This is a genomic window from Collinsella sp. LCP19S3_D5, assembly GCF_052121415.1.
GTDB lineage: Bacteria > Actinomycetota > Coriobacteriia > Coriobacteriales > Coriobacteriaceae > Collinsella.
The window spans coordinates 1-57,671 of the sequence record NZ_JBQKEH010000006.1 but is presented as its reverse complement, the minus strand read 5'-3'; the positions used below and the strand labels follow the sequence as shown (position 1 = coordinate 57,671).

Genomic DNA, 57,671 nt, shown 5'->3' with positions numbered 1-57,671 from the left:
AGTCAGTGGCGGATGTGCCGATCACTTTGTTCGACTCGATTTTAAAGGCGTCGTCGAGTGGCTTGATTTTGTTATTGCGAACCTCATCGAGTTGACTCTGGTAGAAGGCACCCTTGTCGGGGTCTGCCAAAAGGTCGTTGACGTTCTTGGCGGTGTAGAGCTTCTCGTCGCTGTCGTCTGCGGGGATCGTGACCGTGTCATCGTCGGTCGTCACGGTGCCATTCGTGTCGTACTTGTACGGAATGGAAAGCAGGCCGACCTCGGCAAAGGCGCTGCCCGCCTCGACGACGCGGACCGGCTTGCCGTCGGCCCCCGTCACGTTTTCGTCTAAGTTGATGTGCTCGTGGCCCGCGACCAGTGCATCGACCCCAACGAGCTTTGCAGCAAAGGCCTTGGCGTTGAGCGTGTGCGCGATGCAGACGATAACGTTGCAGCCCTCATCCTCGCGCAGTCGCTTAGCCTCGGCATTGATGGCGGCTGCCGCATCCGAGAACGACGTGTCCTGGACAAGGCCTTCGCGCAGTGAGAATCCCAGCGACTCATCCATGGCACCCACGACGCCGACCTTGATTTTGTAGTCGAATGTGGAGTGGTCTTCGCTGTCCTCCCAGGTACGGTCGAGCGTCTTGGTGATGCTCGAGCTCCATACGCCGCTCGTAGACTTCGCGTTTGCGCAGAGCATGGCGAAGGGCGTGCCGGTGGTGCTGTAGCCGGTCATGGTGCGGAGCTTGTCCGCGCCGTAGCTCCAGTCGTGGTTGCCCGGCGTGGTCGCGTCGTAGCCGTTCGCATAAAAGGTGTCCATGAGCTCGGCGATGCTTTTGCCCTCGCTCATAGTGGCGAAGGATTGCCCGTGGAAGGTATCGCCCGCATCGAGCAAAAGATCGGGGGCACTGCCTTGAGCGCTATAGAGAACTGCCAGTCCGTCAAAGCCGACAGTGCCGGTACCCTTGCTTGCGTTGTAGCTGTACTTGTAGCTGCCGTGGATATCATTGGTGTGCATGACGGCCACGGAGCCGTCAATAGCGGCGGGCAGGTTCCCCGCGAAAGCGAGGCTTGGGATGCCTATGAGCGCGCCGGCAAACAACGCGGCAGCTAACGCAAGGCGGGGGAGTCTTTTCATGGCGGTCTCCTTACTCTTTAACAAAAACCGCCGCAAAGTGTCTGTCCCTTTGCGGCGGTTTTGACGTCTGCGCAGATAAAATCTGCCAAAATAAACCTGTCCCTTTTTGGTGGGTTTAGCTCAGCAGCATGCGGTCGTTGGCGAGCTCGCCGCCCGAGACCTCCTCGAACTTCTGAAGCAAGTCGGCCACGGTGAGCGATTTCTTCTCATCGCCCGCCACGTCGTAGATCACGTGGCCCTCGTGCATCATGATCAGGCGATTGCCCAGACGGATAGCGTCGTTCATGTTATGCGTGACCATGAGCGTGGTCAGGTGGTTCTCGTCGACGATCTCCTCGGTCAGATTGAGCACCTTAGAGGCCGTCTTGGGGTCGAGTGCCGCGGTATGCTCGTCGAGCAGCAGCAGGCGCGGCTTGGTGAGCGTGGCCATGAGCAGGGTGAGTGCCTGGCGCTGGCCGCCCGAGAGCAGGCCGACCTTGGCGTTGAGGCGCGTGTCCAGACCAAGGTCCAGGCGTTTGAGCAGCTTGACGTACTCGTCCTTCTCGGCCTTGGTGACGCCCCACGAAAGGCCGCGACGCTGGCCACGACGCTTGGCGAGTGCCAGGTTCTCGGCAATTTGCATGTCGGCTGCGGTGCCGCGCATGGGGTCCTGGAACACGCGGCCCAGGTACTTGGCACGCTGCGACTCGCTCAGACGCGAGATGTCGGTGCCGTCGAGCTCGATAACGCCCGAATCGAGCGGATACACGCCGGCGATCATGTTGAGCAGCGTGGACTTGCCGGCGCCGTTGCCGCCAATCACGGTTACAAAGTCGCCATCGTTGAGGGTAAGGTCGACACCGGTAAGAGCGCGCTTTTCGGTGACGGTACCCTTGTTAAAGGTCTTCTTGACGTGCGAGAGCTTAAGCATCTGCCTCATCCCCCTTCGTGTAGGAGCTGCGGAGCTTATAGCGCTCCCAAACCACGGGCACGCATAGGGCCACGGCGACAATCACGGCGGAGAGCAGCTTCATGTCGTTGGCGTCCATGCCCAGCTGCAGCACGATGGCGCGGATGAGGAAGTACACCACGGAGCCAAAGACGGCGGAGGCAAGACGGACGCTAAACTGCGTGAGACCGCCGGGCAGCAGGCGGCCGAGCACCTCGCCGATAACAATGGCGGCGAGACCGATAACGATGGCGCCGGTGCCCATACCAATGTCGGCGTACTTCTGGCTCTGGCAGATGAGCGCGCCCGAAAGGCCAATGAGGGCGTTGGAGAGCACGAGGGCGATCATCTTAGTGGAGTTGGTGTTGACGCCCAGGGCACGGATCATGTACTCGTTGTTGCCGGTGGCGCGCAGCGCCGAGCCGATCTCGGTGCCAAAGAACCAATACAGGATGGCAACGATAGCCACGGCGAGCAAGATGCCCAGGATGATGGCAACGGTGGACTGCGGCAGACCCGTCATATTGCTGACGGCCGAGAACACGGTGCCCTTGGCAAGGATGGGCGTGTTGGATTTGCCCATGATGCGCAGGTTGATGGACCACAGGCTGATCTGGGTGAGGATTCCGGCGAGGATCGCGGGAATCTCAAAGACGGTGGTCAGAATGCCCGTGACCGCGCCCGCAATGGCGCCGGCGCACATGCCGGCCAAAACGGCGAGCAACGGGTCGGCATTGTTGTTGACGATGAGCACGGCGCAGACGCAGCCGCCGAGGGCAAAGCTGCCGTCGCAGGTCATATCGGGGATGTCGAGCAGGCGGAACGTGATAAACACGCCAAGCACCATAATGCCCCAGAGGACACCCTGCGAAACGGCGCCCTGCAACGCAATGAGCATGCTTCATACCTCCTAGGATAGGGTGGACACGTGATTTTCCATAATAGCGGTACCAATTCATAAAAGAGCAGCGGACGGACATTTTGTTTTACCAAAAACAAGCAGGGCGAACGCCGGTCTTTAGCGTTCGCCCCAATGACTCAGATATTGAATAACGCAGCTATGGCGCAAGCGCGTGCCTAGCTGCGTTACCGCGCATGGCGCTACTCGTCTAGAGCGGAAAGGTCGATGCCCAGGGCCTCGGCCATCTCGTCGTTCTTGACGACGACCAGATCCTTGCTTGGGAGGTGCTTGATCGGCATATCCTCGGGCTTGGCCTCGCCCTTCAGAATCTTAACGGCCATCTCGCCCGCGGCGTAGCCCAGGTCCTCATAGTTGATGGAAAGGGTGAACAGGCCGCCGGCCATGCACATGCCCTCCTCGCCGGTCACAAAGGGAAGCTTGTTCTCCTTGCAGATCTGACCGACCTGCGAAGCGCCCGCGGCGATAGTGTTGTCAGTGGGAGAGTAGAGCGCGTCGACCTTGCCCACGGCAGACTCGACGACAGACTGGATCTCGTTGGAGCTCGAGACGGTGAAATCGGTGTACTCCAGGCCCAGATTGTCGAGTTCCTTCTTGGCGGCCTTGATCTGGACGTCGGAGTTGGACTCGGCGGTGCAGTAGAGCAGTCCGACCTTTTTAACGTCGGGCAGGACCTTCTGCATCATCTCGAGCTGCTCGGCGACCGGGGTGAGGTCGGAGGCACCGGTGACGTTGGTGCCGGGCTTGTCGTTGTCCTGGACCAGGCCGGAGGCGGCGTAGTCGGTGATGGCGCAGCCCACGATGGGGATATCGGCCGTGGCGCCGGCGGCAGCCTGTGCGGCAGGCGTGGCGATGGCGTAGATCAAGTTGACGTTGTCGCCCACAAACTTGTCGGCGATGGACTTACACGTGGACTGGTCGTTCTGGGCGTTCTTCTGGTCGATCTTGACCTTGAGTCCGCTCTTCTTGATGGCCTTGACAAAGCCGTCGTTGGCGGCGTCGAGCGCGGAGTGCTCAGTGAGCTGCAGAACGCCGATGGTGTAGTCGGAACCGGCGGCTGCAGAGCCGGAACCAGAGTTGCCGCCGCATCCGGCGAGCGGGGCCAGTGCGAGCAGGCCGGCGGAGACCAGAAGGCTCCTGCGGCTGATGGTGATGTCGTTCATGTCATTACCCCCAGTATAGAAATTGCTGGAAACACTGCACTCAAACAAAGTGCAAGTGGGTCTATAGTAGCGCCGATGCCCATTTTTTCAACAACCTGTCGGGTTTTTTAATACTGAACCGGATGGACGGCGGGGGATTCGGCGGGCAACGGCAAGACTTAGGCGGCGGGCGCGGGCCGCTCCCCCTCGTCCAGCGCGGCAAAGAGCTTCTTGCCGTCGAGCAGGCGCGTGCTAACGTTTCTCATGCGGCTGACCTCGACGGTGCGTAGGGTGTCGTCGGAGCCGTGCCCGTCGACGACCGTTCCCAGCAGATACGAGACGCCGTCTCGCTGTTTGATGGCAAAAGGCCGAACGGTCATCCTCGTCACTTCGATCTTGTCGTGTGTCGTGACGCTTGAAATGTCAAAGCTCACCGTGGTTCCGTGGTCGATGGCCCGCTCGATGAGCTCGCAGGTATCGATGCGTTTGGCGGGCGGTCGCGTGGTCTTGGCGGGTTTGCCCTCTGCGCTTGGTGCCGGCTCGGACGTATCGAGGTAGCCGCGAACGTCGGCGCTTGCCATGGCGACCAGATGGCGCGCTATGCTTTTTCTGGTCGCGATGGGTGTGGAGCGGTTGCGCATGACCATGCCATGGAGTCGAATGATTTCCTCGTCGGAGAGCGGTCGGGTGAGAAGTCGGTAACCCGCGCCGCGCTTGTACTCAATCTCGTATCCGGCATGTCGCAGGGCGGAAATCGCGGTATGGATACTGCGCCGCGCTGCCGAGATGGGCATGCGAGCGGGGTCGTCGGGATGGGCGAGACGCTCGATCAGCTCATCGGGAGGAAGCGCCTTGTCCTCACCGGTATGCTCGCTTAAGAGTTGCAGGATACGCACAGCGCGATAGGCCGCCATGGAAGCAGCACCCCTGGTCGTGGCCTCGTAGTTCTCAACAGCGGGTTTGGCCATTGCGTTCACGTCCTTTCCGTTTTTGGGTGATGACGCTACGGAGCCTAGGACACGGGGTTTGCTTAGGGGCGCAGGGCACTCTGGGTGGTCGGTAGTCGTCGGCAAGCGGCGGATTGAGTTTTCAACAGACCTGATCAGCAGACCAAAAGCTTGACAAAAGCCTGACGGATGCTGTTGAAAAAAGCGCCCCTCGGCTTGCCGAGAGGCGCTGGTGCGACACGCTGTAACGCGCGGGACGGAGCTGTGGCGATTAGAAATCGGCGTTGCCCACGGTGCGGGGGTGCGGAAGGACGTCGCGGATGTTGCCCACGCCGGTCAGATACATGACCAAGCGCTCGAAGCCCAGGCCGTAGCCGGCGTGTTTGCAGGAGCCATAGCGGCGCAGGTCAAGATAGTACTTGTACTGCTCGGGGGCCATGCCAAGGTCCTTGATGCGGGCCTCGAGCAGATCCAGGCGCTCCTCGCGCTGGGAGCCGCCGATAATCTCGCCGATACCGGGAACCAGGCAGTCGGCGGCGGCGACGGTCTTGCCGTCGTCGTTCATGCGCATGTAGAAGGCCTTGATTTCGGCCGGGTAGTCGGTCACGAAGGTCGGGCGCTTAAAGTGCTCCTCGGTCAGGAAGCGCTCGTGCTCGGTCTGCAGGTCAATGCCCCAGCTGACAGGATAGTCAAACTTGTGACCGGCGGCGACGGCCTGCTCCAGGATCTCGACGGCCTCGGTGTAGGTGACGCGGGCAAAGTCGGAGTTGGCCACGTGGTTCAGGCGCTCGATCAGGCCCTTGTCCACAAACTTGTTGAGCATGTTGAGCTCGTCGGGGCAAGTGGCCATAACGTCCTTAAGAACGTACTTGAGCATGGCCTCGGCGTTATCCATGTAGTCATTCAGGTCGGCAAAGGCCATCTCGGGCTCAATCATCCAAAACTCGGCGGCGTGGCGCGTGGTGTTGGAGTTTTCGGCGCGGAAGGTGGGGCCAAAGGTGTACACGTCGCCAAAGGCCATGGCAAAGTTCTCGGCATTGAGCTGGCCGGACACGGTAAGGCTTGCATGCTTGCCAAAGAAGTCCTGGCTCCAGTCGACCTCTCCGGACGCGGTGAGAGGCGGATTTTTGGGGTCGAGCGTGGTCACGCGGAACATCTCGCCGGCGCCCTCGCAGTCACTCGTGGTGATGATGGGGGTGTTGACGTAGACAAAGCCCTGCTCTTGGAAGAAGCGGTGGATGGCGGCAGCCGCGACAGAGCGGATGCGGAACACGGCACGGAACAGGTTGGTGCGCGGGCGCAGGTGCTGCTGGGTACGCAGGAACTCGACGGTTGCGCGCTTCTTCTGCAGCGGGTAGTCCGGGGCGCTCGTGCCCTCTACCTCGATGGAGGTGGCAGAAAGCTCGAAAGGCTGGGGCGCATCGGGGGTCAGCTTGACGGTGCCGGTGCAAATGAGTGCAGCCGAGACGTTTTGGTGGGCGATCTCGTCGTAGTTGCCGAGCGTCTCGCGGTTCATGACGACCTGCAGGTCGCGGAAGCAGCTGCCGTCGTTGAGCGTGACGAAGCCAAAGTTCTTCATGTCGCGGACGGACTTGACCCAGCCGGCGACAGTGACGGCCTTGCCGCCGAGCGACTCGGAATCGGCATAGAGCTGCGCGATTTTGGTGCGGTTCACGTATCCTCCCATAGCGGTTGAATGATAGTTATCCATACAGTTCGATATTCTAGCAGCTCGGCTCATTTGGGCTATACAGATAAGGTATTGACGGGACGGTTTTCAAACGAAAAGCGCCCGCGGCCAGATGGTCGTGGGCGCTTGCGTGTTGCCTATTGGCTGTACGGCGCAGGACTCGTTACTTGGTCTTAGCCACCAGCAGCGGGTCGCCCAGCTTGACGAGCGGGTTGCCGCCGATAAGCGTTCCAGACTCGCCGACATGGTCGATGCTCTTAAGACGATCGAGCTCGGAGATGATGACGGTCACGATGTCCTCGTGGCCAGCGGCCTTAATGGCATCGCGGTCGAAACTGATGAGCGGCTGGCCTGCCTTGACCACATCGCCCATCTCGACAAAGCGGGCAAAACCCTTGCCGTTCATTTGTACGGTGCCCAGGCCGACATGGATGAACACGCGAAGGCCGTCCTCGGTGATCATGCCAATAGAGTGGTTGGTGACGGTGGTGGCGCCGATGCGGCCGTTAGCGGGCGCATAGATGGTGCCGGTGATGGGCTCGATGCCGTAGCCCTGGCCGAGCATACCCGAGGCGATGGTCTCGTCGGGAATCTCGTTTAGATTGACGAGCACACCGTTAACGGGAGCGTAGATGACGCCTTCGCGGGTGGCGAAGCTTGCTGCGGGCGGTACGGATGCCTCGCCCGACGAGTTGAACGTGGACTTGAGCGAATCGAGTAGACCCATAGATGCCTCCAACGTATCAAGTGCGCATGTAGCGCACGCGTAGTTTTGCCGGAAACGTTTCGTGTGTGTTACCGGCTCGGTCAGCGTCTCTATTTTACGCTGCTCAACGACGGCCCTGAGCTGGGATTATGTGATATATCAGTTGAAGGGAACTTATTGCGGATACGTTTCGATGCCGTGCGTCCAAGTGGGGTACGCTTGAAGGCGATACATAACGTGCGCGCGAATCGCGCGAAGGGAGCATATATGATCGTCGAGAGCCATGCGCTGTGGGGCGAGGAGCCGACCGAGGAATATCCGGCGACGTTTACCTATATGGGGGCCGAACCGCTGCCCGGCAAGCCCAATGGTCGTCGCCCGGCAGTGATCATCTGCGGCGGAGGCGCGTTTACGCACATCGCTCCGCACGAGCAGGACCCGGTGGCGTTTGCATTTTTGGATCACGGGTACCAGGCCTTTGTTCTCAACTATGTCACGAGTGGCACGGGTGACGTGAGCTTTCCGCACCCCCAGGCAGATCTTGCCAAGATGGTCGCCACGGTTCGTGCGAATGCCGACGAGTGGCATGTCGATCCCAAGCGCGTGTGCGTTGTGGGCTTTTCGGCGGGCGGCATGATTTGCGCCTCGCTGGCAACGCAGTGGAAGACCGGCCCCTTCGCGGCACTTGCCGGGGCGCGTCCGGACGACATTCGTCCCGATGCCGTGGTGCTGGGCTATCCATTGCTCGACTTTGCCTATGTCCGCGACATGCAGACGCGCGATCCGCGCATCGACTTGCGCGTGCCCAAGACAGGTGGCAAGACGGGGCGCGATTTGCTCAACGATTACCTGTCGATGGTGACCGGCGGCGAGGCCACCGAAGAGCACCTGGCCGATATCTGCCCTACCACGCATGTTTCGCGTCAGATGCCCCCGACTTTTGTGTGGGGCGTGTCCGATGACAAAACGGCGCCGATCGCGCAGGTCTATCCGTTTGCTCAGCGCATGGCCGAGGAGGGCGTCGCTTGCGAGATGCACGTCTTTGACCAAGGCGGTCACGGCCTTTCGCTCGGCAATGCCAATACCGCGGTCGACAACGAGGACAAGCAGGTGGCAGTCCGCCCTTGGATTCGCCTAGCCTTCCGCTTCCTGGAGCGCCATCTGTAAGAGTAAGAGGGCCAGTCCCTCCCGTCCCTCATAACTTGCGGTGAAATAGTTCCTGTTTTTGCTGGTTAAAGCCCCAAGCAGGAACTATTCCACCGCAACTTCGTTTTGATGCCCGGACCGGAAACCGCGTCCCAGTTTTGCCCCTCAAGGTGGGATACAGTTTCTCGCAGAGGGTCGATCGGGAAAATGCGTCCCGGTCTGAGCGACGATTCCGGGATGCATTTTCCGCAAGATGCCTCAACCGGAAAACGCATCCCGTTTTGAAGCTTCAGAGTGGGACGCGGTTTCCCCGAGAGGCCCCATCGGGAAATCGGGGACCGGAATTCGCCTGAGTAGTGGGATGCAGTTTCCGCAGCAGGCTCGTCTGGAAAACCGGGGTCCGGAATCCCCATTGCAACAATCTGTTGATTGAACGTCGCTGCATGTTCGCGCTATCATGCATGGTTAAAATTGGTTAGCCATGGCAAACGGTTAGCAATGGTGAACATAAATGCAACGCCCTGTGGGCGTCGGGGGAGGAACACGGACGTGAAGCTCGATACACTCGAGATTGGAAAGGACGCCGTTGTCGCATCGGTGGCATCGGACGACCAGGCACTCCGACAGCATATTTTGGACATGGGCTTAACGCCGGGCACCGAAGTCACCATGATGAAGTACGCCCCCATGGGCGACCCGCTCGAGATTCGCCTGCGTGGCTACGAGTTGACGCTGCGCAAAGACGATGCTGCTCGCATTGAGCTCGTGGGTATTCACGACACCGATACGAGCCCGCGCGTTAACGCCGCAATCGGCACGACGGAGCACCCGGCGCTCGGTGAGGGGACGTATTCGCCCCGCGCGGCAAAAACGGCCGTGCCCGAGGGCGCGCCGCTGCACTTTGCCCTCGCCGGCAACCAAAATTGCGGCAAGACCACGCTGTTCAACCAGCTGACGGGTTCCAACCAACATGTTGGTAACTTTCCCGGTGTGACGGTCGACCGCAAGGACGGTACTGTCCGTAACCACCCCGAGGCGAGCGTTACCGACCTGCCCGGTATTTATTCGTTGTCGCCGTACACGGGCGAGGAGATTGTCAGCCGTCAATTTATCCTTGACGAGCATCCCGACGCCATCATCGACATCATCGATGCCACCAATATCGAGCGCAACCTCTACCTGACGCTGCAGCTTATGGAGCTCGACTGCCCCATGGTCATCGCGCTCAACATGATGGACGAGGTGACGGCCAACGGCGGCGCCGTGGACGTCAACCTGCTCGAGAGCCTGTTGGGCGTGCCTGTTGTCCCCATTAGCGCTGCCCGCAACGAGGGTATCGGCGAGCTGGTGGATCACGCTCTGCATGTGGCGCGGTTCCGCGAGCGCCCGGGTCGCCTGGACTTCTGCGCGCCCGATGGCCCGGACGGCGGTGCGCTGCATCGCTGCATCCACGGCATTGCCAACCTGATCGAGGACCATGCCGTGACGGCCCGCATTCCGGTGCGTTTTGCGGCGACCAAGCTGGTTGAGGGCGACGAGCTGGTGACCGAGGCACTTCACCTGGATCGCAACGAACTTGACGCTATCGAGCACATCATTACCCAGATGGAGGGCGAGGCTGGCACCGACCGCCTGTCCGCGCTGGCCGATATGCGCTTTAGCTTTATCGGCGACGTGTGTGGGCGCTGCGTCGTCAAGCCGCACGAGAGCCGCGAGCACGTGCGCTCCGTTAAGATCGACCGCATCCTGACGGGTCGCTACACGGCCATCCCGGCGTTTCTGGTGATCATGGGCCTCGTCTTTTGGCTGACGTTTGGCGTGATCGGCGCGGCGTTGCAGGGACTTATGGAGGACGGCATCGCTGTCGTCATCGCCTCGGCCGATGCGGTTCTCAAGGCGTTCGGAACCAACGACGTGGTGCGCTCGCTGGCTGTCGACGGCGTGCTTACGGGCGTGGGCAGCGTGCTGACCTTCCTGCCGATTATCGTCGTGCTCTTCTTGTTCCTCTCCATTCTGGAAGACTCCGGCTACATGGCGCGCGTGGCCTTTGTCATGGATAAGGTACTGCGTCGCTTTGGCCTGTCGGGCCGCAGCTTCGTGCCCATGCTCGTCGGTTTTGGCTGCACCGTGCCGGCTATCATGTCGACCCGTACACTCCCATCCGAGCATGATCGCAAGATGACGGTCATGCTCACGCCGTTCATGAGCTGCTCGGCCAAGCTGCCGGTTTACGGCTTGCTGTGCGGAGCATTCTTCCCGCAGGCGACGGTCCCCGCCATGGTCTCGCTCTATCTGATTGGCATTGCGGTCGGTTGCATCGCGGCTTTGGTGCTCAACCGCACGGCATTTAAGGGCGACCCGGTGCCGTTTATCATGGAGCTACCCAATTACCGCCTGCCGAGCATCAAGACGACGGTGATGCTGGCGTGGGATAAGGCCAAGGACTTTATTACCAAGGCCTTTACCATCATCTTTGCCGCCACCGTGGTCATCTGGTTCCTCCAGACGTTTGACATCCGCTTTAATGTGGTCGCCGATCAGTCGCAGAGTCTACTTGCCGGTCTGGGTAGCATCATCGCGCCGGCGTTGGCGCCGCTTGGCTTTGGCGACTGGCGTGCATCCACGGCGCTCGTCACCGGACTTATCGCCAAGGAGAGCGTCATCTCGACCCTCACCGTGCTTTTGGATGCAACGTCACCCGCGGCGCTGTCGACCATGTTTTCGCCGTTTACCGCCTACGTGTTCTTGGTCTTTACGCTGCTGTACCCGCCCTGCGTGGCGGCAATCGGCGCCGTCAAGAGCGAGTTGGGCGCGCGCTATGCCGTTGCCGTGTTCGCGTTTCAGGTGATGGTCGCCTGGATTGTGGCGTTTGTCGTGCATTCGGCGGGCATATTGCTGGGGTTGGCTTAGCTATTTATTGACGGCGCAACCTCTGTGTATTGAGTTGATTGCGGCCCCGCATCTGTACTGACGGATGCGGGGCCGTTGCTATATAATCGCCCACCGCCCAAGACAATCGGAGAGGTTTCCTACATGACTCAGGCAAGACAAGATGGCATCTCGCTCAAGCAGTGGCTCCCGCTTATCGGGCTCGCCTGCTGCGCGTTCGTGTTCAACACATCGGAGTTCATGCCCATCGGCCTTCTGACTGATATTGCCGTATCGTTCTCGCTCACCGAGGCCCAGGCAGGCATCATGATTTCGGTCTACGCCTGGGGCGTCATGCTGCTGTCGCTGCCGCTTATGGTGTTTGCCTCGCGCTTTGAGTTCAAGCGTATGCTGCTCGGCGTGCTCGCCGTGTTCTCTCTGGGTCAGTTCCTGTCCGCCGTGGCGCCCACCTATCCTATTTTGGTCTGCGCACGCCTGGTGGTCGCTTGCGCACATGCCGTGTTCTGGTCGGTCGCCTCGATTATGGCCTCGCGCCTGGTCGACACCCGTCACGGGGCGCTCGCCATCAGCATGATCGCCACGGGCTCGTCCATCGCACAGATCTTTGGCCTGCCGATCGGCCGCGCCATCGGCCTGGCCGTGGGCTGGCGCATGACGTTTGCCGTGGTCGGGGCCTTCTCTGCCGCCGCGGTGGTGTACCAGGCAGCGGTGTTCCCTGCCATGCCGGCGGGTGAGCGCTTTGCCGTTAAACAGCTGCCCGAGCTGCTCAAGAACCCGTTCCTCATCGCGCTCTACGCGGTCACGGTTTTTATGGCGACCGGCTATTACGCAGGCTACAGCTATATCGAGCCCTTCCTGGCGCAGGTCGCGCACGTCGACGCGGGCGCCATTACCATGACGCTGACGGCGTTTGGCTGCTCCGGTCTGGTGGGCAGCTGGCTGTTTGGCCGCCTGTTCGACGGGCACCGCTTCCCGTTTTTGGCTATCACGCTCTCCGGCGTGCCAGCGGCCCTGCTGCTCATAGGTTCGGCCGCATCGTCGCTCGCAGCAGTGCTTGCCGTCTGCGTGCTGTGGGGCTGCTGCGCCACGGCCTTTAACGTGGCATTTCAGGCCGAGCTTATCAAGTACACGCCCGCGGATTCGTCGGCTGTCGCCATGTCGATCTTCTCGGGCCTGTTTAATCTGGGTATCGGCACGGGCACCGCGATCGGCGGTGCCGTGGTTTCGGGTCCCGGTATCGCCTGGATCGGCTTTGTGGGCGGGGCGATTGCCGTCGTGGGCGTCATCCTCGCCATCACGGTGATGTTCCCGGCCATACGCCGCGCAAAGCCCGTCGCCTAATCACGTTTCCTCATCAGTTGCGGTGGAATAGTTCCTGTTTAAGGCCCCTGAAGGTCCAAGCGGGAACTATTCCACCGCAACTAATTTTGGGGAAGAGGATGCAAGCCGGGCATACAATGGATGTCGTTGTGTTGAGCTTACCGGGAGGTTGCTATGTGGGCATACGAGACGACGTTCTATCAAATCTATCCGCTGGGCTTTTGTGGAGCTCCGCGCGAAAACGCCGCGCCCGTTGCCGAGGATGCGCTTGCCCAGGCTGCCAACGACGCGCCCAACCCCGATGCCCCCATCATGAAAATCGCCCAATGGGCCGACTACCTGCGAAAACTAGGTATTGGCGCTGTGCTCATCAACCCACCGCTCGAGTCCGATAGCCATGGCTACGACACGCGCAGCCTGCGCCACATCGACCGTCGCCTGGGTGGGGATGCCGACTTTGCCGCCGTGTGCGAGACGCTGCATGCCCACGGCATCCGCGTGGTGCTCGACGCCGTCTTCAACCACGTCGGTCGCGGCTTTTGGGCCTTCCGCGATGTGCAGGAGCGCAAGTGGGAATCGCCCTACAAGGACTGGTTCCACATCAGCTTTGACGGCGACTCGTGCTACGGCGACGGCTTTTGGTACGAGGGCTGGGAAGGCCATTTTGAGCTCGTGAAGCTCAACCTGCAAAACCCCGCCGTGGTCGATTACCTGCTCGAGTCCGTGCGCCGTTGGGCTGATGTCTTTGGCGTCGACGGTCTGCGCCTGGACGTCGCCTATATGCTCGACCGCGACTTTATGCGCCGCCTGCACGCCTTTGCCCGTGAGCTCAAGCCCGATTTTGTGCTGATCGGCGAGACGCTCCACGGCGACTACAACCAGATCGTCAACGACGAGATGCTCGACTCCTGCACCAACTACGAGTGTTACAAGGGACTGTACTCCAGCTTTAACTCGATCAACATGTTCGAGATCGCCCACTCGCTGCACCGTCAGTTTGGCGGCGATCCGTGGTGCATCTACCGCGGCAAGCACCTGCTGTCGTTTGTCGACAACCACGACGTGCCGCGCCTGGCGAGCATCCTCACCGACAAGTCGTGCCTGCGTCCCGCCTATGGCATGCTCTTTGGCATGCCGGGCATCCCGTGCATCTACTATGGCAGCGAGTGGGGAATTGCTGGCGAAAAGGGCGGCCCCGATGGCGACTGGGCGCTGCGCCCTGCGCTCGATGAGCCTGCGCCCAACGAGCTGACGGTGTTCATCACACAGCTTGCGCACCTGCGCTCGGCCGACGACGCGGCGGCACGCGCCCTCAACTACGGTGCGTATCGCAACGTGATGATTCAGAACAAACAGCTGCTGTTCGAGCGCGCCTGCGACGACGCGACGGTGCTCGTGGCGGTGAATGCCGTGAACGAGCCTTATACCTTTGGAGCCGGCGAACTCAACGGTTCCTTCGTCGACCTACTTGCCGACGATGCACCCACGGTCGAGCTGACGGGTGCGCTTGAACTTGCGCCCTACGAGGTGCGCTATCTGTTGAGGGCCTAGGTCATGGCGGCGTCAGACGAGGGCTATCAACATATTGAGCATGGGTTTGATCCCGTGTTTGACCAGCACTCGCGCGTTTTGGTGCTCGGGTCGTTTCCCTCGGTGCTTTCGCGCGCCAATGCCTTTTATTACGGCAACCCTCAGAATCGCTTTTGGCGCGTGATGGCCGCATGCCTTGGTGTGCCTGTACCACCCAACGAGGGCGACCCTTTGGTGGGCGGAGAGCCCGCGACGCTCGACGCCTCTATTGCCGCCAAGCGATCCATGCTTCTGAACGGTGGTGTGGCCCTGTGGGATGTGATCGAGAGCTGCGACATTAAGGGGTCGAGCGACGCGAGCATCAAAAACGTTGTGCCGGCATATATCGAACGCATCACTGGAGCTGCGCCCATCGAGCGGGTGGTATGCAACGGAGGTACGGCGGGGCGCCTCTATAAGCGCTATCTACAGGAGCGGACGGGTCTGTCCGCTGTCGTGTTGCCGTCAACTAGTCCCGCTAACGCGGCCTGGCGCCTGGAGCGGCTTGTCGAGCGCTGGCGCGAGGCAGTTGACTGGACCGCACGGTAATCTAGATCCTTGATTGAGCATGGGCGCCGAGGCGTTTGATGATGGCATGCCAGATTGGTGCGGGCACGGCGGGCTTGACGCGCACCATGCCGTCGACATCGACACTATCGGCATCGCCGCCGCCAAGCAGCTGCGCATGTTCAATGGAACAGCCCATGCGCACAGCGCCTACAAGCTTATCCATCGCTTCGGAAAATGGACGGCGTAAGAGGCCCATACGCGGGGAGTGGCGAAGCGCCGCAATACCGCTGCCGGCACAGATGACAACGCCACCGCACCATGGCAGGTCGCGTAGAATACATGCCCGGTACAGGTGGTCGAGGACTTCGTCCGCCTGCTTGTTGTTTTTTGACAGGGCCTGGACGACGACATAGACGCGTGTCTCTGTATCCCCGAAGCGATCGAGTATCTGCTCGACAGCGATCATCGCCTCATCATCAAATGCATCATCAACAGCGAACACCATGCCATCGACTACACCGGCATCATCCGCCTCCAAGTCGACCGAACGGGGGAGCGCGGTGTCGGAAAGCTGAGCATAGGCGGCGATGGCATCCTGCAGGTCCCAAAGCAAAAACTCAAGATCGGCGCTCTCGGGAATACTGATATATGCAATGGTTTGCAGCGTTTTTGGTACATCGCCGCGTACAGTTGTCTCCATGCCGCCTCCTTTCCGGTTGGTTTCCGTTTAGGTTACACCGTCTGGTGGCGCGTGGGCGCGCTATCCTAGTGCAACCCTTACGAAAGGAATGCCATGCGACTGCCCATGAACACCTCGCTTGCCACGCTCAAGCCCTCCGGCATTCGCCGGATCAACGCGCTCGCCGTCCAGCACCCGGGGTGCATTGCGCTCGCGCTTGGCGAGCCCGATTTTCCCACGCCCGATGTGATTAGCGCCGAGGTGACCGCTGCGCTGGGCCGCGGTGACACGCACTATCCGCCCAACAACGGTCGCCCCGCCCTGCGCGAGGCGCTGTCTACCTACATGGGAGACGCGGGCCTTACGTTTTCGGCCGACGAGGTCATCCTGACCGACGGCGCGACCGAGGCCCTGTCGGCAACATTTATGGCCATGCTCAACCCCGGCGACGAGGTTATTATCCCCACGCCGGCCTTTGGTCTGTACGAGAGCATCGTCGTGGCCAACCACGCCAAAGCGGTCTTTTTGGATACGGAGCCCGAGCAATTTCAGATTGACGAGGAAGCGCTTCGCGCCTGCGTGACGCCGGCGACTAAGGCCATCGTCATCTGCACGCCCAACAATCCTACGGGCTGTATCCTCGACGCGGCATCGCTCGACGCCGTGGCACACGTGGCAGAGCAAGCGGGCATCTACGTAATCTGCGACGACGTATATAACCGCCTGGTCTATGTGGATGGCTATGAGCGCTTTGCCCAGCGCCACCCGGAGCTACGCGAGCAGACGGTGGTCATCGAGAGCTTCTCCAAGCCATGGGCTATGACCGGCTGGCGCTTGGGTTGGCTCGCAGCTGCGGCCCCCGTCATCGCCGAGATCGCAAAAGCTCACCAATACCTAGTATCGAGCGCCGTCTCCTTCGAAATGGACGCCGCGGCCCGAGCCCTGACCGTCGACCCAACCCCTATGCTCAAAGTCTACCGAGCCCGCCGCGAACGCGTGCTCGCAGCCTTAGATACCATGGGCCTCGACGTAGTGGAACCAGCCGGCGCCTTCTACGCTTTCCCCAGCATCAAACAATTCGGCCTAACAAGCGAAGACTTCTGCATCAAAGCCATCAAAGAAACCAACGTAGCCCTAGTCCCCGGAGATTGCTTCGGAACCGAAGGCCACATCCGCCTCAGCTACTGCGTAAGCGATGAAAATCTGGACGAAGGCCTCCGCCGCCTGTCCACCTTCGTTTCAACCCTATAACCATCAGGGACGCAACACATCAGCCCACCGACATAAGGGTTATGCGTGGGGGCGTCGCTCAACGGAAAACCGGGCTGCCCCATAGTTGACGCAGGCACGCTCCGCCGAAGGCCAGGCGCAAGGTTTCCGTAGATTCCGCACGAGCCGGAAAGCACTTAATGTGCTTTCCGAGCGAGCCCAGGACCTGACCGAGCGGAAACCTTGCGCCTGGCCTTCGGCGGAGCGTGCCGGATGGTGGAATTGTGTGCAGCCCGGTTTTCCGTTGACCGACGCCGGGGTCCCCGCCATAATACATTCGGTTCACGCACGAATCCGCTGCCAGAGACAGCCGGTGCAAACGGGCATTGCCCGCGAGCTTAATGGGACATCCCGCCAGCCGAGGTGGTCGAGTAGATATGTCTTCTCGCCCCCGTCGCTCATGCAGCGCGGGGGCTTTCTTTTTGGACATGCCCCCGTCACGTCCTTGTGGCGGACCGTGCCCGGAAAGAATTCGAGGAGGTGTAATTCATGCCCCAGCAGTACAAAATCGACAAGGTTGCAGAGATCGAGTCCCGTATCGCCGAGAATGCCGGTCTGTTCGTCGTCAACTACAACGGTCTGACGGTTAAGCAGGCTCAGGAGCTGCGTCATCAGCTTCGCGAGTGCGGCGCCGAGATGAAGGTCTACAAGAACAACCTGGTCAAGATCGCTCTCAAGAACCAGGAGCAGCCCGAGCTCGACGAGATCCTCGCCGGCCCCGTCGCTTATGTGTTCTACGAGACCGAGCCGGTCGAGGCCGCTAAGACCCTTAAGGACTTCTCCGCTAAGTCCAAGGGCGTCCTTGAGATCAAGGGCGGTATCTCCGACGGCAAGGCCGTTTCCGCTGATGATGTTAAGGCTATCGCCGAGCTGCCCACCAAGGACCAGCTTCTCGGCCAGATCGCCGGTCTCATCTCCGGTTTCGCTCGCGACATCGCTGTCTGCGTCAACGGCGTTTCCTCTGGTCTCGCTCGTTCGATCCAGCAGGTCTCCGAGCAGAAGGCAGCCTAGTCGCTGTTTTCACCCGCGGCGGCAACGCCGCACCCCTAGCGCATTCGCGCCGTGTTTTAACTGATCTCCGTGCACAGACACGGAAACCGAAAGGACTTAGAAATGGCTAAGCTTACCACCGATGAGATCATCGATGCTCTTAAGGAAATGACCCTTCTCGAGGCTTCCGAGCTCGTTAAGGCTATCGAGGACACCTTCGGCGTTTCCGCCGCTGCTCCTGCCGCTGTTGTCGCCGCTCCCGCTGCTGGCGCTGCTGAGGCCGAGGAGAAGACCGAGTTTGACGTCGTGCTCGAGGGCTTCGGCGACAACAAGATCCAGGTCATCAAGGCCGTCCGTGAGCTCACCAACCTTGGCCTGAAGGAGGCCAAGGAGGTCGTCGAGAGCGCTCCCAAGGCTGTTCTCGAGGGTGCCAAGAAGGAGGACGCCGAGGCTGCCAAGGAGAAGCTCGAGGCTGCTGGCGCTGCTGTCACCCTCAAGTAATCAGGCTTTCTCGCCAGATTTCTTTGCAGACGGGGTTCGCATTGCGAGCCCCGTCTTTTTTGTTTTGGCCCCTCATTCCCATTGCTCGGCACGCAGAACACCGCTGTCTTCGCCGTGCCAATCCCGTTACCGCTGGGGCATAAAATTGCGCCATTCGAGCAATAATTTGCGTTGACCTGCTGAAGAATTGCGTTTGCCTTACGGCGACGTATGTCTCCGGCGGTAAGATACTTCGGTATCGCAATTTGGTCTGCGGCCGCCGTGCCGCACGCATGGGGCGCATTCTGCGCCTGCGAAAGGATCCTTGAATAACATGAAGGCAATCATCCCCGCCGCCGGCCTTGGCACGCGTTTTCTGCCTGGCACTAAGTGCACGCCCAAAGAGATGCTGCCGGTGCTCGACAAGCCGGTCATTCAGTATGTCGTTGAGGAGGCACTCGACCCCGAGGAGGTCGACGACGCCATCATCGTCACCTCTCCCGGTAAGCCCGAGCTGCTGAGCTACTTCCAGCCCGACCGTTCGCTCGAGAACCTGCTGCGCGAGCGCGGCAAGAACGCCTATGCCGATGCCGTCGCCCACGCTGGCGGTATGCCGGTCGACTTCCGTTATCAGTACGAGCCCAAGGGCCTCGGCCATGCCATTCGCTCGGCGGCCGATGCTGTGGCGGGGGAGAACTTCCTGGTTCTTCTGGGCGACTATGTTGTGCCCAACCATGACATTTGCGACAAGATGCTTGCCGTCTCCAAGGAGCATGGCGGCGCTTCGGTTATCGCTGTTGCCGCGTGTGCTCCCGAGGAGGTCAGCCGCTATGGCGTTATCGCCGGCGAGCGCGTGGGCTCCCTCGAGGGCGCTGAGGGCGTTGGCGATGCCGAGCCTGGCGCCGTGTGGCGTATCGGCGGCTTGGTGGAGAAGCCTGCTCCCGAGGCTGCGCCTTCTAACCTTTACATCGTCGGACGCTATCTGCTGAGCCCGCTGGTCATGGAGCTGCTTGCCGACCAGCAGGCCGGCAAGGGCGGCGAGATCCAGCTGACCGACGCCATGGCCCGTTCGCTCGACCGCGAGGCCATGTACGCCGTCGTCATCGATCCTCTGTCGGGCTACGACACCGGCACGCCTTCTGGCTGGATGGCCACCAACGCCCTTATGGCCGCAAGCGATCCTCGCTTTGCCGATGCCTTCTGGGATGCCATCGACGAGCGCGGCGGCTTGATGCGCAAATAAGCCTTCGGGCATCGACATTTACGGGTGCGGACTTCGGTCTGCACCCGTTTTTTGCGAACTGCCGCTTAGTTCCGGAAAGTGCGACCCACAATTTGGTCGAATTCTGGGATGCGCTTTCCGGCTGAGGCCTCTAGCGGAAACTGCGACCCGGAATATCGGCTCAGAACGGGATGCGCTTTCCGGCTGAGGCTCCTAGCGGAAAGCGCAGTCCCCGGCTCAGGACGGGATACAGTTTCCCAAACAGGGCTCAATCGGAAACTACGACCCAGTTTTAGGCCTCAAAACGGGACGCAGTTTCCGCCCGATCAGCCTTCGCCGCCATTCCGCCATTCGGCGACGCTCATCAGCAACTCTGTTCACAGAAAATATATGAACATATGTTCGATATACGCACATCTACCTGCGCATTTTCTGTCGAAAAACTTTGCTACTCCAAAAACTCAATCGCGTCAAGGCTTTTCTTGCCCAACGGTCGGTACCTGATAAACTATTAGGTTGCGATAACTGGCGAAGCTATGCCTCGCCAACCCACCGAGCATTTCCGTGAAGGAGGAAAAACCTGGTGACCTACGCATACACTGCCACTGAGCGCAAGCGCGTCAGCTTCGGGAAAATCCCGGAGGCCATGGAGCTCCCCAACCTTATCTCTGTTCAAAGGGAATCCTTTGAGCGTTTTAAGGACGAGGGCCTTCGTGAGGCGTTTAAGGAATCCAGCCCCATCCAGAGCCAGAACCATGTTCTCGAGGTTACCTTCGGCGAGCATCAGTTTGGCGACCCCGCGCACACCGTCGAGGAGTGCCGCGAGAAGGATATGACCTATCAGGCTCCGCTTCTGACCGACGTCCGTCTCACCAACAAGGAGACCGGCGAGATCAAGGAGCAGCTCGTCTTTATGGGCGACTTCCCCATGATGACCGATCAGGGCACCTTCATCATCAACGGTACCGAGCGTATCGTTGTCTCGCAGCTCGTCCGTTCCCCGGGCGTGTACTTCAGCTCCGAGATGGATTCGGGCAAGCAGATCTACAAGGCTCAGATCATCCCGTCCCGCGGTGCCTGGCTTGAGTTTGAGGTCGACAAACGCGACCAGCTCATGGTCTCCATCGACCGTAAGCGCAAGCAGAGCGCCACGATGTTCCTGCGCGCCCTTGGCATCGCCGTCACCAACGACGACATCATCGAGCTGCTCGGCAACTCCGATGTGATCAAGCGCACCCTCGAGCGCGATACCGCCCTTACCCGCGAGGATGCTCTTATCGAGATCTACCGTCGCCTGCGCCCGGGCGAGCCTCCCACCGTGGATGCTTCCCGCAGCCTGCTCGAGGGCCTGCTCTTCAACCCGCAGCGCTACGACCTGGCCCGCGTCGGTCGCTACAAGGTCAACAAGAAGCTCAACCTCACTACCGAGGAAGAGGTCACGGTGCTCACCGACGAGGATATCGTCGCTACGCTGCGCTACCTCCTGTCCCTCGCTGCCGGCGAGCAGGGCTTCAAGGTTGACGACATCGACCACTTTGGCAACCGCCGTATCCGCACCGTCGGCGAGCTCGTCGCCAACCAGTTCCGTATCGGCATGAGCCGTATGGAGCGCGTCGTCCGTGAGCGCATGAGCTCCCAGGACATCGACGAGATTACCCCGCAGTCGCTCATCAACATCCGCCCGATCGTGGCCTCCATCAAGGAGTTCTTCGGTTCCTCGCAGCTCTCGCAGTTCATGGACCAGGCGAACCCCCTGACCGGTCTGACCCACAAGCGCCGTCTGTCCGCACTCGGCCCTGGCGGTCTTGCCGGCCACAAGTCGGGCTCCAGCCGCCGCACCAACGTGCCGACGGCCGTCCGCGACGTTCACAACTCGCACTACAGCCGCATGTGCCCGATCGAGACCCCCGAAGGCCCCAACATCGGCCTGATCGGCTCGCTTGCCCTCTACGCCCGCGTCAACGAGTATGGCTTCATCGAGGCCCCGTTCCGCCGCGTCGAGAACGGCGTTGCCACCGACCAGATCGACTGGATGACCGCTGACGAGGAGGAGAAGCACGTTATCGCGCCGGCCAACACGCCGCTCGATCCCAAGACCAACGAGTTCATCACGACCGATGCCGAGGGCAAGATCGTCCGTCCGCATTCCGTGATCGCCCGTACCCGCGACTTCGACGGCTCCTTCGGCGCTCCCGCCGACGTGCCTGTCGAGGACGTCGACTACATGGACGTCTCGCCGCGCCAGATGCTCTCCGTCGCAGCCACGCTGATCCCGTTCCTCGAGCACGACGACGCTAAGCGTACGCTCATGGGCGCCAACATGCAGCGTCAGGCCGTGCCGCTGGTTCACCCCGCCGCTCCCTATGTCGGTACCGGCATGGAGCGTCGCGCCGCCCTGGACTCTGGCGAGGTCACCCTGGCCAAGAACGCCGGCGAGGTCATCTTTGCCGACGCCTCCAAGATTATCGTCAAGCATGCCGGCGGCATGGACGAGTATCACCTGGCCAAGTACCAGCGCTCCAACCAGTCCACCTGCATCAACCACCGCCCGCTCGTGCGCGTCGGCGACACCGTTGAGCAGGGTGAGCCTCTGGCCGACGGTCCTTCGACCGATCACGGCGAGCTCGCACTGGGCCAGAACCTCACCGTGGCCTACATGCCGTGGGAAGGCTTCAACTACGAGGACGGTATCGTCGTGTCCGAGCGCCTGGTGGCCGAGGACCTGCTGACGACCATCAACATCACCCGTCACGAGATCGACGCCCGCGATACCAAGCTCGGCCCCGAGGAGATCACTCGCGAGATCCCGAACCTCTCCGAGGACATGCTTGCCAACCTCGACGAGGACGGCATCATCCGCATCGGCGCTGAGGTCGGCCCTGGCGACATCCTGGTCGGCAAGGTTACCCCTAAGGGCGAGAGCGCTCTGACTGCCGAGGAGCGCCTGCTGCGCGCCATCTTCGGTGCCAAGGCTCATGACGTTCGCGACACTTCCCTTAAGATGCCTCACGGCGCTTACGGCCGCGTCATCGACGTCGTCCGCTTTAGCCGCGAGAACGGCGACGACCTGGCCCCCGGCGTCAACGAGCAGGTGCGCGTCTACGTCGCCCAGCGTCGTAAGATCCAGCAGGGCGATAAGATTGCCGGCCGCCACGGCAACAAGGGTGTTATCTGTAACGTTCTGCCGGTCGAGGACATGCCCTACATGGCTGACGGTACCCCGATCGACGTTATCCTCAACCCGCTGGGCGTTCCTTCGCGTATGAACGTCGGCCAGCTGCTCGAGTGCCACCTTGGCTGGGCTGCTGCCTGCGGTTGGGATACCGAGGATGCCGATTCCGACAAGTACGTCCCCGGTCCGTTCTTTACCGCGACGCCCGTCTTCGACGGCGCCAAGGAGGACGAGATCGCCGAGGTCATCCGTCGTGCCAACAAGAATATGCTCAACAAGGCCACCGCTGCCTTTGGCGATCACATGCGCCCCGAGTTTGTCACCCAGCTTGACGAGCGCGGAAAGACCCGCCTGTTTGACGGCCGCACCGGCGAGGAGTTCCGCGAGCCCATTACCGTGGGTACGTCCTACATCCTCAAGCTCGGTCACATGGTCGACGACAAGATCCACGCCCGTTCGACTGGCCCTTACAGCCTGGTTACCCAGCAGCCGCTGGGCGGCAAGGCCCAGTTCGGCGGCCAGCGCTTCGGCGAGATGGAAGTTTGGGCACTGTACGCATACGGTGCTTCCAACGTCCTGCAGGAGATCCTGACCGTCAAGTCCGACGATACCGTGGGCCGCGTCAAGACCTACGAGTCCATCGTCAAGGGCGAGAACGTCCCGGTTCCGGGTATCCCCGAGTCCTTCAAGGTTCTCGTCAAGGAGATCCGTTCCCTCGCACTGGACATCGAGCCCATGCGCGATGCCGACGAGGACGCCTCCGCCCCCGTGACCGCCGAGGAGACCTCTGCCCTCGATGACCTGGCTGCGCTCGCCGGCGTTGACGCCGACGTCGAGGCCCAGGATGCCGAGACCGCCGAGGCGCCCGAGGCTGTCGCCGCCACGACCACTGATAAGGAGTAGTTGACTGTGGCAGATTTCGAAGCTACTGAATTTGACTCGGTAAAGATCTCCCTTGCCTCCGCCGACCAGATCCGTTCCTGGTCGCACGGTGAGGTCAAGAAGCCGGAGACCATCAATTACCGTACCCTCAAGCCCGAGAAGGACGGCCTGTTCTGCGAGAAGATCTTCGGTCCCGCCAAGGACTGGGAGTGCTCCTGCGGCAAGTACAAGGGCATCCGCTTTAAGGGCATCGTCTGCGAGCGCTGCGGCGTCGAGGTCACCTCGGCCAAGGTGCGTCGCGACCGCATGGGCCATATCGAGCTCGCCGCTCCCGTGTCCCACATCTGGTACTTCAAGAGCCCCACGAGCTTCCCGATGAGCCGTATGCTCGACATCAAGTCCAAGGACCTCGAGAAGGTTCTGTACTTTGCCAGCTACATCATCACCGAGGTCGACTACGAGGCTCGCGAGGCCGACGCTGACGACCTGCGCGAGGAGCTCGCCGCCGATCTGGAAGAGATCGATGCCGAGTGCGCCCGCCAGATCGAGTCCCTCAAGGAGCAGGGCAACCCCGAGAACTTTGACGAGTTCTCCGACGAGGAGCCGCTGACCCCCGAGGAGATCGCCTCCGGCATCGTCGACATCGAGGAAGAGTGCAAGGACGAGAAGCAGCTCCGCACGGACGCCTTCAACGCCTTCATGAAGCTCACCGAGCGCGACCTCATCTCCGATGAGCCGCTGTTCCGCGAGATGACCCGTTACTACTCCATGTACTTCAAGGGTGGCATGGGTGCCGAGGCCGTCCGCGACCTGCTCGCTGCCATCGACCTCCCCTCCGAGGCCGAGAAGCTCAAGGCCATCATCGCCGACGAGGACTCCCAGAAGCAGAAGCGCGAGAAGGCCGTCAAGCGCCTCGAGGTCGTTGACGCCTTCCTGAAGGGCGGCAACAGCCCCGCGAACATGATTCTGGATGTCATCCCGGTCATTCCGCCCGATCTGCGCCCGATGGTCCAGCTCGACGGCGGCCGCTTCGCCGCGTCCGACCTCAACGACCTGTATCGTCGCGTGATCAACCGTAACAACCGACTCAAGCGCCTGCTCGACCTGGACGCCCCTGCGATCATCGTGAACAACGAGAAGCGCATGCTCCAGGAGTCCGTGGACGCCCTGTTCGACAACGGCCGCCGTGGGCGCCCGGTCTCTGGCCGTGGTGGTCGCCCGCTCAAGTCGCTCGCCGAGGCCCTCAAGGGCAAGCAGGGTCGTTTCCGCCAGAACCTGCTGGGCAAGCGTGTCGACTACTCCGGCCGTTCGGTAATCGTTACCGACCCCAAGCTGCTGCTGCACCAGTGCGGTCTGCCCAAGACCATGGCGCTGGAGCTCTTCAAGCCCTTCGTCATGAAGCGCCTGGTCGAGCTTGGCAAGGTCGAGAACATCAAGGGCGCCAAGCGCGCTATCGACCGCGGTGCCACCTTTGTGTGGGACATCCTCGAAGAGGTCATCGACGGTCGTGTCGTGCTGCTCAACCGTGCACCGACCCTGCACCGTCTGTCCATCCAGGCCTTTGAGCCGGTGCTGGTCGAGGGCAAGGCTATCCACCTGCACCCGCTGGTCTGCGCGCCCTTCAACGCCGACTTCGACGGCGACCAGATGTCTGTCCACGTGCCGCTGTCCAGCCAGGCTCAGGCCGAGGCCCGCGTGCTCATGCTCTCTGCGAACAACCTGCGCTCGCCGGCATCCGGCAAGCCGGTCAACATCCCCTCGCAGGACATGATCATTGGTGTGTACTACCTGACCCAGGTCCGCGACGGTCTGCCGGGCGAGAACCACGTGTTCTCGAGCTTCGACGACGCGTTGCACGCCTATGACTGCCGCTCCGAGGTCGACATGCAGGCCAAGATTCAGGTCCGCGTGTCCGCCGAGAACGCCAACGTCATCAACGAGGACGGCACCCGTATCTTCCGCGTCAAGAACGGCAAGAACGAGTTCGTCGACTACGATGTCACCGGTAACAAGACCGCACGCTTCGAGACGTCTATCGGCCGCATCATCTTCAACCGCCAGTGCCTGCCCGAAGACTACGAGTTCATGAACTACAAGATGGTCAAGGGCGATGTGGCCAAGCTGGTTGCCGACTGCTGCGATCGTTACCCCGAGGCCAAGGTCGGCCCGATCCTCGACTCTATCAAGTACTCCGGCTTCCACTACGCTACCCGCGCCGGCCTCACCATCTCGGTGTGGGACGCTCTCATCCCTGCCGAGAAGCAGGAGCTGCTCGACCGCGCCCAGGCCAACGTCGACCAGATCAACGAGTACTTCGAGGAGGGCTTCATCAACGAGACGGAGCGCCACATCGAAGTCGTTAACGAGTGGACCGCTTGTACCGATAAGGTCGCAGCGCTCATGCTCGACATGTTCGACGAGGAGAACCCGCTGTACATGATGGCCGACTCCGGCGCCCGTGGTTCTAAGACCCAGCTGCGTCAGCTCGGCGGCATGCGTGGCCTGATGGCAGATATGTCCGGCGAGACGATCGACCTTCCCATTAAGGCGAACTTCCGCGAGGGCCTGCTGCCGCTCGAGTACTTCATTTCGACCTACGGCGCCCGTAAGGGCCTGGTCGATACCGCATCCCACACCTCGGACTCTGGTTACCTGACCCGTCGTCTGGTCGACGTGGCCCAGGACGTCATCGTCCGCGAGGAGGACTGCGGTACACACGAGGGCGTCACCTACAACCTCATCATTCCCGGCACCACCGACCTCAACACCGATCTTGTCGGCCGTTGCTTTATTGAGGACGTCGTGGCTCCCGATGGCACCGTGCTCTTTGAGCAGGACGGCTATATCGAGAAGGTCGCCGACATCCAGAAGATGGTCGATGCGGGCCTTAAGAAGGTCAAGCTTCGCGCGCTGCTCACCTGCCGCTCCAAGTACGGCGTGTGCCAGAAGTGCTACGGCTGGGATCTTTCCACCCGTCGTCCGGTCGCCATCGGTACCGCAGTCGGTATTATTGCCGCCCAGTCCATCGGCGAGCCCGGTACGCAGCTTACGATGCGTACCATTCACTCCGGCGGCGTCGCTGGCGTCGACGATATTACGCAGGGTCTGCCTACGGTCAGCCGTATGTTCGATATCGTCGGCAACGTCAACGAGAAGATCCTGGGTCGCGAGGCCGAGCTGGCTCCGTACTCCGGCCACCTCTCGATTAAGCCCGAGAAGTCCGAGTACGTGCTGACGCTCACCGACTCCGAGGATCACACCCGTGTCCTCGACGAGCGTCGCGTCCCCGCTTCGGTGCGCTTTATGCCCGAGATCGAGGACGGCTGCGAGGTTCGCGCCGGCGACCAGATCACCAAGGGCTTCGTCAACTTCCGCAACCTGCGCAAGCTGACCGACATCGAGTCGACGATGCACACCTTCGTCGAGAGCGTCAAGGACGTCTACACCAGCCAGGGCGTCGACCTGAACGACAAGCACATCGAGGTGCTCGCACGTCAGATGCTGCGTCGCGTTCAGATTACCAACCCCGGCGACTCCAAGTACCTGCTTGGTCAGTACGTCGACCGCTACGAGTTCGCCGACGAGGTCGAGCGCGTTGCCCGTCTGGGCGGTCAGGCTCCCGTGGCTGAGCCCGTCATCTTGGGTACGCTCAAGGTTGCGTCCAACATCGACTCCTGGCTGTCGAGCGCTTCGTTCATCCGTACCGCCGGCGTCCTTACCGAGGCTGCTATTGAGGGCAAGGTCGACCACCTGCTCGACCTTAAGTCCAACGTCATCGTCGGTAAGAAGATCCCGGCTGGTACCGGCCTCAAGCCGTACGCTAACGCCAAGCTGACGTATCGCACGGCCGACGGCTACGTGGACATCGATGGTCCGGCTTCGCCCAACGCCAAGTCGCTGCCCGAGTGGGCTCCCGTGGAGCTCAAGGACCTGGACGAGCGGCTCCCACAGCAGCTCGACTGGGCCGGCTACGACGAGTTTGGCGGTGCTGACGGTTCGTTCACCCGCAACGGCCACACCATCTCCGCCGAGAAGGCTCGCCTGTACCTGTTCGACGACCTGGGTGTGTCGCAGCGCTGGACCAACAAGTTCAGCGAGGTCGGCATCGAGACGGTCGGCGACCTGGTTGGCAAGTCCGAGGAGGATCTGCTGCGCATCGATGGCATCGGTGCCAAGGCGATCGAGGAGCTCCGTGACGGCCTCGAGGCTCACGACCTGCTCTACATCCTCGAGAACAACGACGACGTTGCCGACGAGGAAGACCTCTCGCAGCTGCTGCAGATGGTCTTTAGCCCCGACGGTCCGGATGACATCCTGCTGGGCACCTCCGCTCCGACGCATCACGCCGATGCCGACGAGGAGCTCCTGGGCGCCCCGATCGACGACAAGAAGGCTTCCGCCAACGGTGCCATCAACGAGGACATGGCTTCCCTCGACGAGCTGCTCAACCAGCTCGTGGACACCGACGACGCCGAAGAGGCCAAGGACAACGACGGGGAGTAATTTCCCAGTACGTTAACCGCCCTTCCAAAGACCCGCTTCCCAACAGGGGAGCGGGTCTTTTTTGTTGAGGAACGTTGCCCTGACGAGCACGTAGGATTTCCGGGACGGGCGGCCCAGGGGTTAAGTTTGTCGCGAGTTCCGCACGAGCCGGAGGCCACTTAATGTGGCCTCCGTGCGAGTCAGGACTGTAGAGCAGCAAACTTAACCCCTGGGCCGCCCGTCCCGGGATCCGCCCTCGCGCACAGGAGGGGATTCCTTTTGTGTAGGCTTTGCGGAAATGTGGCTATTTTAGGATACGCCCGGCGGCGTGGTCTGTTGACGACACAGCTAACGGCACGTATCCTATCGAACTGCGTGTTTCGTAGGGGGATGCTGACCCCTCGATTCAAGCCGTTGCACTTTACAGAAAGCTGGAATCATTCGAGAAGGAGTACGCTTTGCCTACTATTAACCAGCTGGTTCGCCAGGGCCGTCGTTCCGCGCCCAAGAAGTCCAAGAACGCTGCTCTGCAGCACAACTCCCAGAAGCGCGGCGTGTGCACCCGCGTCTTCACCACGAGCCCCAAGAAGCCGAACTCGGCTCTTCGTAAGGTTGCCCGTGTTCGCCTCGTCAACGGCATCGAAGTTACTGCTTACATCCCGGGTGAGGGCCACAACCTGCAGGAGCACTCCATCGTGCTCGTCCGCGGCGGTCGTGTTCGTGACCTCCCTGGTGTCCGTTATCACGTCATCCGTGGCGCCTACGATGCTGCTCCGGTCCAGAACCGTATGCAGGCTCGTTCCAAGTACGGTGCTAAGCGCCCCAAGGCCAAATAAGCCAGATAACGTTTTGATACTTTCGCCGTGTGCCGCCTAAGCGCCGCACGGTAGACACTTAAGGAGATTTCACATGCCGCGTCGTGCAGCAGCTAATCGTCGTGAGGTTCAGCCTGACGCCGTTTACAACAACCGCCTGGTGACTCAGCTCATCAACAAGGTCCTTCTTGACGGCAAGAAGGCCACCGCTGAGCGCATCGTTTACACCGCTTTCGAGATCGTTGCCGAGAAGTCCGAGGGTGGCGACGCTCTCGCTACCTTCAAGAAGGCTATGGACAACGTCAAGCCCACGCTCGAGGTTAAGCCCAAGCGTGTCGGTGGCGCTACCTATCAGGTCCCGATGGAGGTCAACTCCCGTCGTTCCACCGCTCTGGGCATCCGCTGGATCGTCAACTTCTCCCGCGCTCGCAAGGAGAAGACCATGGCTGAGCGTCTCGCAAACGAGATTCTCGACGCTTCCAACGGCCTGGGCGCTTCCGTCAAGAAGCGTGAGGACGTCTTCAAGATGGCCGAGGCCAACCGCGCGTTCTCTCACTATCGTTGGTAAGTTAAGGTAAGGAACTAACATGGCTAAGGCTAAGCACAAGCTTTCCGATACCCGTAACATCGGCATCATGGCCCACATCGATGCCGGTAAGACCACCACGACCGAGCGTATTCTTTACTACACCGGTAAGACCCACAAGATCGGTGAGGTCCATGAGGGCGCTGCCACCATGGACTGGATGGTTCAGGAGCAGGAGCGCGGCGTAACCATTACCTCCGCTGCTACCACGTGCTTCTGGAACAAGGACGGTAAGGACTACCGCATCCAGATCATCGACACCCCGGGCCACGTTGACTTCACCGCCGAGGTCGAGCGCTGCCTGCGCGTCCTCGATGGCGCTGTCGCCGTCTTCGACGCCGTTGCCGGCGTCCAGCCCCAGTCTGAGACCGTTTGGCGTCAGGCTTCTACCTTCAACGTTCCCCGCATCGCCTTCATCAACAAGTATGACCGCGTGGGCGCTGACTTCTTCAACGCTATCGAGACCATGAAGGATCGTCTCGACGCCAACGCCGTGGCCGCTCAGGTCCCGATGGGCGCCGAGGACAACTTCTGGGGCGTCATCGACCTGGTCACCATGACTGCATGGGACTTCAAGGCCGACGAGAAGGGCATGACCTACCCCGAGCCGATGGACGAGATCCCGGCTGAGTTCGCCGACATCGCTGCCACCAAGCGCGAGGAGCTCCTCGACGCCGCTGCCAGCTTTGACGACGAGCTCATGGAGAAGATCCTCATGGAGGAGGACTTCACCGTCGAGGAGCTCAAGGCTGCTCTGCGCAAGGGCGTTCTGGCCAACGAGCTCAACCTCGTCTTTGTGGGCTCCGCCTACAAGAACAAGGGCGTTCAGGAGCTGCTCGACGCTGTCGTCGACTACCTGCCCAGCCCGCTCGACGTTGAGGCCGTCACCGGTACCGATCCGGAAACCGGCGAGGAGATCGTGCGTCATCCCTCCTTCGACGAGCCCTTCTCCGGCCTGGTCTTCAAGATCATGACCGACCCGTTCGTCGGTAAGCTCACCTACGTCCGCGTTTATTCCGGTCGCGCCGAGTCCGGCTCCTACGTGGTCAACGCCTCCAACGGTCAGCGCGAGCGCCTCGGCCGCATCCTCGAGATGAACGCCGCCGAGCGTATCGACCGTGACGACGCTTGCGCCGGTGACATCGTCGCCTGCGTCGGCTTCAAGAACTCCACCACCGGTGACACCCTGTGCGCCGAGGGCAAGGAGATCGTCCTCGAGAAGATCGAGTTCGCTAAGCCCGTTATCGACGTTGCCATCGAGCCCAAGACCAAGGCCGAGCAGGACAAGATGTCCCTGGCTCTGACCAAGCTCGCCGAGGAGGATCCGACCTTCACGGTGTCCACCAACCACGAGACCGGCCAGACCATCATCGCCGGCATGGGCGAGCTGCACCTCGAGATCATCGTTGACCGTCTGCTCCGTGAGTTCAAGGTTGACGCTAACGTCGGTAAGCCCCAGGTTGCCTACCGCGAGACCGCTGGTCACGACGTCGAGAGGGCTGAGGGCAAGTTCGTCCGTCAGTCCGGCGGTCGCGGTCAGTACGGCCACGCCGTCATCAAGCTCGAGAAGATGGAGGAGGGCTTCGGCTACGAGTTCGTCAACGCTATCGTCGGCGGCGTCGTGCCCAAGGAGTACATCCCGTCCATCGACAAGGGCATCCAGGAGGCCCTGAACACCGGTGTTATCGCCGGCTTCCCGGTCCTCGACGTTAAGGTCACCCTGTTCGACGGTTCTTACCACGAGGTCGACTCCTCCGAGGCCGCCTTCAAGATCGCCGGTTCCATGGCTATCAAGGACGCCCTCAAGAAGTCCGATCCGCAGCTGCTCGAGCCGATCATGGCTGTCGAGGTCGAGACCCCCGAGCAGTACATGGGCGACGTTATGGGCAACCTCTCCGGTCGCCGCGGCAAGATCGAGGGCATGGAGGATCGCAAGAACACCAAGCTCATCCGTGCCAAGGTGCCGCTGGGCGAGATGTTCGGTTACGCTACCGACCTTCGCTCCCAGACCCAGGGCCGTGCATCCTACACGATGCAGTTCGACTCTTATGAGCCTGCGCCCAAGTCCATCGTGGACGAGGTCATGAGCAAGAACGCCTAAGTTCGAGCTCCCTGTTACGTAATCCGCGAGAACATCTCTCGCACTCTTTGGAGGTTTAAGTTGGCTACCCAGAAGATCCGCATTCGCCTCAAGGGCTATGATCACGAGGTCGTCGATCAGTCCGCGAAGCTCATCGTCGAGACCGCTCAGAAGACCGGCGCTCGCGTTTCCGGTCCTGTCCCCCTGCCCACCGAGCGCAACCTCTACACGGTCATCCGCTCGCCGCACAAGGACAAGGACTCCCGTGAGCAGTTCGAGATGCGCACCCACAAGCGCCTCATCGACATCCTCGACCCCACCTCGGGCACCGTTGATTCGCTCATGCGTCTCGACCTCCCCGCCGGCGTCGACATCGACATCAAGCTCTAAGCTTTTTGCTCGATAGTGCGATTTGTAAGGCCGCAGCCCTAAGGGTTGCGGCCTTTTTGTATCGATGGGGTAAAGGGTCTACACTACTGAGCTATTCGACAAACGAGTGTATGAGTAAAACTGTTGGGGGCAGATATAGATGGTCGAGTGGATCGTTCGTCGTGCGCAGGGCGACCGTGCGCGCGTGGGCACGTTGGCGGGCGTGGTGTGTATTCTCGCCAATGTGGCACTATGCGCTGCGAAGGGTGCAATTGGCGTGCTGTCGGGATCGGTTTCGATTGTGGCGGACGCCATGAACAACCTGTCTGACGCCAGCTCAAACATCGTGAGCGTGCTTGGCTTTAAGCTGGCGGGCAAGCCGGCAGACCCTGAGCATCCTTACGGCCATGGCCGCTACGAGTATCTCTCGGGTCTGGTCGTGGCGGCGCTCGTGCTGCTCATCGGCCTCGAACTGGTGAAGTCCTCGTTTGAGCGTATCGTCCACCCCGAACCCGTCGAGTTCTCGCTTGCCCTGGTGGCAGTCTTGGCGCTTTCGATGGTTGTTAAACTGTGGATGGCGGCCCTCAACCAAAAGCTCGGTGACCGTATTGAGTCTGAGACGCTGCATGCGACCGCGCAGGATTCCAAGAACGATGTCCTTGCCACAGGCGCCGTGTTAGCGTGCGCAATTGTTTCGCAGGTGACGCATATCAATCTTGATGCTTGGGTCGGCCTTGCCGTTGGCGCCTATATTGGCTGGAGCGGTTTTGAGCTCATCCAGGATACGGTGAGCCCGCTTTTGGGTCAGGCGCCCGATCCCAAACTGGTCGAACATATTCGCGGCAAGATCATGAGCTACCCTGGCGTTTTGGGCGTTCATGACCTAATGGTTCACGACTACGGTCCGGGCAGGAAGTTCGCAAGCGCTCACGCCGAGATGGCGGCCGAGGCCAGCCCGCTGGAAAGTCATGACACGCTCGACAACATTGAACAGGCATTTAGGGACGAAGACGACATGATTGTCACGCTTCACTACGATCCCATCGTGACCGATGACCCCAAGGTGGCGAGCATGCGCTTGCGCATTCACGCCATGGCCCAACAGATCGATAGCCGCCTTTCGATTCATGACCTGCGCTGTGTGCCGGGTCCTACGCACACCAACGTGATCTTTGACTGCGTGCGTCCCTCGGATTTGGGCATGGGGTCCGATGAGCTCAAGCACGCGTTGGCCCAGAGGGTCGAATCGGAATATCCCAAGTCGATTGCCAAGATTACGATCGACGAGGACTACGTAGGGCATACCCACGAGTAGGTCCGCGCCGGCAAAGCACGTTATACAGAAGGGGAGAATATGAAGAGGCTGTATCTGCTCCGCCACGGCCAGACGGAATTCAACGTAAAAAAGCTCGTCCAGGGTCGCTGTGATTCACCGCTTACCGATTTGGGCCGTCAACAGGCCCAAGCGGCAGCCGAATGGCTCAAAGCCCACGGCGTCGTCCCCGACAAAGTGGTCTCATCGCCTTTAGGCCGAGCCATGGACACGGCAAGTCTCGTCGCATGCGAGATCCTCGGTCCGGATGCGGCTGTCGAGCCCTGCGAAGGCATCATCGAGCGCGGCTATGGGACCTTCGAGGAAGGCCCGCACGACGCATTGCCTACCGACGTTTGGGATCCAGGCGAGGATTTGGTCCCCTTTGAAGGAGAAGGAAGCCGCGCGCTGCAAGAACGCATGGTAGACACCCTCACCAATATCATGGGCGCCGAGGGCATCGAAACCCTCCTAGCAGTAAGCCACGGCAGCGCCAGCCGCCAATTCATCAAGGCTGCAGCTCCAGAGGGCTTTGAGCTCCCAGCAAAACTCCCCAACTGCGCCATTATGATCTTCGATTTCGACGATGCGCGAGAAGAGGACGATACGCCCCAATGCAAGTTCACCTTGCAGCAAATTGTGGATCCCCAACAAAGTCATTAGCTGAGCGAGCAGAGTTAAGCAGACATCAACGTGGCGTTCCCAGTGTGCGGCGGAGGGGGCGGGCCTGAGACTTATTAAGGTTGTCGCGAGTTCCGCACGAACAGGAGAGCACTTAATGTGCTCTCCGTCGTGAGCAGGACTGTAGAGCAGCAACCTTAATAAGTCTCAGGCCCGCCCCCTCCGCCGCACACTGGGAACGTGCCACGCACTTTACCTGCGTAAACAATGTGAGTGAAATATGAATCTCGATGGATACGCCCGCAGCCGTGTATACTAAACAGCTGTGTGAAACCAGGGGAGTATTCTGGCTGGACAAAATGCCTGCTTAATAGGGTTGTCAGGTAGTCCGGACGCAATACAAGGCTGGGGAGCACGTCGTGTAAGTAGTGGTCCTCTAGGGGCGTACGCTCGGTGGTGTACGCATTGTCCCAAGACCACGCGAGAGTTGGGATCATATCTTGATCAGCATGATTCTCGGCCGCAAGATTGGCATGACCCAGGTTTGGGACGAGAACGACAACGTCGTTCCCGTCACGGTCATCCAGGCTGGCCCCTGCGCTGTCTCGCAGGTTAAAACTCAGGCAACCGACGGCTATGACGCCGTCCAGATCGGTTTCGGCGACATCAAGGCCAAGAACGTGAACAAGCCCATGGCTGGTCACTTCGCCAAGGCCGGCATCGAGCCTGTCCGCTTCCTTCGTGAGGTCCGCGTCGAGAACGGCGAGGAGCACAAGGTCGGCGAGGTCGTCACCGTCGCTGATTTCGCTGATGTCGAGAAGGTCGACGTCATCGGTACCTCCAAGGGTAAGGGCTTCCAGGGTCGCATCAAGCGCTGGGGTCAGCGCCGCGGTCCTATGACGCATGGTTCTCACTTCCAGCGTCACCCCGGTTCTATCGGTCAGTGCGCCTATCCTGCGCGCGTCCTCAAGGGCGTCAAGATGGCTGGCCACATGGGTAACGAGCGCGTTACCGTCAAGAACCTTTCCGTTGTCCGCATCGATGCCGAGCAGAACCTCATCTTGGTCAAGGGCGCTGTCCCGGGTGCCAAGAATGGTCTCGTCGCCATCCGTATGGCCTAAGGGCCCAGCCCATTTAGCCCAGCGTCATACCAAGGAGAACACTTAAATGGCAAAGTTTGAAGTAAAGAACAGCGAGGGCAAGAAGGTCGCCGAGGCCGAGCTCGCCGCTGAGGTGTACGGCATCGAGCCGAACATCCACGTTATGCACCACATCGTCAAGTGCCAGATGGCCTCTTGGCGTCAGGGCACCCAGTCCGCTAAGGGCCGCTCTGAGGTTTCCGGTGGCGGCAAGAAGCCTTGGCGTCAGAAGGGCACCGGTCGTGCCCGCCAGGGTTCCATCCGTGCTGCCCAGTGGCGTCACGGTGGCGTTGTCTTCGCCCCCAAGCCCCGTTCCTACGCTAAGCGTATGAACAACAAGGAGGTCAAGCTGGCTATGCGCTCTGCGCTGTCCGCCAAGCTGGCCGATGGCGAGCTCGTGCTCGTCGACGACTACGGCTTCGAGAAGCCTTCCACCAAGGCTGCCGTTGCCATGCTCAAGGCTCTTGGCCTTGAGGGCAAGCGTCTGACCATCATCGTTCGCGATGAGGACGTCAACGCCTACCTGTCGTTCCGCAACATTCCCAAGACGTTCATCATCACTGCCGACGAGGCCAACACCTATGATCTCGTCAACAACAACGCTGTGCTGATGCCCGCCGACATCGCCGCTCACTTCGGGGAGGTGCTTGCATAAATGACCGCCCACGAGATCATCATCCGTCCGATCGTGTCCGAGCGTTCCTTCTCCGGCATGGAGCAGAACAAGTACACGTTCGAGGTCGCCAAGGATGCTAACAAGTATCAGATCAAGGACGCTGTCGAGGAGATCTTCGGCGTCAAGGTCGTTCGCGTGAACACCCTGACGGTCAAGCCCAAGACCAAGCGCGTGCGCTATGTCGCCGGCAAGACCCGTTCTTGGAAGAAGGCCATCGTTACGCTGGCCGAGGGCGACACCATCGAGGTCTTTGGCAACCAGGCCTAAGACTCGCTGCTGTTGAGTGAGCTCATGCCTCCCAAATAGGGGAGGCGAGAGCTCAAGGTTTTGGGCGTATAAAATGGACACGCCCGGAACCGTGTATACGTCCGGTGTCATCGCACCCGAGGCAGAACCTCGAATCCCTGTCTGCGATGGCTAACGGATACCTATTGAAAGGGATTGTAATGGCTGTAAAGCACCTTAAGCCGACCTCCGCTGGTAGGCGTTGGCAGACGATCTCCGACTTCTCCGAGATCACCTGCACCAAGCCCGAGAAGTCTCTTCTCGAGCCCCTGCCCAAGAAGGCCGGTCGTAACAACAACGGCCGCATCACCACCCGCCACCAGGGCGGCGGCGTGAAGCGTCGTTACCGCGTGATCGACTTCAAGCGCAACAAGGACGGCGTGCCCGCCAAGGTTGCCACGATCGAGTACGATCCGAACCGTTCCGCTCGCATCGCTCTGCTGCACTATGCTGACGGTGAGAAGCGCTACATCCTGGCCCCCAAGGGCCTCGAGGTCGGTCAGACCGTCATGTCCGGTTCTGACGCCGACATCAAGCCGGGCAACGCTCTGCCCCTCGCCGACATCCCCGTCGGTACGCTCATCCACGCCGTCGAGTTCCAGCCGGGCAAGGGCGCCGCTATCGCCCGTTCCGCCGGTAACTCCTGCCAGCTGATGGGTAAGGAGGGCAAGTACGCCATCGTCCGTATGCCTTCCTCCGAGATGCGCCGCATCCTCGTTACCTGCCGCGCCACCGTCGGTGAGGTCGGCAACGCCGATCACGCCAACATCGTCATCGGCAAGGCCGGCCGTAAGCGTCACATGAACGTGCGCCCGACCGTCCGCGGTACCGTTATGAACCCTGTCGACCACCCGCACGGCGGTGGCGAGGGCAAGAACCACACCTCTGGTCGTCCCTCTGTTACCCCCTGGGGTAAGCCGACGAAGGGCCTTCGTACGCGCAAGAAGAAGAAGGTCTCGAACCAGCACATCATTCGTCGCCGTAAGAAGTAATTTCGGATACCGAGTTTTAGGAGAAAGCACTTATGAGCAGAAGTCTCAAAAAGGGCCCGTTCGTGGAGACTCGCCTTCTCTCGCGTATCACCGCGATGAACGAGGCTGGCAAGAAGGACGTCGTGAAGACTTGGTCCCGCGCGTCCACCATCTTCCCCGAGATGGTTGGTCACACCATCGCCGTCCACGACGGCCGCAAGCATGTGCCCGTGTATGTTACCGAGTCCATGGTTGGTCACAAGCTCGGCGAGTTTGCGCCGACTCGTACGTTCCGTGGCCACAAGGCCAAATAGGGGGTTAACCGTAAATGGCAACTAAGTCTATTGAAACTGAGGCCACCGAGGTTCGCGCCGTCGCTAAGTACGTGCGTGTTTCCCCCAGCAAGGCCCGCCTGGTGGTCGATCTGATCCGCCGCAAGCCTGTCGCTCAGGCCTTCGACATCCTCCACTTCTGCGACCGCGCCGTCGCCGTGGATGTCGAGAAGGTTCTCCGTTCCGCCGTTGCGAACGCCGAGAACAACAACGGTCTGCGTGCCGACAACCTGGTTGTCGCTGCTGCCTATGTTGACGAGGGTCCGACGCTTAAGCGCATCCGTCCCCGCGCCAAGGGTTCCGCTTCTCGCATTCTGAAGCGTACTTCCCACATCACCGTCGTCGTTGCTCCTCGAAAGGAGGCGTAAAGCTGTATGGGTCAGAAAGTCTACCCCACCGGCTTCCGTCTTGGCATCACCGAGAACTGGCGCTCCCGCTGGTTCGCAGAGAAGGATTACGCTAAGACCCTCGGTAACGATCTCGAGATCCGCAAGTACCTCGAGAAGCGTCTCTCCCGCGCAGCTGTCTCCCGCGTCGAGATCGAGCGCGCTGGCGATAAGGTGAAGGTCATCATCTTCACCGCTCGCCCCGGCGTTGTCATCGGTAAGAAGGGTGCCGAGATCGATACCCTCCGCACCGAGCTCGAGAAGGTCGCTGGCGTCTCCAAGGGCCAGCTCTCCGTCGACGTTGTCGAGATCAAGCGCCCCGAGCTCGACGCCAACCTCGTTGCTCAGTCTATCGCTGAGCAGCTCGAGGGCCGCGTTGCCTTCCGTCGCGCTATGCGCAAGGCTGTCCAGTCCGCCCGCAAGGCCGGCGCTAAGGGCATCCGTATCCAGTGCTCCGGTCGTCTCGGCGGTGCCGAGATGGGCCGTCGTGAGTGGTACCGTGAGGGTCGCGTGCCTCTGCACACCCTCCGTGCCAAGATCGACTACGGCACGGCTGTCGCCAGCACCACCATGGGTGCCTGCGGCGTGAAGGTCTGGATCTACCTGGGCGAGAAGCTCCCGGGCCAGCCTGTTCCCAACCCTGCACTCGAGGGCTCTTCCCGTCCTCGTCGTCGTAACTCCGAGAGGAGGGGTCAGTAGTGCTTGCCCCTAAGCGTATTCTTCACCGCAAGGTGCAGCGTGGCTCCATGAAGGGCCAGGCCAAGGGTAATACCGAGCTGCATTTCGGCGAGTTTGGTATCCAGGCTCTCGAGGCCCATTGGATCACCAACCGTCAGATCGAGGCCGCTCGTATTGCCATGACCCGCTACATGAAGCGTGGCGGTCGTGTCTACATCACGATCTTCCCCGATAAGCCCATCACTAAGAAGCCTGCCGAGACTCGCATGGGTTCTGGTAAGGGTAACCCCGAGGAGTGGGTGGCCGTCGTCAAGCCCGGCCGCATCATGTTCGAGGTCAAGGGCGTGCCCGAGGAGGTCGCTCGCGAGGCTCTGCGTCTGGCGCAGCACAAGCTCCCCATCAAGACCAAGATCGTCGCTAAGCCTGCCGCTACAGAGACGGCCGAGGAGGAGAACTAATGAAGCCCGCAGAGATTCGTGAGCTCTCGGACGCTCAGCTCGTTGAGAAGCTGAAGGAAATGCGCGCCGAGCTCTTTAACCTTCGTTTCCAGATGGCCACCAGCCAGCTGGACAACACCGCTCGCGTCAACACCGTGAAGAAGGACATCGCTCGCGTCCTCACGGAGCAGCGCGCCCGCGAGATCGCAGCGGAGAAGTCCGCTGTCGCCGAGTAGGACCTAAGGAGAGAACATGACTGATTCGCGTAACTCGCGTAAGGTCCGTACGGGTGTCGTTACCTCCGTCTCCGGTGCCAAGACCATCGTTGTCACCATCACCGAGCGCAAGCGTCACCCCAAGTACGGCAAGATGATGACCAGCTCCAAGAAGCTGCACGCTCACGACGAGGAGTGCACGGCTGGCGTGGGCGATACCGTCCGCGTTATGGAGACCCGTCCTATGTCCAAGATGAAGCGTTGGCGCCTCATCGAGGTCGTCGAGCGCGCTAAATAAGCAGTCGCTCTTACGACTTGTACGTTTCCGAAGATGTGCGTATGCCTGGCTTGCATACCACGGGCCGCATAAAGGCTGCGCACCTCTCTTCGGTTCTTAGTTCGGAGGAACATCTACCATGATTCAGATGCAAACCATGCTGAACGTCGCCGACAACTCCGGCGCTCGCAAGATTCGCTGCATCAAGGTGCTTGGCGGTTCCAAGCGTCGTTATGCAGGCATCGGCGATGTGTTCATCGGTGCTGTCCAGGAGGCTACCCCTGGCGCCAACGTCAAGAAGAAGGACGTTGTCCGTTGCGTCGTCGTTCGCACCGTTAAGGAGATCCGCCGCAAGGATGGCTCCTACATTCGCTTTGATGATAACGCCTGCGTTGTCATCAACAACGATGGTTCGCCCGTCGGCACCCGTATCTTCGGGCCCGTCGCTCGCGAGCTTCGTGACAAGAAGTACATGAAGATCGTCTCGCTCGCTCCCGAGACCCTGTAGTTAGGGGAGATATATGTATATCAAGAAGGGCGATAAGGTCCAGGTTCTCTCTGGTAAGGATCGCGGCAAGCAGGGCGTTGTCCTGCGTGCTCTCCCCGCCGAGAACAAGGTCGTTGTCGAGGGCGTTTCGGTCGTCAAGAAGGCCGTCAAGCCCAACGCTGCCAACCAGCAGGGCGGCATCGTTTCGCAGGAGGCTCCTATCGATGCCTCCAACGTCAATCTCGTTTGCCCCGAGTGCGGTAAGGTTACCCGCGTCGGTCACGAGAAGGACGGCAAGAACAAGCTGCGCGTCTGCAAGAAGTGCGGTCACAAGTTCTAAGCTGCCCGCAACATCTAAGTTGCTAGCAAAGGCCCGGATGCCACGGCACCCGGGCCTTTTTCTATCCCTACTCATTGGGGTCAGACTTAAATGAGTGGCTACTCATTGGGGACAGACATAAATGACTAGTCGTTGGGGACGTTCTTAAACGGCTAGTTGATGGGGACAGTCTTGCCACGAAAGCGTCGTACGGGGAACGCCCCCAGGTTTCGGCAGCCTGGGACAGTCCCTATGTGCCGGCAGTTAGGGATGGTCTTTTGATGTCTGATGCCCCTAGGGGGCAGAGTAAGACAGCCTGCTTTGCCTTTAGGGGTTTTGGTATTCCACCTTTTTATGCATCATAACGATCGTTGCATGCGTATTTACGCACAGAGTCTTGCGCGATAATGCGCATAGGCGCGCAAATATCTGCAAACTATGGTTAAATAATAACCGATAAACAAATAAACACGCAAATACAAGCAAATACGCGCAAATTTGTGCGAATATAAGGCTGTTGGAAATGAAGAACTTCCGATGACTCAGGAGGCACATGATGACAGATTCCAAACAGGCTCCGCTCGACGCCGAAGCAGCCGCTAAGGCGGCGTTTGCCTCGGTCCAGGATCAACCGTTCCCTAACGACATCTTTACGGCTCCCGAGCTTCGTTGGGCTGTGATCGGCTGCGGCGTTATCGCCAACCAGATGGCCCAGTCTCTCGCCCTTGCCGGCCGCAAGCTTGCGGGCGTCGCCAACCGTACGCTCTCCAAGGCTCAGGCTTTTGCCGAGCAGTATGGCGTCGAGAAGGTGTACGAGACGGTTGAGGACCTCTACGCCGATCCCGACATCGACGCCGTTTATATCACCACGCCGCATAACACGCATATCACCTACCTGCGCGCCGCTCTGGCAGCTGGCAAGCACGTGCTTTGCGAAAAGGCCATCACCCTCAACTCCGCCGAGCTCGACGAAGCGCGTGCCATTGCCGACGAGCATAACGTGGTCCTTATGGACGCCACCACGGTGCTCCACATGCCCTTGTATCGGGAGCTGCGTCGCCGCATGGATGCCGGCGAGTTTGGCCGCATGAACCTCGCTCAGCTCAACTTTGGCAGCTACAAGGAATACGGCGACCTGACCAACCGTTTCTACAACCGCAACCTTGCTGGCGGTGCCATGCTCGATATTGGCGTCTATGCCCTGTCCGTCATGCGCCTCTTTATGGCAAGCCAGCCTGTTGAGGTCGTTTCGCTCGGCAACACCTGTGAGACCGGCGTTGACGTTGCGGGCGGCATCGTCTGCCGTAATGCCGAGCAGCAGCTGGGCGTGGTGAGCCTTACGCTCCACTCCAAGCAACCCAAGCGCTCGGTCATCAGCTTCGATAAGTGCTATATCGAGGTCAACGAGTATCCCCGCGCCGATCACGCGACCATCGTGTGGACTGCGGACGGGCACCGTGAGGAGGTCCACACCGGCACCGAGGCTTACGCCCTGTGCTACGAGATGGCCGACCTGGAGAAGGCCGTTGCCGGCGATGATTCGAAGCGCGAGCTTCTGGATTATGCTTCTGATGTTATGGAGCTTATGACCAAGCTCCGCGCCGACTGGGGAGTCGTGTACCCCGAGGAGGAGTAAGCGATGCTTGCGGAGGATAGGCTCAACGCGATCGTGTCGATGGTCCAGCAGGCTGGCTCGGTTACTGTGCAAGAGCTTGCCGATACCCTGGGCGTGACGGCGTCTACCATTCGGCGCGACCTGCAGACGCTCGATCGAGCACACCGTATCGCCAAGGTCCACGGCGGAGCGACAAGTCTTGAGCGCGCGCACGTGACGCGCGACCTAACGCTCAATGAGCGCAGCGACCTCCATAACGACGATAAGGAGCGTATCTGCGCCCGTGCGGCGGCGCTGGTGGAGCCCGAGAGCTTTGTGTACATCGATTCGGGCTCGACGACGCTCAAGCTCATCGAGCATCTTCCACACCTTGAAGATGTCACCTATGTGACCGATTCCGTGCTCCATGCTCAGCACCTCGCTTTGCGCGGCATGCGTACCGTGGTACTAGGCGGTGAGCTCAAGCCCGAGACCGAAGCACTCGTTGGCCCCGATGCCTTGGCAACCTTAGACCGCTACAACTTTAACTGTGGCTTTTGGGGTTCTAACGGCATTGCCGCCGAGCAGGGCTTCACGGCGCCCGATATCGAGGAAGCGCAAGTAAAGCGCATCTCGATGCGCCATACGGCCAAGCGCTTTGTAATCTCGGACGCCAGTAAATTTGGCATGGTGGCGCCTGTCAAGTTCGCGGACTTTCGCGACGCAACGATTATTACCGCGGGCGAGGTGCCCGCCAAGTATCGGGCAATGGACAACGTCATCACGGTCTAGCGACGGGACAAGGCCAAAACCATCACAAAGGTGCCTGTCCCCATTGTGGTGGTTCGTAACGAAAACCGAGTAGTTTTCTCAATAGAAAAGCGGCAACGTCCATCACAGGCGTTGCCGCTTTCGTTGTCCGCCGGTTTGTCTAAGTCTGTAACAACTGGACCGTTAAAAGTGGGTTAGATGTTACAGATTGAGATACTTCCGAACCGCGCCATCCCTTTGTCTCAATCTGTAACATCTGGGACCGATTTTGCCGAGTTATTGTTACAGATCGAGATTTTCCCTTGAGGGGGATTTGAATGTCTCGATCTGTAACAGAGAGACCGGAAAATGGGTTCTAACTGTTACAGATCGAGACGTTTTGGCGCCGCGGCTGAGCCATCGTGGCGGCTTGACGTTTGCCCAGATAAAACCTGCCAAAATAAACCTGTCCCTTTTTGGCAGATTTTAGGGCTCCCAGGGGCAGGGGGCTTCGATGTAGATGTGCTCGCCGGTTACGGGATGGGTAAAGGATACGCTGTGGGCGTGGAGCATGAGGCCACAGGGGCGCGGCGTTCCGTACAGGTCGTCGCCAACCAGGGGATGGCGCTCGCTTGCCAGGTGCACGCGGATCTGGTGTTTGCGGCCCGTGAGCAGCTCAACATCGATATACGAACGGGCGGGCAGGCCTCGACGGCTCTTAAGGCGCTTGAGCACCTTGACGCGCGTCAGCGACGGCTTGCCGCTGGCGCCGACGCGCATCTTGCGGCTATCGTGGCGGTCGCGGGCGATGGGCTTGTCGATGAGCTTTTCGTTCCAGTCGATCTTGCCCTCGGCGAGCGCCAGATAGTGCTTTTCGAATGCGTGGTCGATCACCATCTGGTCAAAGGCGGGCTGCGTCTGCTTGTCGAGCGAGAACAGCACCACGCCGGTGGTGTCGCGGTCCAGGCGATTGAGCGGCTGCATGTCGGTCGCGGCAAAGCCGTCGCCCATCGCCAGCAAAAGGTCGCTGGCATAGTCGGTAAGCGTGCGCTCGCCGGTGCCGTCGCCGTGGACGATCATGCCGGCGGGCTTATCGATGGCCATGAGCCAGGCGTCGCAGTAGAGGACTTGGGGTTCTTCGTTCACATGTAAGCCTTTCGGTTAGCTAATTCCCACAAACATGCAGCCCGAAGTGGCGCCGCGCAGGCGGGCGGCGGGCTTACGGCCGGCCTGCGCGGCCTCGACGGCTCGACGGACGCGTGCGACGGCGCGGCCAATCTCATCGGCCTCGAGCAGGGTTCCGTCGACCATGAGACGGCGCACGCCGGCGTCGAGCAGCTGTGGAACCTGCGGTGTGAGGTCGATGGGGTAGGCGTCGTACAGGCGCGAGCGGCCGTGGATGTCGGTACGCACCGGCATGACCTTGCCGTCGATATTCTTGAGCGACAGCTTGCGGGCGCGCAGGCGGCAGTTGGCGCAATCGTGGATGCAGCCATTGGCCACCTGCAGGATACAGTGCTCGCTCGTCATAACGCGCGGGCGGCCGAAAACGGTGATGCCCAGGGCCGCGGGCGCGGAGGTACCAAGCGAGATGATCTCGTCGAGCGTGATCTCGGGCGAGAGCCAAAACGCCGCGGCTCCGCGCTCGGCAAGTGCCTCCATGCAAGGCGTGTTGTGCACGGGTAGGCAAGAGCGAATCTCGGCCGTGGCACCAACCTGGGCGGCCAGGGCAAGCTCAGAGATGTTGCCAATAGCGACCGTGGCACCGGCAACGACCCACGGGTCGACGCGCGCGTGGTCGACGGCGCGGCAGACCTCATCGAGCACGGGAACAATACCCTGCTCAAACGCATCGGCGGGGGAGAGCTCGGCCGCATCGAGCGCGTCGGTGGTCATGTAGATGCGCACGGCGCCCTCCGCGCGCGCGGCCTCGGCGGCCTCGAGCGAGGTGACGGTGGCGCAGATCTGCGGCTCATCGCGGTAGTGCTCGGGCGCGGGGCGGGAATCACTGGTGACAATCGCCGGCAGCTCGAGCGTGTGGGCGCGCTCGTCATAGGGCGCCAGAATGGCCTTCTCGAGCGCCTTGCAAGCGGCGGCGCGCACCTTGTGCACAGCGGAGAAACCCATGCCACAGCCCTCATCGAGCACCACGTCAAAGCTCGCGGCCTCAAAGGGCGAGGAACCCATGCGGCCCACATGCTCCACCAGATCGGATGCCTCGACGGCGCGGGTCTTGGCGGCCTCGACGGTAAAGCCGGTGGCGGTGGCGGTGAGCGTGGGGTCGTCGCAGCAGGTGAGCGTGACGGTAAACGGCTCGCCTAGGCGCGCCGCGACGGACACGTCTACGGCGCGGCGGCGCAGCACGTCGCGCTTGAGCGCGGCGCCGGCAGCGTCAATGGCGCGCTGGCTGCGAATCACACGCACGCGGCAGCCCTCGGGCATACTACGGGGAACGCGGCACTCGATGATGTCGCCGGCGGCGGCATCATCGGCGGCGATGGTGGTCAGGAATTGGTCGAACTCATCGTCGTGACGAAGCTCCAACAGGTCGCCCTTGCCCACGGGCTCAAACAGCTCAATGCGGGCGATGGCGGCGCGGCGACGACGGTCGTCGGGTTTGAGCCCGCGCACGTCGCGGTTGGCCATACGGCTGCCCAGCACCGTGCCCACAATCTGGCCGCGGTTGTTGGAGCGCTCGTAACTCATCATCTCGTCGCCCGAGGTGCCGTCCTGATAGGCGTGCGTAAAGTCGCGGTTAAAGCAGCGCTTGAGTTGGCGCTGGCGAGCGGCGTCCTCGTCCTTATCTACGACGGCCCCGGCCAGCATGTCATCGATCTGATGACGATACACATCGACGATGGAGTACACGTAATCGGGCGCCTTCATGCGGCCTTCGAGCTTGAGCGATGCGGCGCCGGCGTCATACAGGCGGCGAACAAGCTGTGAAGTGTTGGTATCGCGCGGGCATAGCGCGCGCTCGCGACCGGCAGGGGAGAGCGAGTGGCCGTTTTCGTCAATTAGCTCGTAAGGCAGGCGACAGGGCTGGGCGCACATGCCGCGGTTGGCCGAGCGGCCCGCCATGGCAAAGCTCGAGAGCAGGCACAGGCCCGAGTAGCAAAAGCAGATGGCGCCGTGGCTAAAGACCTCCAGGTCAACGTCGGGCGCGGCGTCGTGGATGGCGGCGATCTCGTCGATGGAAAGCTCGCGCGAGAGGGTCACGCGGTCGGCGCCCTGCTCGCGGCACCAGATGGTTCCGCGGTCATCGTGGATGTTCGCCTGGGTCGAGATATGGGTCTCGATGCCGGGCATGGTGCGCTTGACCTCAAAGAACAGGCCCCAGTCCTGGATAATGAAGGCGTCGGCGCCCAGCGTGGAGCAGCGATGGATGAGCTGCAGCGCATCGCTCATCTCGGACTGCTTGATGACGATGTTGACCGTGACGTAGACGCGCGAGCCGGCCAGGTGCGCGGCGCGGCAGGCCTGTTCAAAGGCCTCATCGGTAAAGTTGGTGGCCTTGCGGCGGGCGTTGAAGCTGCCCATGCCACAGTAGATGGCGTCTGCCCCGGCGGCGAGCGCGGCGGCAAAGGGCTCCGGGCCTCCGGCGGGGGCCAAGAGCTCGGGCCTGCGGTTGGTGGTTCGGCTGGCGGTTGCGGTCATATCCTGCCTTTCAAAATGCTCAGATACTCAAAAGTATAGTGGCACCGTCGCGATGGGCGATGCCCGCAGCCTAAGCAGGACAAAGTCTTCAGTAGCCTGGGCTGGCTGACCCGGTGGAGAACCGTTCGGCGGTTCGGGGAAACCGTTGGGCGATAAAATATTCTCGCATCATGATAATTATCTTGCAGTGGGCGAAATCATCCCCTACTATCCCAATCAAGCGCGGTGTTCAGACCGAACTGTGCCTCCCGGTGCGAACGCCGCGCTCACGCTCTCTATTTGATCGTAAGGAGAAAAACATGAGCAAGACCGTCGTGTCTTCCGATAACGCGCCCGCAGCCATCGGTCCGTATTCCCCCGGTATCCAGACCGGCAACATGGTGTTCCTGTCCGGCCAGCTGGGCATCGATCCCGCAACCGGCAAGCTGCCCGAGGGCATCGAGGCCCAGACCAAGCAGTCCCTCGCTAACGTCGAGGCCCTGCTGACCGCTGCCGGCGCTACGTTTGCCGATGTCGTCAAGACCACGGTCTACCTGGCTGACATCGCCGACTTTGCCGCCGTGAACGAGATTTATGCCTCCAAGTTTGAGGCCCCGTTCCCCGCGCGCAGCGCTTTCCAGGTTGCCGCTCTTCCGGCTGGCGGTCTGGTCGAGATCGAGGTCGTCGCCGCTCTCTAAGGCGTTGGCAACAACTAAACATGACATGCAAAAAGACCCTGCAGCGCGTGTGAGCTGCAGGGTCTTTTGTCACGTGACGGATTGCTTGCGGAGCCACCAAGGGCAGTCTTTTTGGGACGGGGCCATTTTAGCTACCCCTATATGCAGGATTGATTTTACTTGCGGCTCATCGAAATCGTGGGCAGAGGGAGGGTAGCTAAAAGAGCCCCGTCCCAAAAAGACTGCCCGCGCTCCATTTTGCTCGTTAGCCCTCCTTGCGAACTTTTTGCAGGTAGCGGTAGACGCTGGGCTCCGAGATGCCCAGTGCGGTGGCAGCGCAGGCAACAGCGCCCTTGAGCATAAATACGCCGTTGCCGTTAAGGTGGCGAATAACGTCCACGCGATCGGCCTGCCCAAGCGAGGCGACATCCTGGCCGCGGCTTTCGAGCAATTCGGAAATGCTGTGGTCGATGAGCTCCTGTGTAGACTCCGAAAGAATTTCGACCTCGATAGACGCGGGCTCCGCCTGCCTTGGCACAGCGTCGAAGCAGGCCATGAGCTGCTGAGCCATGGCGTTGATGGAGCGTACCGTGGAAAGATCGGTGTTGACGCAGAGCATGCCGACGATCTCGTTATCCTCGCGAATAAAGTACGTTGCGGATTCCAACGTCTTGCCACCGGCACCGCGCCCCTCGTAGCCCGTAATAAACGGCAGGTCGCGATACTTGGGATCGTGCATGATCTTGAGTGCCAGATCGGTGGCGGGACCGCCGACCTTGCGGCCGCTCACGATGCCGTTGCGGATATCGACGATGGCGTGGTCGGGATCCGAGAAATCGTGCAGCACGATTTCGCTGTTTTTGCCGAGTATCTGCTCCAGGAAATCGACCATCGGCAAAAAGCGACGTACAGTCTCGTTCACGGGCAACTCCTTTGGATGAAATCGGAAGTTTCATAACAATTTTTTCTCATGGTAACACGGTGTCTATTGACTCGTATATTCGCAGGTACATTGCGTAATACAGACGAACGGTAGGATTTTGGCGGTAAGCGGTCGACCAAAAGAAAAGTTAGATGCTATTTTGAACAGACACTTTCCTGACCTGCGGAAATGCGTTGTCTAAGCTAAAAAATAGTCTGATAACAAAAAATTATTATTGAGAATGAGAAAATTCTTTAATACGATATTCACCGAAGGCACAACCTCAACCCCGCACTGCGTCACAATAGAGCGCTAGATGCGAAAACAACGACTTCGAGGATTGGTGGTCAAATGGCCCAGGAGACGGTTACGAACGGCACTGAAGCCCTGTTCACTCGCGAAGGCATGCCGCCCGTTAAGGAAATGATTCCGTGTGCCCTTCAGCACGTGCTGGCATCGTTTGCCGGCATCATCACCCCGGCGGTCATCATGGCCGGCGTCTACGGCTTTAACAGCCAGCAGAGCACCGACATCATTCAGGTTGCGCTCATTCTTTCGGCAATCGATACGGCCCTTCAGGCCTTCGCTCCCTTCCGCCGCATCGGCGGCGGCCTGCCCATCGTCATGGGCGTCTCGTTCGCGTTCCTGCCGGCCCTGCAGGCTATGGGCGCCTCGGGCTTTAGCTTTGGTGCGCTGCTGGGCGGCGAGATTGTCGGCGGTGCCGTCGCGGTCCTCTTTGGTCTGGCCTACAGCAAGATTAAGTGGCTGTTCCCGCCCGTCGTGACCGGTACGGTCATCTTCTCCATCGGCGTCTCCCTGTATCCCACGGCCGTCAAGTATATGGCCGGCGGTATGGGCACGCCGCTGTGGGGCACCCCGCAGGCCTGGTGCGTCGCTCTTATCACCTTCGCCGTGGTCTTCGCGCTCGCCAACTTTGGCAAGGGCACGTTCAAGCTGGGATCCGTGTTCTTTGGCATGATCGTTGGCATGCTCGTCTCCATCCCCTTTGGCATGATCGACTTCTCCAGCGTCGCCACCGCTCAGGTCTTCGCCCTTCCCAAGCTCATGCCCTACGCGCTCGAGTTTGATCCCGAGGTCTGCATTACCCTCGCCGTCGTGTTCCCCATGGTTGCCATCCAGGTTATCGGCGATGTCTCCGCCGCCTGCCTGGGCTCCATCGACCGCATGCCCACCGAGCGCGAGCTCTCCGGCGCTATCGTGTCCCAGGGCCTCACCTCTATGGTCGGCGGCCTGCTGGGCGGTCTTCCCACCAGCGCCCTTGGCCAGAACGTGGGCATCATCTGCTCCAACAAGGTCGTCAACAAGTGGGTCTTTGTGATCATCGCGTCCGTCTTTGCCATCGCCGGCCTGTTCCCGCAGCTTTCTGCCGTCCTTTCCGCCATCCCGCAGCCCGTCATCGGCGGCGCGACCGTCGGCGTCTTTGGCACCATCACCATGAACGGCGTGCGCATGTTCACCCGCGAGGGCCTTACGCAGCGCACTACCACCATCGTCGGTACCTCCGTCGTCTTTGGCCTGGGTATCTGGATGGCCAGCGGTTGCCTTGCCGGCGAGGGTATGCCCACCTGGGTGTCCACCGTCATCGGCTCCAATGCCGTAACCCCCACCGCCATCATGGCCATTGTCCTTAACCTGATTCTTCCGCAGACGCCGGTCGTGGCTCAGCACATCGATGCCGCCAAGGATGCCGCTGTGGATCTGGTCTTGCCCGAGAGCAAGAAGTAACCCATTTGGTGCTATTCGTCGGCGGACGTATCGCCTCGTCCGCCGATGTCATGCGGCGCCAAGCCGCACTTCAAAGGGCTTGTCCCTTTGGTGAAGCGTTGACGGGAGAGGGCCCGTTTCCGGTGTAGGCCGGCGCTTCGCACTTCCGCCATGTCAGAGGTGTCAAACCCCGCCTCTGATGTTGAAGGGAGCATTTATGCTTCTGGTCGCTAACGGTTCCGTCTTTACCCGCAACGCTCAGACTCCGTTCATTCCCAACGGTGCGGTCGCTATTGACGGAGATACGATCGTCGAAGTGGGCCCCGAGCGCGAGCTCAAGGCCAAGTACCCGGATGCCGAGTACGTCGACGCCCAGGGCAACCTCATCATGCCCGGACTTATCAACTGCCACACCCACATCTACTCGGGTCTGGCCCGCGGCCTTGCCATTAAGGGCTGCAACCCCACCAACTTCCTGGAGAATCTTGAGCAGCAGTGGTGGAAGATCGACGACAACCTGACGCTCGACGGCACCAAGGCCAGCGCCTATGCCACGATTCTTGACTCCATCCGCGATGGCGTCACCACGATCTTCGATCACCATGCGAGCTTCTGCGAGATCCCGGGCAGCCTCTTTACCATTAAGGATGCAGCTCAGGAGCTGGGCATGCGTTCGTGCCTGTGCTACGAGGTCTCCGATCGCCGCGGCCAGGAAAAATGCGACCAGGCCATTGCCGAGAACGCCGAATTTGCCCAGTGGGCCGCCAAGGAGCGTCGCGATAACGACAACCACATGATCGCCGCCATGTTTGGCGGCCATGCCACCTTTACACTGTCGGACGAGACCATGGACAAGATGGCCGAGGCCAACAACGGCCTGACCGGCTTCCACATCCACGTGTGTGAGGGCATGAACGACGTGTGGGATTCCCGCCTCAACCGCGGCGGCATCAGTCCCGTCGAGCGCCTGCTGCAGCACAACCTGCTTGGTCCCGACACCATGCTGGGCCACTGCATCCACGTGACGCCTGCCGAGATGGATATCGTCAAGGAGTCCGGCACCTGGCTGGTCAACAACCCCGAATCCAATATGGGCAACGCCGTGGGCTGTGCCCCCGTGCTCGAGTTCTTCCGCCGCGGCATCCCCGTGTGCATGGGTACCGACGCCTACACCCACGATATGCTCGAGAGCCTTAAGGTCTTCCTGATCATTCAGCGCCACAACGCCGCCATGCCCAACGTGGGCTGGTGCGAGGCCATGACGATGCTGTTCGAGAACAACGCCAAGATGGCGAGCAAGTACTTCGATCGCAAGCTCGGCGTGCTCGAGGCCGGCGCCGCTGCCGATGTCATCGTTATGGACTACAAGCCTTTTACGCCGCTGAGCGAGGAGAACATCGACGGCCACATGCTCTTTGGCATGATGGGCAAAAACTGCCGCACCACCATCATCAACGGCCGTGTCCTGTACAAGGATCGCGAGTTCGTTGGCATTGATGAGGACAAGATCAACGCGTGGACCATGGCCGAGTCCAAGAAGCTCTGGAGCACGCTCAACGATCGCGTGTACTAATTACAAGTAGATTCACGCGCGCCGGATGTTTCGCCGCATCCGACGCGCGCATAGGCGGCCTCCGCGGGGTCGCCGGCGCTGTGCTAGCGCTACACCGTATTTGCGCCCGTCGCGCGGTCTCGCCGGGCGTTACAGAGAGGAGCTCACTATGAGCGACATCATGAGGCCGATCCCGTTTTCGCAGCTGATGAACTGGATCATCGAGGAGCACAAGACCCAGGACGCCATCTTTGGCGTGCGCAAGATGGTCACGACCAACCAGGAGAGCGCACTTCCCATTTTTGACGAGCGCATCGAGACTCCGTTTGGCCCGGCCGCCGGCCCCAACACGCAGCTTGCCCAGAACATCGTGGCATCCTACGTGGCCGGTGCGCGCTTCTTTGAGCTCAAGACCGTTCAGGTTATGGACGGCGAGGAGCTCTCCAAGTGTGTGAACAAGCCCTGCATCGTGGCACAGGACGAGTGCTACAACTGCGAGTGGTCGACCGAGCTCGAGGTTCCGCAGGCATTTGCCGAGTACGTGAAGGCATGGTTTGCCTGCCACCTGATCGCTCGCGAGTACGGTCTGGGCAGCCCGGACGGCTTCGTCTTCAACATGTCCGTGGGTTATGACTTGGAGGGCATCAAGAGCCCCAAGGTCGATGCGTACATTGAGGGCATGAAGGACGCCAGCGGCTCCGAGGTTTGGAACGAGTGTCGCACGTGGGCGCTCGCTAACCTGGACAAGTTTGAGCATGTCGACGCCGCATTTGTCGAGTCCATCCCGGCGCGCGTCTCAAACTCCATCACCGAGTCCACCCTGCATGGCTGCCCGCCCGCCGAGATCGAGCGCATCGCGACCTATCTGATCACCGAGAAGGGCCTCAACACCTACATCAAGTGCAACCCCACGCTGCTGGGCTATGAGTTTGCCCGCCAGCGTCTGAACGAGCTGGGCTTTGACTACATCGTTTTCGACGATACGCACTTCCGCGAGGACCTGCAGTGGGCCGACGCCGTGCCCATGTTTGAGCGCCTGATTGCCCTGTGCGCCGAGCGCGGTCTTGAGTTTGGCGTCAAGCTCACCAATACCTTCCCCGTCGACGTGACGAGGAACGAGCTGCCCTCCACCGAGATGTACATGTCGGGCCGTTCGCTGTTCTCGCTGACCATCGAGGCCGCCCGTCGCATTACCGAGCAGTTCGATGGCAAGTTGCGTATCAGCTACTCCGGCGGTGCCACGGTCTACAACATCCGCGCCCTGTACGATGCCGGTATTTGGCCCGTCACCCTGGCGACCGACGTGCTCAAGCCCGGTGGCTACGAGCGCTTTAGCCAGATGGCTGGCGAGTTTACCGATCTGGACGGCAAGCCGTTCGCGGGCGTCTCGCTCGAGGCCGTGACCGCGATCCAGACCGACTCGCTCACCAACCCGCTCTACAAGAAGCCGCTGCGCCCGCTGCCTGACCGCAAGGTCGCCGGCAAGAGCCCGCTTTCCGACTGCTTTACCACGCCGTGCCGCACGAGCTGCCCCATCCAGCAGGATATTCCCGCCTATCTGGCGGCAGTGGATGAGGGCCGCTACGAGGACGCGCTCAACATCATCATCGAGCGCAACGCCCTGCCGTTCATTACCGGCACCATCTGCCCGCATCCCTGCGGCCGCGCCTGCGAGCGTGCGTTCTACGAGCCCGAGGGCGCCCAGATTCGCGCCAGCAAGCTCAAGGCCGCCCGCGAGGCCATGACCGCCGTGCTGCCCAAGCTGCGCGCCCAGGCTATCGCCAACGACGGCGAGCGCAACGTTGCCGTTATCGGTGGCGGCCCGGCCGGCCTGGCGACGGCGTTCTTCCTGACGCGTGCCGGCGTGCCCGTCACCATCTTTGAGGCCCGTGATTCTCTCGGCGGCGTGGTCCGTCACGTGATTCCCGAGTTCCGCATTGCGAGCGACGATATCTCGCACGACGCCGAGCTCTGCCTGGCCTTTGGCGCCAAGGTGCAGCTCAACGCTCGCGTGGAGTCCATCGACGAGCTCAAGGCCCAGGGCTTTACCGACGTGGTCGTGGCCACCGGTGCCTGGATGCCCGGCTCTGTGGGCTTGGGCGAGGATGCCGAGCTCGACGTGCTGGAGTTCCTCGAGGCCGCCAAGAAGGGCGATAAACTCGAGCTGGGCGAGGACGTCGTGGTCATTGGCGCCGGCAACACCGCCATGGACGCGGCGCGTGTGGCCAAGCGCCTGGCTGGTGTGAAGAACGTGCGCCTGGTGTATCGCCGCACCAAGAAGCAGATGCCCGCCGACGAGGAAGAGCTCGATCTTGCTCTTGCCGACGGCGTTGAGTTCTGCGAGCTGCTGGCTCCCAAGGCGCTCAACGGCACCGTACTGACCTGCGATGTTATGGAGCTTGGCGAGCCGGATGCAAGCGGCCGTCGTAGCCCCGTCGCCACGGGTGAGACCGTCGAGCTTCCTGCCACCACGGTGATTTGCGCCGTGGGCGAGGGCATCGATGCCAGCCTGTACGATGCCGCGGGCGTCGAGCACGACCGTCGCGGCCGCCTTGCCGCCACCTCCACCGGCGTCGAGGGCGTCTGGGCTGCGGGCGACTGCCGTCGCGGTCCTGCCACCGTGGTCGAGGCCATCGCCGACGCCGCCGAAGTCGCCCGCGCCATCGCCGGCGTGGACTTTAACAAGTACGCCGGCTGCAACGAGCAGGCAGGCCGCGAGGATACCTGCTACGAGCGCAAGGGGTCGCTGTGCCGCGACAAGCGCAACTGCACCAAGACCCGCTGCCTGGGCTGCGGCTCGGTGTGCGAGGTCTGCTGCGACGTGTGTCCCAACCGCGCCAACGTTGCCATTAAGGTGCCGGGTCTGGCCAAGCATCAGGTCGTCCATGTCGACGGCATGTGCAACGAGTGCGGCAACTGCGCCGTGTTCTGCCCCTACCAGGAGGGTCGTCCCTACAAGGACAAGCTCACCCTGTTCTGGAGCGAGGAGGACATGGAGAACTCCGAGAACGAGGGCTTCCTGGCCGTGGATGAGGATCACTTTAAGGTCCGCGTCGCCGGCACGGTCCGCACCGTCTCGGTCGATGCCGTCAACACCGGTCTGCCCGAGGCCGTCCGCCTGACCATTAGGGCCGTGCGCGACAACTATTCGTACCTTCTTAAGAAATAGGCGAGTCTCTTATGGCCAAATCCATTCAACATAACGTGGCCTACGTTGCCTGCGGAAGCGGTTGCGCCTCCGCAGGCGGCGACGCCCGCTGCAGCGAAGGCTGCATTGGCTGTGGCGCCTGCGTTACGGCCTGCCCCCACGGTGCCATCGCACTGGTCGACGGCGTCGCCCGCGTGGACCGCTCCAAGTGCACGGGCTGTGGCCTGTGCGGCATGGCGTGCCCGCAGCGCGTGATTGCCTTCGTTCCCGGCTACCAGAACATCCTGGTGCGGTGCAACAATACCGATAAGGGTGCCATTGCGCGCAAGATCTGCGACACCAGCTGCATCGGTTGCGGCATGTGTGCCAAAAAGTGCCCTGCCGGCGCAATCCGCATCGAGGACAACTGCGCCCATATCGACGGCGCGGACTGCCTGTCGTGCGGCATGTGCGCGGTTGTGTGCCCGCATGGCGCCATTCACGACCGCACCGGCATCGCCGCCGGCGTGTAGAAGGGAATCACCATGGCACAGGAATTCACTTTTACCGTTAACGGCGTGGAGCGCACGACGACTCAGAACAAGCCGCTGCTGCGTTATCTGCGCGACGACCTGCACATTCACTCCGCCAAGGACGGCTGCTCCGAGGGCGCCTGCGGCACCTGCACCATCCATGTGGACGGCGCGGCTGTGAAGGCTTGCGTGCTGACCACCGCCCTTGCCGCCGGCCGTAACATTGTGACCGTCGAGGGCCTGCCCCAGGACGTGCGCGAGGCCTTTGTGTACGCCTTTGGCGCCGTGGGCGCCGTACAGTGCGGCTTTTGCATCCCCGGCATGGTCATGGCGGGCGCAGCGCTCATCGCCGAGGACCCCGAGCCCACCGAGGAGCAGATCAAGTACGCCATTCGCGGCAACGTCTGCCGTTGCACTGGCTACAAAAAGATTATCGAGGGCATCTCGCTGGCCGCTGCGGTGCTCCGCGGTGAAAAGCAGATCGACGAGGATTTGGAGCGCGGCGACGACTACGGCGTGGGCAAGCGCGCCTTTCGTATCGACGTGCGCAAGAAGGTGCTCGGCGAGGGCAAGTATCCCGACGACATCGACGAGCTCGATCAGCCGGGTCTGACCTACGCCAGCGCCGTGCGCTCCAAGTACCCGCGCGCCCGTGTGCTCTCCATCGATACCTCCAAGGCCGAGGTCCTGCCCGGCGTGGTGGGCATCCTGCGCGCCGAGGACGTGCCGGTCAATCAGGTCGGCCACCTTATCCAGGACTGGGACGTCATGATCGCGGCGGGCGATATCACCCGCTGCGTGGGTGACGCCATTGTGCTGGTGGTCGCCGAGGACGAGGCGACGCTCGAGAAGGCCAAGAAGCTCGTAAAGATCGATTACGAGCCGCTGGAGCCCGTGCGCAACATCGCCGAGGCCAAGGCTGCCGACGCTCCGCGCCTGCATGACAGTTTCTTTGCCTTTGGCAACACGGTGGAGCTCAAGGACAACGTGTGCCAGAGCCGCCATGTGACGCGCGGCGACGCCGCCAAGGCGCTGGCAGAGAGCGCGTTTACCGTGACGCAGCGCTTTACCACGCCCTTTACCGAGCATGCCTTCTTGGAGCCCGAGTGCGCCGTCGCCTTTCCGTACAAGAACGGCGTCAAGGTGCAGTCGACCGACCAGGGCGCCTACGATACGCGCAAAGAGTGCGCCCACATGTTTGGCTGGGATAGCGAGCCCGAGCGCGTGGTCGTCGAGACCATGCTCGTGGGCGGCGGCTTTGGCGGCAAGGAGGACGTTTCGGTCCAGCACCTGGCCGCGCTTGCTGCCTATAAGTTCCAGCGTCCTGTGAAGTGCAAGCTCACGCGCGCCGAGTCGCTTGCGTTCCATCCCAAGCGCCACGCCATGGACGGCACCTTTACGCTGGGCTGCGATGCCGAGGGCAACTTTACCGGCCTGGATTGCGAGATCAACTTTGATACCGGCGCCTACGCGTCGCTGTGCGGTCCGGTGCTCGAGCGTGCCTGCACGCACGCCGTCGGCCCCTACAAGTACCAGAACACCGACATTCGCGGCTTTGGCTACTACACCAACAACCCGCCCGCCGGCGCATACCGCGGCTTTGGCGTTTGCCAGTCCGAGTTTGCGCTCGAGAGCTTGATCGACCTGCTTGCCGAGAAGGTCGGCTTGGATCCGTGGGAGATTCGTTACCGTAATGCCATCGAGCCGGGCGAGGTTTTGCCCAACGGCCAGATCGCCGATTGCTCCACGGCGCTTAAGGAGACGCTGCTCGAGGTCAAAGATGCCTACTATGCGCATCCCGGACACGCCGGTATCGCCTGTGCCATGAAGAATGCCGGCGTGGGCGTGGGCCTGCCCGATGCCGGCCGCTGCAAGATTCGCGTCGAGGATGGCCGCGCCGTCGTTTATGCCGCCACGTCCGACATCGGCCAGGGCTGCAACACCGTCTTTTTGCAGGACGTTGCCGAGGCATGCGGCCTGCCGCTTCGCTGCATTGCCAACGGCGAGTGCTCCACCGAGAACGCCCCGGACTCCGGCACCACGTCCGGCTCGCGTCAGACGGTCGTGACCGGCGAGGCCGTGCGCGGTGCCGCCTTCCTGCTGCGCGATGCTATGCTTGGCATCGAGGCCGGCAAGCCTGCACCCGCCGCTCCGGTGAGCGCACATGGCGACGGCGTCAAGATCGAGTACGACGACGGCCGTGCCTATCAGCTGCGCACACAGGAACTCGTCGCCGGCCAGGGTATGCATCCTCAGGATCCCGCGGCCGCCATCAAGGCGCTCGAGGGATGCGAGTTTAGCTACGTGTACCTGGAGCCGACCGACAAGCTGGGCGCCGACGTGCCCAACCCCAAGAGCCACATCTGCTACGGCTTCGCCACACATGTGGTCATTCTGGATGATGACGGCCGCGTGAGCGAGGTCTATGCCGCGCACGATTCCGGCAAGGTGGTCAACCCCATCTCCATTCAGGGTCAGATCGAAGGCGGCGTGCTCATGGGTATGGGCTATGCGCTTACCGAGGATTGGCCGCTCAAGGACTGCGTACCCCAGGCAAGGTACGGTACGCTCGGGCTGTTCCGTGCGCCCGAGATTCCGGATATCCACGCCATCTACGTGGAGAAGGACGAGCTGTTGCCCGTGGCATATGGCGGCAAGGGCATCGGCGAGATCGCAACGATCCCCACGGCGCCCGCCGTGCAGAACGCCTATCGCGCATTTGACGGCAAGCTGCGTCCCGATCTGCCCATGGTGGATACGCCCTACAGCCGCGCCCGTCACCGCGGCTAGGGTAGGGCGCGGACAGTTATTGCTGACGAGCTGTTCGCGCTCAACGCCAACTGCGTATGCTGCGCCATTGGCCCCGGCTCCATCGCGAGCCGGGGCCTTTTGTTTGGAGCGCCTCCGCATGCGGAAGCTGCGTCCCAGAATTGGCGCTCAGAATGGGGCGTGCTTTCCGGTAGAGCCTCTAGCGGAAAGCGCATCCCGGAATCCGCGGGGACTGCGGACAAAAAGTTGGACCGTTGAGGTCCGGAACGGAGTCCGCATGGCATACAGTAGGAGAATGGTGGAGAGGGCCAGGGCGCTTCGCGGCGCCGGGCTCACCGT

General features: G+C 61.1%; 48 protein-coding genes (1 of these 48 running past the window's edge). 37 read left to right on the top strand and 11 right to left on the bottom strand.

Annotated features, from left to right (window positions below):
* The 7 genes from ACTQXO_RS03920 to ACTQXO_RS03890 form a co-directional block, all read right to left on the bottom strand.
* Positions 1-1,120 carry the 5' portion of a bifunctional metallophosphatase/5'-nucleotidase gene (locus tag ACTQXO_RS03920; protein ID WP_441015084.1) on the bottom strand. 908 nt of this gene lie to the left of the window's left edge, so 1,120 of the gene's 2,028 nt are visible here — the first part of the coding sequence; it begins with the start codon at positions 1,118-1,120; its stop codon lies off the left edge, out of view.
* Between the two features lie 115 nt (positions 1,121-1,235).
* Positions 1,236-2,030: an ABC transporter ATP-binding protein gene (locus ACTQXO_RS03915; protein WP_117839998.1), complete on the bottom strand. Its 795-nt coding sequence runs from the start codon at positions 2,028-2,030 to the stop codon at positions 1,236-1,238.
* A complete protein-coding gene (locus ACTQXO_RS03910; RefSeq protein ID WP_427718394.1) occupies positions 2,023-2,946 on the bottom strand; it encodes an ABC transporter permease in 924 nt (307 codons plus the stop codon). Before ACTQXO_RS03910 ends, ACTQXO_RS03915 begins: the two co-directional genes overlap by 8 nt.
* A gap of 203 nt (positions 2,947-3,149) precedes the next feature.
* The gene (locus ACTQXO_RS03905) at positions 3,150-4,130 is read right to left on the bottom strand and encodes an ABC transporter substrate-binding protein (RefSeq protein WP_441545447.1); all 981 of its coding nucleotides are present in this window, start codon (positions 4,128-4,130) and stop codon (positions 3,150-3,152) included.
* A 158-nt stretch (positions 4,131-4,288) separates the two neighbouring features.
* Complete coding sequence (locus ACTQXO_RS03900; RefSeq protein ID WP_441048859.1) at positions 4,289-5,077, bottom strand: hypothetical protein; 789 nt, start codon at positions 5,075-5,077, stop codon at positions 4,289-4,291.
* A gap of 250 nt (positions 5,078-5,327) precedes the next feature.
* Complete coding sequence (gene asnS, locus ACTQXO_RS03895; RefSeq protein WP_441545446.1) at positions 5,328-6,731, bottom strand: asparagine--tRNA ligase; 1,404 nt, start codon at positions 6,729-6,731, stop codon at positions 5,328-5,330.
* A 178-nt stretch (positions 6,732-6,909) separates the two neighbouring features.
* A complete protein-coding gene (locus ACTQXO_RS03890; RefSeq protein ID WP_154514730.1) occupies positions 6,910-7,473 on the bottom strand; it encodes a PTS sugar transporter subunit IIA in 564 nt (187 codons plus the stop codon).
* 246 nt (positions 7,474-7,719) lie between these two features.
* Here ACTQXO_RS03890 and ACTQXO_RS03885 point away from each other — a divergent pair, with 246 nt between their 5' ends.
* The 5 genes from ACTQXO_RS03885 to ACTQXO_RS03865 all read left to right on the top strand — a co-directional run bounded on the left by ACTQXO_RS03885 (position 7,720) and on the right by ACTQXO_RS03865 (position 14,925).
* A complete protein-coding gene (locus tag ACTQXO_RS03885) occupies positions 7,720-8,619 on the top strand; it encodes an alpha/beta hydrolase (protein ID WP_427793558.1) in 900 nt (299 codons plus the stop codon).
* A gap of 477 nt (positions 8,620-9,096) precedes the next feature.
* A complete protein-coding gene (gene feoB / locus ACTQXO_RS03880) occupies positions 9,097-11,508 on the top strand; it encodes a ferrous iron transport protein B (protein ID WP_441545445.1) in 2,412 nt (803 codons plus the stop codon).
* Between the two features lie 123 nt (positions 11,509-11,631).
* A complete protein-coding gene (locus ACTQXO_RS03875) occupies positions 11,632-12,828 on the top strand; it encodes an MFS transporter (RefSeq protein WP_441545444.1) in 1,197 nt (398 codons plus the stop codon).
* A gap of 153 nt (positions 12,829-12,981) precedes the next feature.
* Positions 12,982-14,358 (top strand): alpha-amylase family glycosyl hydrolase, encoded by a 1,377-nt coding sequence (locus ACTQXO_RS03870; protein ID WP_441545443.1) that lies wholly within the window; start codon positions 12,982-12,984, stop codon positions 14,356-14,358.
* 3 nt (positions 14,359-14,361) lie between these two features.
* Positions 14,362-14,925 (top strand): uracil-DNA glycosylase family protein, encoded by a 564-nt coding sequence (locus tag ACTQXO_RS03865; protein WP_441545442.1) that lies wholly within the window; start codon positions 14,362-14,364, stop codon positions 14,923-14,925.
* A 1-nt stretch (position 14,926) separates the two neighbouring features.
* Here ACTQXO_RS03865 and ACTQXO_RS03860 read toward each other — a convergent pair whose 3' ends face one another.
* On the bottom strand, positions 14,927-15,586 hold the full coding sequence (locus ACTQXO_RS03860; RefSeq protein WP_441545441.1) for a hypothetical protein: 660 nt from the start codon (positions 15,584-15,586) through the stop codon (positions 14,927-14,929).
* 93 nt (positions 15,587-15,679) lie between these two features.
* Between ACTQXO_RS03860 and ACTQXO_RS03855 the strand changes: the two genes are divergently transcribed.
* The 26 genes from ACTQXO_RS03855 to ACTQXO_RS03730 all read left to right on the top strand — a co-directional run bounded on the left by ACTQXO_RS03855 (position 15,680) and on the right by ACTQXO_RS03730 (position 42,433).
* Positions 15,680-16,816 (top strand): pyridoxal phosphate-dependent aminotransferase, encoded by a 1,137-nt coding sequence (locus ACTQXO_RS03855; protein WP_441545440.1) that lies wholly within the window; start codon positions 15,680-15,682, stop codon positions 16,814-16,816.
* A 507-nt stretch (positions 16,817-17,323) separates the two neighbouring features.
* Positions 17,324-17,845 carry a 50S ribosomal protein L10 gene (gene rplJ / locus ACTQXO_RS03850; RefSeq protein WP_117646079.1) on the top strand — a complete coding sequence of 174 codons (522 nt, stop codon included), beginning with the start codon at positions 17,324-17,326 and terminating at the stop codon, positions 17,843-17,845.
* A gap of 102 nt (positions 17,846-17,947) precedes the next feature.
* Complete coding sequence (gene rplL, locus ACTQXO_RS03845; protein WP_154514707.1) at positions 17,948-18,325, top strand: 50S ribosomal protein L7/L12; 378 nt, start codon at positions 17,948-17,950, stop codon at positions 18,323-18,325.
* Positions 18,326-18,638: 313 nt separating this feature from the next.
* Entirely contained in the window at positions 18,639-19,547 is a 909-nt protein-coding gene (locus ACTQXO_RS03840; protein WP_368136490.1) for a UTP--glucose-1-phosphate uridylyltransferase, read from the top strand.
* 625 nt (positions 19,548-20,172) lie between these two features.
* On the top strand, positions 20,173-23,601 hold the full coding sequence (gene rpoB / locus ACTQXO_RS03835; protein ID WP_229770619.1) for a DNA-directed RNA polymerase subunit beta: 3,429 nt from the start codon (positions 20,173-20,175) through the stop codon (positions 23,599-23,601).
* A 6-nt stretch (positions 23,602-23,607) separates the two neighbouring features.
* Positions 23,608-28,083, top strand: a complete 4,476-nt coding sequence (locus ACTQXO_RS03830; protein WP_370450532.1) for a DNA-directed RNA polymerase subunit beta' — start codon at positions 23,608-23,610, stop codon at positions 28,081-28,083.
* Positions 28,084-28,520: 437 nt separating this feature from the next.
* Positions 28,521-28,898 (top strand): 30S ribosomal protein S12, encoded by a 378-nt coding sequence (gene rpsL, locus ACTQXO_RS03825; protein ID WP_154514699.1) that lies wholly within the window; start codon positions 28,521-28,523, stop codon positions 28,896-28,898.
* A gap of 73 nt (positions 28,899-28,971) precedes the next feature.
* On the top strand, positions 28,972-29,445 hold the full coding sequence (gene rpsG, locus ACTQXO_RS03820) for a 30S ribosomal protein S7 (RefSeq protein WP_006235013.1): 474 nt from the start codon (positions 28,972-28,974) through the stop codon (positions 29,443-29,445).
* Positions 29,446-29,464: 19 nt separating this feature from the next.
* A complete protein-coding gene (gene fusA, locus ACTQXO_RS03815) occupies positions 29,465-31,564 on the top strand; it encodes an elongation factor G (protein WP_154514697.1) in 2,100 nt (699 codons plus the stop codon).
* Between the two features lie 60 nt (positions 31,565-31,624).
* A complete protein-coding gene (rpsJ, locus tag ACTQXO_RS03810; protein ID WP_427717612.1) occupies positions 31,625-31,933 on the top strand; it encodes a 30S ribosomal protein S10 in 309 nt (102 codons plus the stop codon).
* Positions 31,934-32,072: 139 nt separating this feature from the next.
* The gene (locus ACTQXO_RS03805) at positions 32,073-33,227 is read left to right on the top strand and encodes a cation diffusion facilitator family transporter (RefSeq protein WP_154514693.1); all 1,155 of its coding nucleotides are present in this window, start codon (positions 32,073-32,075) and stop codon (positions 33,225-33,227) included.
* A gap of 39 nt (positions 33,228-33,266) precedes the next feature.
* The gene (locus ACTQXO_RS03800; protein WP_441033101.1) at positions 33,267-33,887 is read left to right on the top strand and encodes a histidine phosphatase family protein; all 621 of its coding nucleotides are present in this window, start codon (positions 33,267-33,269) and stop codon (positions 33,885-33,887) included.
* A gap of 458 nt (positions 33,888-34,345) precedes the next feature.
* Positions 34,346-34,966 carry a 50S ribosomal protein L3 gene (gene rplC, locus ACTQXO_RS03795; RefSeq protein ID WP_441033098.1) on the top strand — a complete coding sequence of 207 codons (621 nt, stop codon included), beginning with the start codon at positions 34,346-34,348 and terminating at the stop codon, positions 34,964-34,966.
* A 46-nt stretch (positions 34,967-35,012) separates the two neighbouring features.
* A complete protein-coding gene (gene rplD, locus ACTQXO_RS03790) occupies positions 35,013-35,639 on the top strand; it encodes a 50S ribosomal protein L4 (protein WP_006235032.1) in 627 nt (208 codons plus the stop codon).
* Positions 35,640-35,927, top strand: coding sequence for a 50S ribosomal protein L23 (rplW, locus tag ACTQXO_RS03785; RefSeq protein ID WP_006235033.1), 288 nt, complete (start codon positions 35,640-35,642; stop codon positions 35,925-35,927).
* Between the two features lie 179 nt (positions 35,928-36,106).
* The gene (gene rplB / locus ACTQXO_RS03780; RefSeq protein WP_117583062.1) at positions 36,107-36,937 is read left to right on the top strand and encodes a 50S ribosomal protein L2; all 831 of its coding nucleotides are present in this window, start codon (positions 36,107-36,109) and stop codon (positions 36,935-36,937) included.
* Between the two features lie 32 nt (positions 36,938-36,969).
* Complete coding sequence (gene rpsS, locus ACTQXO_RS03775) at positions 36,970-37,230, top strand: 30S ribosomal protein S19 (RefSeq protein WP_006235035.1); 261 nt, start codon at positions 36,970-36,972, stop codon at positions 37,228-37,230.
* 14 nt (positions 37,231-37,244) lie between these two features.
* A complete protein-coding gene (gene rplV / locus ACTQXO_RS03770; RefSeq protein WP_006235036.1) occupies positions 37,245-37,616 on the top strand; it encodes a 50S ribosomal protein L22 in 372 nt (123 codons plus the stop codon).
* A gap of 6 nt (positions 37,617-37,622) precedes the next feature.
* Complete coding sequence (rpsC, locus tag ACTQXO_RS03765) at positions 37,623-38,333, top strand: 30S ribosomal protein S3 (RefSeq protein ID WP_154514689.1); 711 nt, start codon at positions 37,623-37,625, stop codon at positions 38,331-38,333.
* Positions 38,333-38,770: a 50S ribosomal protein L16 gene (gene rplP, locus ACTQXO_RS03760; RefSeq protein WP_370450531.1), complete on the top strand. Its 438-nt coding sequence runs from the start codon at positions 38,333-38,335 to the stop codon at positions 38,768-38,770. Before rpsC ends, rplP begins: the two co-directional genes overlap by 1 nt.
* Positions 38,770-38,985, top strand: a complete 216-nt coding sequence (rpmC, locus tag ACTQXO_RS03755; RefSeq protein ID WP_006235039.1) for a 50S ribosomal protein L29 — start codon at positions 38,770-38,772, stop codon at positions 38,983-38,985. Before rplP ends, rpmC begins: the two co-directional genes overlap by 1 nt.
* A gap of 16 nt (positions 38,986-39,001) precedes the next feature.
* Positions 39,002-39,262, top strand: a complete 261-nt coding sequence (gene rpsQ / locus ACTQXO_RS03750; RefSeq protein WP_006235040.1) for a 30S ribosomal protein S17 — start codon at positions 39,002-39,004, stop codon at positions 39,260-39,262.
* 118 nt (positions 39,263-39,380) lie between these two features.
* A complete protein-coding gene (gene rplN, locus ACTQXO_RS03745) occupies positions 39,381-39,749 on the top strand; it encodes a 50S ribosomal protein L14 (RefSeq protein ID WP_117734331.1) in 369 nt (122 codons plus the stop codon).
* 13 nt (positions 39,750-39,762) lie between these two features.
* A complete protein-coding gene (gene rplX / locus ACTQXO_RS03740) occupies positions 39,763-40,068 on the top strand; it encodes a 50S ribosomal protein L24 (RefSeq protein ID WP_006235043.1) in 306 nt (101 codons plus the stop codon).
* Between the two features lie 535 nt (positions 40,069-40,603).
* The gene (locus ACTQXO_RS03735; protein ID WP_154515174.1) at positions 40,604-41,683 is read left to right on the top strand and encodes a Gfo/Idh/MocA family protein; all 1,080 of its coding nucleotides are present in this window, start codon (positions 40,604-40,606) and stop codon (positions 41,681-41,683) included.
* Between the two features lie 3 nt (positions 41,684-41,686).
* Positions 41,687-42,433, top strand: a complete 747-nt coding sequence (locus ACTQXO_RS03730; protein ID WP_427717633.1) for a DeoR/GlpR family DNA-binding transcription regulator — start codon at positions 41,687-41,689, stop codon at positions 42,431-42,433.
* Positions 42,434-42,877: 444 nt separating this feature from the next.
* On the opposite strand, the gene ACTQXO_RS03725 is transcribed toward ACTQXO_RS03730, so the two are convergent.
* A complete protein-coding gene (locus tag ACTQXO_RS03725; protein WP_441033085.1) occupies positions 42,878-43,537 on the bottom strand; it encodes an RluA family pseudouridine synthase in 660 nt (219 codons plus the stop codon).
* A 15-nt stretch (positions 43,538-43,552) separates the two neighbouring features.
* Entirely contained in the window at positions 43,553-46,048 is a 2,496-nt protein-coding gene (locus ACTQXO_RS03720; protein WP_441033082.1) for a DUF3656 domain-containing U32 family peptidase, read from the bottom strand.
* 299 nt (positions 46,049-46,347) lie between these two features.
* On the opposite strand from ACTQXO_RS03720, the gene ACTQXO_RS03715 reads away from it, so the two are divergent.
* Positions 46,348-46,725, top strand: a complete 378-nt coding sequence (locus tag ACTQXO_RS03715) for a RidA family protein (protein WP_441033079.1) — start codon at positions 46,348-46,350, stop codon at positions 46,723-46,725.
* Between the two features lie 244 nt (positions 46,726-46,969).
* On the opposite strand, the gene ACTQXO_RS03710 is transcribed toward ACTQXO_RS03715, so the two are convergent.
* Positions 46,970-47,626 (bottom strand): helix-turn-helix transcriptional regulator, encoded by a 657-nt coding sequence (locus tag ACTQXO_RS03710; protein ID WP_427727132.1) that lies wholly within the window; start codon positions 47,624-47,626, stop codon positions 46,970-46,972.
* Positions 47,627-47,977: 351 nt separating this feature from the next.
* On the opposite strand from ACTQXO_RS03710, the gene ACTQXO_RS03705 reads away from it, so the two are divergent.
* The 5 genes from ACTQXO_RS03705 to xdh all read left to right on the top strand — a co-directional run bounded on the left by ACTQXO_RS03705 (position 47,978) and on the right by xdh (position 57,353).
* On the top strand, positions 47,978-49,372 hold the full coding sequence (locus ACTQXO_RS03705) for a uracil-xanthine permease family protein (protein ID WP_441033075.1): 1,395 nt from the start codon (positions 47,978-47,980) through the stop codon (positions 49,370-49,372).
* Between the two features lie 196 nt (positions 49,373-49,568).
* The gene (gene ssnA / locus ACTQXO_RS03700) at positions 49,569-50,924 is read left to right on the top strand and encodes a putative aminohydrolase SsnA (RefSeq protein ID WP_441033072.1); all 1,356 of its coding nucleotides are present in this window, start codon (positions 49,569-49,571) and stop codon (positions 50,922-50,924) included.
* Between the two features lie 148 nt (positions 50,925-51,072).
* Positions 51,073-54,072, top strand: coding sequence for a putative selenate reductase subunit YgfK (gene ygfK / locus ACTQXO_RS03695; RefSeq protein ID WP_441033069.1), 3,000 nt, complete (start codon positions 51,073-51,075; stop codon positions 54,070-54,072).
* Between the two features lie 11 nt (positions 54,073-54,083).
* Complete coding sequence (locus tag ACTQXO_RS03690) at positions 54,084-54,563, top strand: 4Fe-4S binding protein (protein WP_035137469.1); 480 nt, start codon at positions 54,084-54,086, stop codon at positions 54,561-54,563.
* Between the two features lie 12 nt (positions 54,564-54,575).
* Entirely contained in the window at positions 54,576-57,353 is a 2,778-nt protein-coding gene (gene xdh / locus ACTQXO_RS03685; RefSeq protein ID WP_441033065.1) for a selenium-dependent xanthine dehydrogenase, read from the top strand.
* Positions 57,354-57,671: the final 318 nt, after the last annotated feature.

Bases quoted from the DNA above. Each gene is read 5' to 3' on its own strand.
- ACTQXO_RS03915 (WP_117839998.1), bottom strand. From the start codon at position 2,030: ATGCTTAAGCTCTCGCACGTCAAGAAGACCTTTAACAAGGGTACCGTC.
- ACTQXO_RS03910 (WP_427718394.1), bottom strand. From the start codon at position 2,946: ATGCTCATTGCGTTGCAGGGCGCCGTTTCGCAGGGTGTCCTCTGGGGC.
- ACTQXO_RS03905 (WP_441545447.1), bottom strand. From the start codon at position 4,130: ATGAACGACATCACCATCAGCCGCAGGAGCCTTCTGGTCTCCGCCGGC.
- ACTQXO_RS03900 (WP_441048859.1), bottom strand. From the start codon at position 5,077: ATGGCCAAACCCGCTGTTGAGAACTACGAGGCCACGACCAGGGGTGCT.
- ACTQXO_RS03890 (WP_154514730.1), bottom strand. From the start codon at position 7,473: ATGGGTCTACTCGATTCGCTCAAGTCCACGTTCAACTCGTCGGGCGAG.
- ACTQXO_RS03885 (WP_427793558.1), top strand. From the start codon at position 7,720: ATGATCGTCGAGAGCCATGCGCTGTGGGGCGAGGAGCCGACCGAGGAA.
- feoB (WP_441545445.1), top strand. From the start codon at position 9,097: ATGGTGAACATAAATGCAACGCCCTGTGGGCGTCGGGGGAGGAACACG.
- ACTQXO_RS03875 (WP_441545444.1), top strand. From the start codon at position 11,632: ATGACTCAGGCAAGACAAGATGGCATCTCGCTCAAGCAGTGGCTCCCG.
- ACTQXO_RS03870 (WP_441545443.1), top strand. From the start codon at position 12,982: ATGTGGGCATACGAGACGACGTTCTATCAAATCTATCCGCTGGGCTTT.
- ACTQXO_RS03865 (WP_441545442.1), top strand. From the start codon at position 14,362: ATGGCGGCGTCAGACGAGGGCTATCAACATATTGAGCATGGGTTTGAT.
- ACTQXO_RS03860 (WP_441545441.1), bottom strand. From the start codon at position 15,586: ATGGAGACAACTGTACGCGGCGATGTACCAAAAACGCTGCAAACCATT.
- ACTQXO_RS03855 (WP_441545440.1), top strand. From the start codon at position 15,680: ATGCGACTGCCCATGAACACCTCGCTTGCCACGCTCAAGCCCTCCGGC.
- rplJ (WP_117646079.1), top strand. From the start codon at position 17,324: ATGCCCCAGCAGTACAAAATCGACAAGGTTGCAGAGATCGAGTCCCGT.
- rplL (WP_154514707.1), top strand. From the start codon at position 17,948: ATGGCTAAGCTTACCACCGATGAGATCATCGATGCTCTTAAGGAAATG.
- ACTQXO_RS03840 (WP_368136490.1), top strand. From the start codon at position 18,639: ATGAAGGCAATCATCCCCGCCGCCGGCCTTGGCACGCGTTTTCTGCCT.
- rpoB (WP_229770619.1), top strand. From the start codon at position 20,173: ATGGAGCTCCCCAACCTTATCTCTGTTCAAAGGGAATCCTTTGAGCGT.
- rpsG (WP_006235013.1), top strand. From the start codon at position 28,972: ATGCCGCGTCGTGCAGCAGCTAATCGTCGTGAGGTTCAGCCTGACGCC.
- fusA (WP_154514697.1), top strand. From the start codon at position 29,465: ATGGCTAAGGCTAAGCACAAGCTTTCCGATACCCGTAACATCGGCATC.
- ACTQXO_RS03805 (WP_154514693.1), top strand. From the start codon at position 32,073: ATGGTCGAGTGGATCGTTCGTCGTGCGCAGGGCGACCGTGCGCGCGTG.
- ACTQXO_RS03800 (WP_441033101.1), top strand. From the start codon at position 33,267: ATGAAGAGGCTGTATCTGCTCCGCCACGGCCAGACGGAATTCAACGTA.
- rplD (WP_006235032.1), top strand. From the start codon at position 35,013: ATGGCAAAGTTTGAAGTAAAGAACAGCGAGGGCAAGAAGGTCGCCGAG.
- rplW (WP_006235033.1), top strand. From the start codon at position 35,640: ATGACCGCCCACGAGATCATCATCCGTCCGATCGTGTCCGAGCGTTCC.
- rplB (WP_117583062.1), top strand. From the start codon at position 36,107: ATGGCTGTAAAGCACCTTAAGCCGACCTCCGCTGGTAGGCGTTGGCAG.
- rpsS (WP_006235035.1), top strand. From the start codon at position 36,970: ATGAGCAGAAGTCTCAAAAAGGGCCCGTTCGTGGAGACTCGCCTTCTC.
- rplV (WP_006235036.1), top strand. From the start codon at position 37,245: ATGGCAACTAAGTCTATTGAAACTGAGGCCACCGAGGTTCGCGCCGTC.
- rpsC (WP_154514689.1), top strand. From the start codon at position 37,623: ATGGGTCAGAAAGTCTACCCCACCGGCTTCCGTCTTGGCATCACCGAG.
- rpmC (WP_006235039.1), top strand. From the start codon at position 38,770: ATGAAGCCCGCAGAGATTCGTGAGCTCTCGGACGCTCAGCTCGTTGAG.
- rpsQ (WP_006235040.1), top strand. From the start codon at position 39,002: ATGACTGATTCGCGTAACTCGCGTAAGGTCCGTACGGGTGTCGTTACC.
- rplN (WP_117734331.1), top strand. From the start codon at position 39,381: ATGATTCAGATGCAAACCATGCTGAACGTCGCCGACAACTCCGGCGCT.
- rplX (WP_006235043.1), top strand. From the start codon at position 39,763: ATGTATATCAAGAAGGGCGATAAGGTCCAGGTTCTCTCTGGTAAGGAT.
- ACTQXO_RS03735 (WP_154515174.1), top strand. From the start codon at position 40,604: ATGACAGATTCCAAACAGGCTCCGCTCGACGCCGAAGCAGCCGCTAAG.
- ACTQXO_RS03730 (WP_427717633.1), top strand. From the start codon at position 41,687: ATGCTTGCGGAGGATAGGCTCAACGCGATCGTGTCGATGGTCCAGCAG.
- ACTQXO_RS03720 (WP_441033082.1), bottom strand. From the start codon at position 46,048: ATGACCGCAACCGCCAGCCGAACCACCAACCGCAGGCCCGAGCTCTTG.
- ACTQXO_RS03715 (WP_441033079.1), top strand. From the start codon at position 46,348: ATGAGCAAGACCGTCGTGTCTTCCGATAACGCGCCCGCAGCCATCGGT.
- ACTQXO_RS03705 (WP_441033075.1), top strand. From the start codon at position 47,978: ATGGCCCAGGAGACGGTTACGAACGGCACTGAAGCCCTGTTCACTCGC.
- ssnA (WP_441033072.1), top strand. From the start codon at position 49,569: ATGCTTCTGGTCGCTAACGGTTCCGTCTTTACCCGCAACGCTCAGACT.
- ygfK (WP_441033069.1), top strand. From the start codon at position 51,073: ATGAGCGACATCATGAGGCCGATCCCGTTTTCGCAGCTGATGAACTGG.
- ACTQXO_RS03690 (WP_035137469.1), top strand. From the start codon at position 54,084: ATGGCCAAATCCATTCAACATAACGTGGCCTACGTTGCCTGCGGAAGC.
- xdh (WP_441033065.1), top strand. From the start codon at position 54,576: ATGGCACAGGAATTCACTTTTACCGTTAACGGCGTGGAGCGCACGACG.